The organism is Streptomyces sp. NPDC048434 (genome assembly GCF_043200375.1).
Taxonomy (GTDB): Bacteria; Actinomycetota; Actinomycetes; order Streptomycetales; family Streptomycetaceae; genus Streptomyces.
Genome location: NZ_JBICXQ010000008.1, coordinates 227,617 through 276,906 on the forward strand (window position 1 = coordinate 227,617; position 49,290 = coordinate 276,906).

44 protein-coding genes (1 of these 44 only partly in view) are annotated in these 49,290 nt (G+C 71.1%); 17 read left to right on the plus strand and 27 right to left on the minus strand.

Annotated features, from left to right (window positions below; all coding sequences use genetic code 11):
• Window positions 1-266: the beginning of a Vms1/Ankzf1 family peptidyl-tRNA hydrolase gene (locus ACGFWI_RS12480; protein ID WP_393905919.1), read on the minus strand. The gene continues 874 nt to the left of window position 1, outside the view; the window shows 266 of its 1,140 coding nt (coding positions 1-266); it begins with the start codon at window positions 264-266; the stop codon falls past the left edge of the window.
• 298 nt (window positions 267-564) lie between these two features.
• On the opposite strand from ACGFWI_RS12480, the gene ACGFWI_RS12485 reads away from it, so the two are divergent.
• The 3 genes from ACGFWI_RS12485 to ACGFWI_RS12495 all read left to right on the plus strand — a co-directional run bounded on the left by ACGFWI_RS12485 (window position 565) and on the right by ACGFWI_RS12495 (window position 3,508).
• Window positions 565-981, plus strand: a complete 417-nt coding sequence (locus tag ACGFWI_RS12485; protein WP_393905920.1) for a DUF2795 domain-containing protein — start codon at window positions 565-567, stop codon at window positions 979-981.
• Between the two features lie 120 nt (window positions 982-1,101).
• Window positions 1,102-1,584, plus strand: coding sequence for a DUF5709 domain-containing protein (locus tag ACGFWI_RS12490; protein WP_393905921.1), 483 nt, complete (start codon window positions 1,102-1,104; stop codon window positions 1,582-1,584).
• Between the two features lie 619 nt (window positions 1,585-2,203).
• The gene (locus ACGFWI_RS12495) at window positions 2,204-3,508 is read left to right on the plus strand and encodes an NAD(P)/FAD-dependent oxidoreductase (protein ID WP_393905966.1); all 1,305 of its coding nucleotides are present in this window, start codon (window positions 2,204-2,206) and stop codon (window positions 3,506-3,508) included.
• 127 nt (window positions 3,509-3,635) lie between these two features.
• Here ACGFWI_RS12495 and ACGFWI_RS12500 read toward each other — a convergent pair whose 3' ends face one another.
• Complete coding sequence (locus tag ACGFWI_RS12500; RefSeq protein WP_393905922.1) at window positions 3,636-4,049, minus strand: Asp23/Gls24 family envelope stress response protein; 414 nt, start codon at window positions 4,047-4,049, stop codon at window positions 3,636-3,638.
• 279 nt (window positions 4,050-4,328) lie between these two features.
• Between ACGFWI_RS12500 and ACGFWI_RS12505 the strand changes: the two genes are divergently transcribed.
• On the plus strand, window positions 4,329-4,967 hold the full coding sequence (locus ACGFWI_RS12505) for a class I SAM-dependent methyltransferase (RefSeq protein WP_393905923.1): 639 nt from the start codon (window positions 4,329-4,331) through the stop codon (window positions 4,965-4,967).
• A 139-nt stretch (window positions 4,968-5,106) separates the two neighbouring features.
• On the opposite strand, the gene ACGFWI_RS12510 is transcribed toward ACGFWI_RS12505, so the two are convergent.
• Genes ACGFWI_RS12510 through ACGFWI_RS12545 form a run of 8 tightly spaced genes read right to left on the minus strand, consistent with a single transcriptional unit; the run spans window position 5,107 to window position 12,840 of the window.
• The gene (locus ACGFWI_RS12510; RefSeq protein ID WP_030082447.1) at window positions 5,107-5,370 is read right to left on the minus strand and encodes a UBP-type zinc finger domain-containing protein; all 264 of its coding nucleotides are present in this window, start codon (window positions 5,368-5,370) and stop codon (window positions 5,107-5,109) included.
• A 29-nt stretch (window positions 5,371-5,399) separates the two neighbouring features.
• A complete protein-coding gene (trxA, locus tag ACGFWI_RS12515; RefSeq protein WP_393905967.1) occupies window positions 5,400-5,843 on the minus strand; it encodes a thioredoxin in 444 nt (147 codons plus the stop codon).
• A gap of 5 nt (window positions 5,844-5,848) precedes the next feature.
• The gene (gene clpB, locus ACGFWI_RS12520) at window positions 5,849-8,491 is read right to left on the minus strand and encodes an ATP-dependent chaperone ClpB (protein WP_393905924.1); all 2,643 of its coding nucleotides are present in this window, start codon (window positions 8,489-8,491) and stop codon (window positions 5,849-5,851) included.
• Window positions 8,482-8,895 carry a chaperone modulator CbpM gene (locus tag ACGFWI_RS12525; RefSeq protein WP_393905925.1) on the minus strand — a complete coding sequence of 138 codons (414 nt, stop codon included), beginning with the start codon at window positions 8,893-8,895 and terminating at the stop codon, window positions 8,482-8,484. The genes clpB and ACGFWI_RS12525 overlap by 10 nt, the downstream gene beginning before the upstream one ends.
• A complete protein-coding gene (locus ACGFWI_RS12530; protein WP_393905926.1) occupies window positions 8,892-9,851 on the minus strand; it encodes a DnaJ C-terminal domain-containing protein in 960 nt (319 codons plus the stop codon). The genes ACGFWI_RS12525 and ACGFWI_RS12530 overlap by 4 nt, the downstream gene beginning before the upstream one ends.
• Window positions 9,852-9,857: 6 nt before the next feature.
• Entirely contained in the window at window positions 9,858-10,373 is a 516-nt protein-coding gene (locus ACGFWI_RS12535; protein ID WP_393905927.1) for a nucleotide exchange factor GrpE, read from the minus strand.
• Window positions 10,374-10,382: 9 nt separating this feature from the next.
• On the minus strand, window positions 10,383-12,293 hold the full coding sequence (dnaK, locus tag ACGFWI_RS12540) for a molecular chaperone DnaK (protein ID WP_393905928.1): 1,911 nt from the start codon (window positions 12,291-12,293) through the stop codon (window positions 10,383-10,385).
• 58 nt (window positions 12,294-12,351) lie between these two features.
• Entirely contained in the window at window positions 12,352-12,840 is a 489-nt protein-coding gene (locus ACGFWI_RS12545; protein ID WP_393905929.1) for a general stress protein, read from the minus strand.
• A 213-nt stretch (window positions 12,841-13,053) separates the two neighbouring features.
• Here ACGFWI_RS12545 and ACGFWI_RS12550 point away from each other — a divergent pair, with 213 nt between their 5' ends.
• The 4 genes from ACGFWI_RS12550 (at window position 13,054) to ACGFWI_RS12565 (ending at window position 18,106) form a co-directional block, all read left to right on the plus strand.
• Complete coding sequence (locus ACGFWI_RS12550) at window positions 13,054-14,760, plus strand: PucR family transcriptional regulator (protein ID WP_393905930.1); 1,707 nt, start codon at window positions 13,054-13,056, stop codon at window positions 14,758-14,760.
• 14 nt (window positions 14,761-14,774) lie between these two features.
• Entirely contained in the window at window positions 14,775-15,419 is a 645-nt protein-coding gene (locus tag ACGFWI_RS12555; protein WP_393905931.1) for an MEDS domain-containing protein, read from the plus strand.
• A gap of 228 nt (window positions 15,420-15,647) precedes the next feature.
• Complete coding sequence (locus ACGFWI_RS12560) at window positions 15,648-16,442, plus strand: oxidoreductase (RefSeq protein ID WP_393905932.1); 795 nt, start codon at window positions 15,648-15,650, stop codon at window positions 16,440-16,442.
• Window positions 16,443-16,837: 395 nt separating this feature from the next.
• The gene (locus ACGFWI_RS12565; RefSeq protein WP_393905933.1) at window positions 16,838-18,106 is read left to right on the plus strand and encodes an ATP-binding protein; all 1,269 of its coding nucleotides are present in this window, start codon (window positions 16,838-16,840) and stop codon (window positions 18,104-18,106) included.
• An 87-nt stretch (window positions 18,107-18,193) separates the two neighbouring features.
• Here the strand turns inward: ACGFWI_RS12565 and ACGFWI_RS12570 are convergent, their stop codons facing one another.
• Together ACGFWI_RS12570 and ctaD are read right to left on the minus strand one after the other, a co-directional pair.
• Complete coding sequence (locus tag ACGFWI_RS12570; protein ID WP_393905934.1) at window positions 18,194-18,544, minus strand: hypothetical protein; 351 nt, start codon at window positions 18,542-18,544, stop codon at window positions 18,194-18,196.
• Window positions 18,545-18,556: 12 nt separating this feature from the next.
• The gene (gene ctaD, locus ACGFWI_RS12575) at window positions 18,557-20,290 is read right to left on the minus strand and encodes a cytochrome c oxidase subunit I (protein WP_393905935.1); all 1,734 of its coding nucleotides are present in this window, start codon (window positions 20,288-20,290) and stop codon (window positions 18,557-18,559) included.
• Window positions 20,291-20,651: 361 nt separating this feature from the next.
• Here ctaD and ACGFWI_RS12580 point away from each other — a divergent pair, with 361 nt between their 5' ends.
• Window positions 20,652-21,041, plus strand: a complete 390-nt coding sequence (locus ACGFWI_RS12580; protein ID WP_393905936.1) for a TraR/DksA family transcriptional regulator — start codon at window positions 20,652-20,654, stop codon at window positions 21,039-21,041.
• Between the two features lie 136 nt (window positions 21,042-21,177).
• Here the strand turns inward: ACGFWI_RS12580 and ACGFWI_RS12585 are convergent, their stop codons facing one another.
• The 12 genes from ACGFWI_RS12585 to ACGFWI_RS12640 all read right to left on the minus strand — a co-directional run bounded on the left by ACGFWI_RS12585 (window position 21,178) and on the right by ACGFWI_RS12640 (window position 37,426).
• The gene (locus ACGFWI_RS12585; RefSeq protein ID WP_393905937.1) at window positions 21,178-22,011 is read right to left on the minus strand and encodes an aldo/keto reductase; all 834 of its coding nucleotides are present in this window, start codon (window positions 22,009-22,011) and stop codon (window positions 21,178-21,180) included.
• Window positions 22,012-22,201: 190 nt separating this feature from the next.
• On the minus strand, window positions 22,202-24,076 hold the full coding sequence (locus ACGFWI_RS12590) for a GMC family oxidoreductase N-terminal domain-containing protein (protein ID WP_393905938.1): 1,875 nt from the start codon (window positions 24,074-24,076) through the stop codon (window positions 22,202-22,204).
• Window positions 24,073-25,491, minus strand: a complete 1,419-nt coding sequence (locus tag ACGFWI_RS12595) for a hypothetical protein (protein WP_393905939.1) — start codon at window positions 25,489-25,491, stop codon at window positions 24,073-24,075. The genes ACGFWI_RS12590 and ACGFWI_RS12595 overlap by 4 nt, the downstream gene beginning before the upstream one ends.
• Window positions 25,488-26,174, minus strand: a complete 687-nt coding sequence (locus ACGFWI_RS12600; protein ID WP_393905940.1) for a FadR/GntR family transcriptional regulator — start codon at window positions 26,172-26,174, stop codon at window positions 25,488-25,490. The genes ACGFWI_RS12595 and ACGFWI_RS12600 overlap by 4 nt, the downstream gene beginning before the upstream one ends.
• Before the next feature lie 309 nt (window positions 26,175-26,483).
• Entirely contained in the window at window positions 26,484-26,858 is a 375-nt protein-coding gene (locus tag ACGFWI_RS12605) for a DUF2267 domain-containing protein (RefSeq protein ID WP_393905941.1), read from the minus strand.
• A 291-nt stretch (window positions 26,859-27,149) separates the two neighbouring features.
• Window positions 27,150-28,271 (minus strand): NADH:flavin oxidoreductase, encoded by a 1,122-nt coding sequence (locus ACGFWI_RS12610; protein WP_393905942.1) that lies wholly within the window; start codon window positions 28,269-28,271, stop codon window positions 27,150-27,152.
• A 146-nt stretch (window positions 28,272-28,417) separates the two neighbouring features.
• The gene (locus ACGFWI_RS12615; RefSeq protein ID WP_393905943.1) at window positions 28,418-29,368 is read right to left on the minus strand and encodes an SDR family NAD(P)-dependent oxidoreductase; all 951 of its coding nucleotides are present in this window, start codon (window positions 29,366-29,368) and stop codon (window positions 28,418-28,420) included.
• A 318-nt stretch (window positions 29,369-29,686) separates the two neighbouring features.
• Complete coding sequence (locus tag ACGFWI_RS12620) at window positions 29,687-30,361, minus strand: DUF5825 family protein (protein ID WP_393905944.1); 675 nt, start codon at window positions 30,359-30,361, stop codon at window positions 29,687-29,689.
• A 28-nt stretch (window positions 30,362-30,389) separates the two neighbouring features.
• Window positions 30,390-32,318 (minus strand): RiPP maturation radical SAM C-methyltransferase, encoded by a 1,929-nt coding sequence (locus ACGFWI_RS12625; protein ID WP_393905945.1) that lies wholly within the window; start codon window positions 32,316-32,318, stop codon window positions 30,390-30,392.
• Between the two features lie 267 nt (window positions 32,319-32,585).
• Window positions 32,586-34,436 (minus strand): alpha/beta fold hydrolase, encoded by a 1,851-nt coding sequence (locus ACGFWI_RS12630; protein WP_393905946.1) that lies wholly within the window; start codon window positions 34,434-34,436, stop codon window positions 32,586-32,588.
• Entirely contained in the window at window positions 34,433-35,701 is a 1,269-nt protein-coding gene (locus ACGFWI_RS12635) for an MFS transporter (RefSeq protein WP_393905947.1), read from the minus strand. Before ACGFWI_RS12635 ends, ACGFWI_RS12630 begins: the two co-directional genes overlap by 4 nt.
• Window positions 35,702-36,205: 504 nt before the next feature.
• Window positions 36,206-37,426, minus strand: a complete 1,221-nt coding sequence (locus ACGFWI_RS12640; protein ID WP_393905948.1) for a PP2C family protein-serine/threonine phosphatase — start codon at window positions 37,424-37,426, stop codon at window positions 36,206-36,208.
• A 398-nt stretch (window positions 37,427-37,824) separates the two neighbouring features.
• Here ACGFWI_RS12640 and ACGFWI_RS12645 point away from each other — a divergent pair, with 398 nt between their 5' ends.
• Window positions 37,825-38,487, plus strand: coding sequence for a TetR/AcrR family transcriptional regulator (locus ACGFWI_RS12645; RefSeq protein WP_393905949.1), 663 nt, complete (start codon window positions 37,825-37,827; stop codon window positions 38,485-38,487).
• On the opposite strand, the gene ACGFWI_RS12650 is transcribed toward ACGFWI_RS12645, so the two are convergent.
• Entirely contained in the window at window positions 38,478-39,962 is a 1,485-nt protein-coding gene (locus ACGFWI_RS12650) for an LVIVD repeat-containing protein (protein WP_393905950.1), read from the minus strand. The two genes, ACGFWI_RS12645 and ACGFWI_RS12650, sit on opposite strands and share 10 nt — an antisense overlap.
• A gap of 139 nt (window positions 39,963-40,101) precedes the next feature.
• Between ACGFWI_RS12650 and ACGFWI_RS12655 the strand changes: the two genes are divergently transcribed.
• Complete coding sequence (locus ACGFWI_RS12655; RefSeq protein WP_393905951.1) at window positions 40,102-40,803, plus strand: DUF305 domain-containing protein; 702 nt, start codon at window positions 40,102-40,104, stop codon at window positions 40,801-40,803.
• Window positions 40,804-40,813: 10 nt separating this feature from the next.
• Here the strand turns inward: ACGFWI_RS12655 and ACGFWI_RS12660 are convergent, their stop codons facing one another.
• Window positions 40,814-41,848, minus strand: a complete 1,035-nt coding sequence (locus ACGFWI_RS12660) for a DUF6214 family protein (protein WP_393905952.1) — start codon at window positions 41,846-41,848, stop codon at window positions 40,814-40,816.
• Window positions 41,849-42,041: 193 nt separating this feature from the next.
• Between ACGFWI_RS12660 and ACGFWI_RS12665 the strand changes: the two genes are divergently transcribed.
• On the plus strand, window positions 42,042-43,427 hold the full coding sequence (locus tag ACGFWI_RS12665; RefSeq protein WP_393905953.1) for an FAD-dependent oxidoreductase: 1,386 nt from the start codon (window positions 42,042-42,044) through the stop codon (window positions 43,425-43,427).
• Window positions 43,428-43,482: 55 nt separating this feature from the next.
• Here ACGFWI_RS12665 and ACGFWI_RS12670 read toward each other — a convergent pair whose 3' ends face one another.
• Window positions 43,483-43,854, minus strand: coding sequence for an ArsR/SmtB family transcription factor (locus tag ACGFWI_RS12670; RefSeq protein WP_393905954.1), 372 nt, complete (start codon window positions 43,852-43,854; stop codon window positions 43,483-43,485).
• Window positions 43,855-44,019: 165 nt separating this feature from the next.
• Between ACGFWI_RS12670 and ACGFWI_RS12675 the strand changes: the two genes are divergently transcribed.
• From ACGFWI_RS12675 to ACGFWI_RS12695, 5 genes are all read left to right on the plus strand, one after another.
• The gene (locus tag ACGFWI_RS12675) at window positions 44,020-45,123 is read left to right on the plus strand and encodes an NADH:flavin oxidoreductase/NADH oxidase (RefSeq protein WP_393905955.1); all 1,104 of its coding nucleotides are present in this window, start codon (window positions 44,020-44,022) and stop codon (window positions 45,121-45,123) included.
• 145 nt (window positions 45,124-45,268) lie between these two features.
• Window positions 45,269-46,354, plus strand: a complete 1,086-nt coding sequence (locus ACGFWI_RS12680; RefSeq protein ID WP_393905956.1) for a WD40/YVTN/BNR-like repeat-containing protein — start codon at window positions 45,269-45,271, stop codon at window positions 46,352-46,354.
• A gap of 149 nt (window positions 46,355-46,503) precedes the next feature.
• A complete protein-coding gene (locus ACGFWI_RS12685; RefSeq protein ID WP_393905957.1) occupies window positions 46,504-47,181 on the plus strand; it encodes a uracil-DNA glycosylase in 678 nt (225 codons plus the stop codon).
• 23 nt (window positions 47,182-47,204) lie between these two features.
• On the plus strand, window positions 47,205-48,287 hold the full coding sequence (locus ACGFWI_RS12690) for a phospholipid scramblase-related protein (protein ID WP_393905958.1): 1,083 nt from the start codon (window positions 47,205-47,207) through the stop codon (window positions 48,285-48,287).
• Entirely contained in the window at window positions 48,280-49,281 is a 1,002-nt protein-coding gene (locus tag ACGFWI_RS12695; protein WP_393905959.1) for an N-acetylglucosamine kinase, read from the plus strand. Before ACGFWI_RS12690 ends, ACGFWI_RS12695 begins: the two co-directional genes overlap by 8 nt.
• Window positions 49,282-49,290: the final 9 nt, after the last annotated feature.

Genomic DNA, 49,290 nt, shown 5'->3' on the forward strand with positions numbered 1-49,290 from the left:
GTGTCGAGCACGATCGCACCGTGGGCGGCGAACAGCACCCGTCCGGTGTGCGCCCCGGCCTCGCCTTCCCGGCGCGTGAGCAGGGCCTCGTGCACCGCACCGCAGGTGGCCTCGTCCGCGCCGAGCGCGAACAACTGCGCCGTGGTGGCACTTGCCGTCAACTCTTGTTGTTTTGCGGCGTCCTCGCTGCGGTGCGGGACATTGGCATAGACGGACGCCCAGGGGCCTGGCCGGTTGATGACCGGTTGCAGGAGCGAGAGTCGCATGGCGCTGCCTCCTTGGCTTCCTCGGATTCCGCGGATTCTCCCGGTGTGCGGCTGGCTGTCATCGGTCTGCGGCTGACTGTCATCGGTATGTCGTTATGTGGTGGGGTGACTTACGAATTCCCGTTCCCGAAAGGCGTATGCATGGCGGGCATATGCATCTGCCGTCACTTTCCGTGCCTGCCCGGATGATTTCCGTGCGCACGGTTGAAACGACGCCGCCGGGTTGTTAGGGCTGGGGGACCAGGGAAACTGGGAGTAACGCGTCGGGTCTGTACGACTCGTAAAGCCGGAGGCACCCATGGTCATGGAACACGGCACGGACAAGACCGGCCCCGCCAGGGATGACGTGATGAAGAAGCAACTGCGCGGGCAAATGACGGCGGAGCGCTCCCTGCGGACCGATGAAGAGCATGAACTCCAGCCCGCGGGAGAGGACCAGCCGGTGGCGGCGTGGTCTCCCGAGAGCGATTTCAGGGGCGGCACACCGAGCGGCATGACCGAGCAGGATGTCGGGCTGCGCTCCGAACTCGCCCAGCACCTCGGGCGGAGCCTGTATCCGGCCGACAAGTACGCGATCATCGAGACCCTTCGGCGGAACAACGCACCGGACCGGCTGGTCGCGATGGCCGAGCGGTTGCCCGCACACGAGCGGTTCGGCAATGTGCAGAGCATCGCCGAGGCCGTCGGCCTCGCGACGGAACACCGACGCGCCTGAGGCCGGGGCGGTCCGTGTCTCCTGGCGCTGCCGCGAGACGCCAGGAGGCGGACAATTGGTTGTACAGGCACCTGCCGCACCCCGCGGCCGGGCCGGCGCACGGGAAGAGGGAGGGCGGTTATGTCCGACGACTCAATGGGCGACGAGGTCTATCAGCCGCCCAGATCCGATCCCCAGGACAACCCCAACGACCTCGACATGGAGGACGCCCTGGACGAGCCGGATCTCGACGAGACGCTGGACACCGGCTATTCGCCTCCGGAGCGGCCCTTCGTGGTGAATCACGAGGGGACCACCGCGCGCGAGCTGCACGACCGCGAGACGCTCGACCACCGGCTGGCCGTGGAGGTACCGGACGTCTGCGCACCCGACGGCGACGGTATCGGCGACCTGCCGGACGGGGTGGGGGAACCCACGGACCTGGAATGCGGCGACGAGCGGGCCGGCCGGCTCGTCGGCTCCGACGAGGGATTCTGGCGCGGGGGCAGCAATGACATCGCCGCCCGGGACGTCGGGATCGACGGCGGCGCCGCATCCGCGGAGGAGGCGGCGGTGCATATCGCGCGGGACAATGCGGGGGACGGGGAGCGGGAGAGCGGCTGACGGTCGGCCGTGCGCAGGCCGCGCACGGACCACGTCCGCGGCACGTTTGTCGTCCGCAGTCCGAGAAGCGCGGAGGACGCCCGGCCGGCTCGGGACGGCAACCGGACGCGGTCGTGGCGGCGCAGCCCCAGCGTATGCACCCGTCGAACCAGGACTTCAGCGCGCGGCTGCCCCCCGGTGGGGTCAACTCGCCGCGGAGCGCGGTCCGCAGCACGCGGGATGGGCCCGCCCTCAGCACCGTCCGCCCGCCCCATGCCATCGGGGGCCCGGCCGGTGCCGCACGGCGACTGTGGGGGCCTGGCGTTGCCGGCCGGGTCGTCTGCACCCGCTTCGGCATCATCGCGGCCGTGATCGCCTCCGCCGCGGACCCGGCCTGCACGGTCCTCGCTCGACGAGCCGTCCAAGGGCTACTGCCGTCACAATGAGAACAACGAAAGCGCGACGAGACCATCATGTGTACCCGGCCGCTCACCGGTTAGCCGACAAGACACCACACACCGTCGACCGGTGTATCCGCGCGGGCCGTCCGCTCACATCGGACCGCGACCGCCGCTCGGCCCAGCGCCTGAGCACTCCCTCGACCGCAGGAGTCCACGTGAATCGACGTCGTCCTCGGATCGTGATCGTCGGAGCCGGCTTCGCCGGTTTCGAATGTGCCCGCACGCTCTCCCGGCTGGCCAAGGGAGCCGCCGAGATCGTGCTCCTCAACCCCCACGACTACTTTCTGTATGTGCCGCTGCTGCCGGAAGTGGCGGCCGGAATTCTGGAGCCCCGCCGGGTTGCGGTATCGCTCACCGGGAGCCTGCCGGGCACCCGGTTCGTCCTCGGGCAGGCCCACGACGTGGACCTCGATGCCCGTCGGGTGGACTACACCGACCCCGAGGACCGGGAGGGCTCGCTGTCCTACGACCGGCTGGTCCTGACCGTCGGCAGCGTCAACAAACTGCTGCCGATCCCCGGCGTCGCCGAGCATGCCCACGGCTTCCGTGGCATGCCCGAAGCGCTGTACCTCCGCGACCACATCACCCGCCAGATCGAACTGGCCGGCGCGACCGAGGACAGCGCCGAGCGGTCCGCCAGGACCACCTTCGTGGTGGTGGGCGCCGGATACACCGGCACCGAAGTCGCCGCCCACGGAGTGCGGTTCACCGATGACCTGGCCCGGCAGAACGTGGGACTTCGGGACGGCCCACGCCCCCGCTGGCTGCTGCTGGACGTCGCCGACCGGCTGCTGCCCGGACTCGACGAGCGGCTGTCGCACACCGCCGACCGCGTTCTGCGCTCCCGCGGCGTCGATGTCCGCACCCGCACGTCCGTCAAGGAGGCGACCTCGAACGGTGTACTGCTCGACGACGGCGAGTTCATCCACAGCCGCTCGCTGATCTGGTGTGTGGGCGTACGGCCCGACCCGCTGGTCGACTCGTTGGGGCTGCCCACCGACAAGGGGCGGTTGTGCGTCGACGAATTCCTGGGGGTGCCCGGCCGGCCGGAGGTGTTCGCCTGCGGTGACGCCGCGGCCGTTCCGGACCTGACCCGCCCCGGTGAGGTGACACCGATGACCGCCCAGCACGCCCAGCGGCAGGGCAAGGTCGCGGCACACAATGTGGCGGCATCCTGCGGCCAGGGCTCACCGCGCGCGTACGAGCACCGCGACCTGGGCTTCATGGTCGACCTGGGCGGCATCCAGGCCGCGGCGAACCCCTTCCACATCCCGCTCTCCGGCCCGCTCGCCGGCGCCGTCACCCGCGGCTACCACCTCATGGCGATGCCGGGGAACCGTATTCGGGTGGCCGCCGACTGGATTCTGGACGCGATGCTGCCGCGCCAGGGCGTACAACTGGGACTGGTCAGCTCCTGGTCGGTACCGCTGGACACCGAGTCCCCAGAAGTGCCCCGTCTGCCGGGCAAGTCCGGAACGGCGTAAGAGACGACACCGCGAGCCGGCCCCGCCCATGCCCGAGGTCGCACCCCGCATGAGCGAGTGAAAGGGGTTCTCCGTGGCGGAGAACTCCGGCCGGGTGGCGGAGAGCTCCGGCCGGCCGTGTCGCTGTCTACTGCACCCGTTCCGGTTCGCCTTCGTCCTCTTCGGGGAGCCACACATCGCTCACCGCGATATTGACTTCCACGACTTGGAGACCGGTCATCCGCTCGACCGCGGAAATCACGTTCTCGCGCACGGCTTTCCCCACCTCAGGGATGACCTCGCCGTAGTCGACGATGATGTCGAGATCAACCGCCGCCTGTTTCTCGCCGACTTCGACCTTGACTCCGTGCGTGACCGTGCCTCCCCCTGGTACGCGTTTGCGCAGGGCTCCTACCGATCTCGAAAACCCGCTGCCCAGGGCATGCACCCCCAGCGAATCAGCGGCTGCCAGAAAGGCGATTTTTGCGACCACGCCGTCGGCAATGGTCGTACGCCCCAGGTTCCCGGTGTTCCGCGACCCACGCTCTGCGACATCGGTCATCGCGCATCACCTCTTTGCTCCATTGAGGGGAAGTCTTCGGCCCTCTCCTCACGCTATGGCCGCACGGGTGACGCTGCCTCCCGAACCAGGACGGGACGGCTCCGGGGCCCGAACCGGCACCTTCTCTTTGCCGATCCGGCAAAGAAGTTTGTCGATCTGCGCACTCTCGGCGGACCCTCTCCTCAAGGCGGTACGGCGCGGCAGCGGCGACACCGCCCGTGCCCCGGGTGAACCGAAAGCACCGGAGCACATCCAGCCCACACGCAGGAGGACGCGCCGATGACCCACGACAGCACCATCCCGGACCACGAATTCTGGGACTCCCGCTATGCGGAGAGCGACCAGATCTGGAGCGGACGCCCCAACGCCCCCCTGGTCCGGGAGGCCGGTGACCTCATGCCGGGCAAGGCACTGGACCTGGGATGCGGTGAGGGAGCGGACGCCCTCTGGCTCGCCGAACGAGGCTGGCACGTCACCGCCGTTGACATTTCCCGTGTCGCCCTCGACCGTGCGGCACAGCACACGGCGGCAGATGCCGCCCGGCGCATCAACTGGCAATGGCACGACCTCAGTACGTCGTTCCCGGCCGGCAGCTTCGATCTCGTCTCCGCCCAATTCCTGCATTCCCCCAGCGATATGCCGCGCGACGAAATCCTGCGGAAGGCCGCCTCAGCTGTGGCACCGGGCGGAGTACTCCTGGTCGTCGGACATACGGGCTTCCCCTCCTGGGAGCCCGACCCGCACCCCGAGATCCACTTCCCCACCCCCGACGACGTCCTCACGGCGCTCGACCTGCCGGACGGGGAGTGGGAAGTCCTGCGCAGCGAGGAGCACCAGCGCACCCAGACCGGTCCGGACGGGGAGCCGACCACCCGCATCGACAACACCCTGAAGCTCCGCCGCCGCGCCACGGCTTGAGGGACCCGCTCCGGACGTCAGCCGCGGTGAAGACACCCGGCGGTGTGGTCGCCGGCACCAGTGGCCCGCGTCCGAGCGATTCCCGGATGGTCGGGGGTTTCGGGGCATGTCCCGTGCGGTGGTGCGGCGCCGGCGGTCATCAGACCACTGCCTCGTGGACGTAGCACCAGCGCCAGTTCTCTCCCGGTTCGAGGGGCTGCACGATGGGGTGGCCGACGTTGGCGGCGTGCAGACGGGCGTGCTTGAGCGGCGAGGAGTCACAGCATCCGACGTGTCCGCAGGTCAGGCAGAGTCGGAGGTGCACCCAGGGGGAGCCGAGGCGCAGGCACTCCTCGCAGCCCTCCGGCGTGCGCGGCGTCACCGGGCGCACTAGCGACAGGTGCCAGTCGCTTTCGGTGGTCATGACGGTCCTCCTTCCCTCGGCGGACGGGCTCAGCGGCGACCCGCGATGGTGTCCTCGACCCACTTGCGCAGCGCGCCGGCGGGGGCGGCGCCGGCCTGTCGGGCGATCACCTCTCCCTTGTCGAGAAGGAGCAGGGTCGGCACGGCCTGCACCTGGAAGCGCTGGGACAGCTTGGGAGCCTGGTCGACATCGACCTTGACGAGTTTGACCTTTCCGGCGAGCTCGCGGGCGACCTGTTCCAGTGCGGGGCTGACCATGCGGCAGGGGCCGCACCACGTGGCCCAGAGGTCGACGAGGACGAGGGGCGCCGCCTGCTCGGCGACCTCAGCGAAGTCGTCATCGCCGGCATCGACGATCCAGGGCAGCGGGGCGCCGCAGTTTCCGCATCGGGGGCGCCCCTCCGCGGCGGCCGGCACCCGGTTCTTGCTGCCGCACTTCTCGCAGCGGACCGTCTCGCTCCGACTCGCGTCCACCGTGCTCACGCAGCCATTCCGTGGTCGGCCCGGGCCGGCCCGTCGTACGTCACGACCAGTTCACCGTTCTGGGCGTCGACCTTGATCGTCGAGCCGTCCAGCACATCGCCGCGGATCAGGGCCCGCCCGACGAGCGTTTCGACCTCGTGCGAGATGAAGCGGCGCAGCGGCCGTGCCCCGTAGACGGGGTCGAAGCCCTGCTGGGCGATGAGCTCCCGGGCCCGATCGGTGAGTTCGACGGTGATCTGGCGTTCGGCCAGGCGCCGGCGCAGGTCGTTGAACTGCAGCTCGACGATGCGCTTGATCTGCTCCATGCCCAGGGGCTTGAACAGCACGACGTCGTCGACGCGGTTGAGGAACTCGGGGCGGAAGTGGCTTTGCAGTTCGCCCATCACCAGGGCTCGCGCCTCGGGTTTGATCTCGCCGTCGGCGGTCACCCCGTCGAGCAGATGGGCCGATCCGATGTTGGAGGTCATGATGACGACGGTGTTGCGGAAGTCGACGGTGCGGCCCTGGGCGTCGGTGATCCGGCCGTCGTCGAGTACCTGCAGCAAGGTGTTGAAGACATCGGCATGTGCCTTCTCCACCTCGTCGAACAGGACCACGGAGTAGGGCTTGCGGCGCACCGCCTCGGTGAGCTGGCCGCCCTCCTCGTAGCCGACGTATCCGGGCGGCGCTCCGACCAGCCTGCTGACGGTGTGCCGTTCCTGGTACTCGCTCATGTCGAGGCGGACGATGCTCTCCTCGGTGTCGAAGAGTGCCGCGGCGAGCGCCTTGGCCAGTTCGGTCTTTCCGACGCCGGTGGGGCCGAGGAAGAGGAACGAGCCGATGGGCCGGCGCGGGTCGCGGATGCCGGAGCGGGCCCGGATGATGGCGTCGGTGACCAGCTTGACGGCCTCGTCCTGGCCGATCACCCGCTCGGTGAGGATCTCGTCGAGCCGCAGCAGCTTGTCCCGTTCGCCTTCCTGCAGCCGGGTCACCGGGATGCCGGTCCACGCGGCGACGATCTCGGCGATCTCGTCCTCCGTGACGACCTCGCGCAGGAGCCGGGTCTCGCCCTGCTTGGCGGCGAGCGCCTCCTCTTCGGCGGCCAGCCGGCGTTCGAGCTCGGTGAGCTTGCCGTAGCGCAGTTCGGCGGCGCGGTTGAGGTCGTAGGTGCGTTCGGCCTCCTCGGCGTCCTGGCGGACCTGTTCCAGTTCCTGCCGCAGTTCCTGCACCCGCCGGATGGCCTGGCGTTCGGCCTCCCATTGGGCGTGCATGGCGTCGGCCTCGGCGCGCAGGTCGGACAGTTCGCCCCGGAGTTCGCCCAGCCGCTTACGGCTGGCGGGGTCGGTCTCCTTGTCCAGGGCCGCTTCCTCGATCTCCAGGCGGGTCACCCGGCGGGTGATCTCGTCGAGTTCGGCCGGCATCGAGTCGATCTCGGTGCGCAGCCGGGCGCAGGCCTCGTCGACGAGGTCGATGGCCTTGTCCGGCAGGAACCGGTCGGAGATATAGCGGTGGCTGAGGACGGCGGCGGCGACCAGCGCGGTGTCCTGGATCTTCACGCCGTGGAAGACCTCCAGACGTTCGCGCAGACCGCGGAGGATGGAGACGGTGTCCTCCACGCTCGGCTCCTCCACCAGGACCTGCTGGAAGCGGCGTTCGAGGGCGGCGTCCGACTCGATGTGCTTGCGGTACTCCTCCAGCGTGGTGGCGCCGATCATATGCAGCTCACCGCGGGCGAGCATCGGCTTGAGCATGTTGCCGGCGTCCATGGCGCCCTCGGCGCCGCCGCCGGCTCCGACGACCGTGTGGAGTTCGTCGATGAAGAGCAGGATGCGCCCCTCGGCGGCCTTGACCTCGCTCAGCACGGCCTGCAGTCGTTCCTCGAACTCGCCGCGGTACTTCGCGCCCGCTACCAGCGAGCTCATGTCGAGGGAGAAGATGGTCTTGTCGCGCAGCCCTTCGGGCACGTCGCCGCGGACGATCCGCTGCGCCAGGCCTTCGACGATGGCTGTCTTGCCGACGCCCGGGTCGCCGATCAGCACGGGGTTGTTCTTCGTCTTGCGGCTGAGGATCTGGATGACCCGGCGGATCTCCGCGTCCCGGCCGATCACCGGGTCCTTCTTGCCGCTCCGCGCCTCGGCGACCAGATCCTGGCCGTACTTCTCCAGCGCCTCGTACGCGCCCTCGGGCGTCGCCGAGGTGACACGCTGGTTCCCACGGACGCGGGTCAGCGCGGACAGGAAGGAGTCCTTGGTGATGCCGTGTTCCTTGAGCAGGCGGCCCGCCGCGGTCTTGGAGCCCTCGTCGATCAGAGCCAGGACCAGGTGCTCCACCGACACATATTCGTCCTTGAGCCGCTTGGCCTCCTGCTCGGCGCTGTCCAGCAGTTTGGCCAGCCGCTGGGTGACGTACACCTGGCCGGGTGTGGCGCCGGGTCCGGTCACCTTCGGCCGGCGGGACAACTCGCTCATGACCGCGGCGCGCAGCGCATCCGTGTCGGCGCCCGCCTGGTCGAAGAGCCGGGGCACCAGCCCCTCGGGCTGGTCGAGAAGAGCGAGCAGCAGATGCTCCCCGTCGACCTCGGTCTGGTCCATCCGGCCGGCGATCGTCTGCGCTTCCTGAAGGGCCTCCTGGGACTTCTGGGTGAGCCGGTTCATATCCACGATTCATCACTCCTAGAGCCGGCGTTGCTGCGCCTCAACGCGGCCTCCAGCTCGCTGACCCGGTCGAGCAGGTCCATCACCAGACCGAGGGACGCGTAGTTGAGGGGGAGCCCGGCCCGTAGCCGTTGGATGCGGGCGAGGGTTGCGGGGGCGGCCGGGTCGAACCACAGCCGGCCGCTGTCGTCCCGGCCGGCGTCGACCAGGCCGAGTGTGACGAACCGCCGGACGAGATCGGGGTGGAGTCCGGAGCGCCGGGCCACGACGTCCAGACTGAGTCTGTCGACGGGCGCGAGGGCGTAGTTGCGGACAACGACGTTCAGGCCGCGCTGCCGGTCCGGCGCCGTCGTCCGGCGATACCCGGCCTCCGGCCCGGCGGCAGCGGCACGCCGCGGATCATGGGTCATCCTGGCTTCCTCGGGTCGAAGGTGGAAACGGCGGCCAGCTCCTCGAAGAGCTCACGCTCCCGGTCGCTGAGTTCGGGCGGCACCATGATGCGGACCTCCGCGTAGAGGTCTCCGTCGGTGCCACGGGGGTGGGGCATGCCCTCGCCGCGCAGCCGCAGCCGGCGGCCGCTGGAGGAGCCCTTGGGAACGGTGACTTTCGCGGTGCCGCCGGGCGTGGGTACCGGTACCGTCGCGCCGAGCGCCGCCTCCCACGGCGTCACCGGCAGCGCGACGTGGATGTCCCGGCCCTCCAGGCGGAATCGCGTATCGGGCTTGATCCGTACGCGCAGGTACAGATCTCCCGGGGGACCGTCACCGCTGCCCCTGCCGCCTTCCCCGGCCAGCCGGATGCGCTGCCCGTCGACCACGCCACGCGGGATGTTGACGTCGTAGGTCCGCTGTCCGCCGGGCCCGGCGAGGGTGATGCTGCGATGGCCGCCGTGGTACGCCTCCTCGACACCGAGCTGGATCTCGGCCTCCTGGTCGGCCCCGGGAACCGGACCCCAGCGTCCGCCGCCGCGGCCGTACATCCCGCCGAACAGATCCTCGAAGTTGAAGCCGGAGCCGTCGAATCCCTCGCCGTAGTCGGTGAACCGGACCCGGCCGCCGCCGCCGTCGCCGGTGGACCGGCCGCGGCCTCGGGCTCCCGCCCCGGCCCCCACACCCGCGCCCACCCGTTCCTCCCAGTCCTCCGGGACCTGCCGGAAGTCCTCGCCGAAGCGGTCGTAGCGCTTGCGCGTCTTGGGGTCGGACAGCACGCCGTACGCCTCGTTGAGCTCCTTGAAGCGCTCCTCCGCCTGCGGATCCTTGTTGATGTCGGGGTGATGCTTGCGCGCCAGCTTGCGGAAGGCCTGCTGGATCTCGTCGGAGCTCGCGTTGCGCTTCACCCCGAGCACGTCGTAGTAGTCCCGTGCCATGGGGCGTCACTCCTGCCGCTTGCTCACCAGGACGGCCGCGGGGCGCAGCTGCCGGCTCCCCTCGCCGTAGCCGGGACGCACCACCTGCACCACGGTGTTCGGCTCAGCATCGGGGGCGTCGACGGTGCCGACGCCCTCGTGCTTGGTCGGGTCGAAGGGCACTCCGGTCTCCTCGTAGCGGGGATACCCGAGCCGGCCGAGCACGTCGACCGCCTGGTCGCGTACGGCCTTGACCCCTTCGACCACGGCGGACGGATCGGATCCGGCATGGGTGAGCGCCAGGTCCAGATTGTCGACCACCGGCAGCCAGGCCATCGCGGTGCGGGCGCGTTCCTCGTTCCGTACGGCGTCCAGTTCCTTGGCGTGGCGCTTGCGGAGGTTGTCGAGGTCCGCGAGGGCGCGGCGCCAGCGGTCCTGGAGCTCGTCGAGGGCCGCGGCGTGGTCGTCCACCTCCGGCTGCTCCGGGGGCAGGGCCTGGCTCAGCTCGTCCTGGGGCGTCGTCGGCTCCTGTTCGGTGGACATCGCCGCACCTCAGCTCTTGTCGAATTCGGCGTCGACCACGTCGTCGTCGGATCCGGCGGAGCTGCCCGAAGCACCCGCTGCCCCGGCGTCCGCCGTGGCCCGCTCCTCCGCGGCCGCTCCCCCGCCTGCCTGAACGGAGGCCAGCGAGGCGTGCATCTGCTGGAGCTCGGAGGTCAGCGACCTCACCTTGTCGAGCGGTGCTGCCTCCTTGACGGCTTCCCGGGCGTCGGTGACGAGCATCTCGGCGCGCGCCTTCTCGTGCGCGGGCGCGGCGTCGCCCAGCTCGTTCAGCCGGCGTTCGACCTGGTAGGCAACGGCGTCCAGCTCGTTGCGGGCGTCGACCGCCTGGCGCAGCGCCTGGTCCTCACCACGGTGCTGTTCGGCCTCCTGGACCATCCGCTCGACCTCGCTCTGGTCGAGGTTGGAGCCCTCGCTGATGGTGATGCCCTGCTCGGCGCCGGTGTCCTTGTCCCGCGCGGTGACATTCAGGATGCCGTTGGCGTCGACATCGAAGGTGACCTCGACCTGCGGCTCACCGCGGGGCGCGGGCCGGATGTCCTTGAGCTGGAAGCGCCCGAGGACACGGTTGTCCTTCGCGAGCTCGCGCTCTCCCTGCAGGACGACGATGTCGACCGCTCCCTGGTTGTCCTCGGCGGTGGAGAACGTCTCCGTGCGCCGCACCGGGATGGTGGTGTTCCGCTCGATGATCTTGGTCATCACACCGCCGCGGGTCTCCACACCCAGCGACAGCGGGATGACGTCGAGCAGCAGGACGTCCTTGACGTCGCCCTTGAGCACCCCGGCCTGGATCGCGGCGCCCATCGCCACGACCTCGTCGGGGTTGACGCTCATGTTCGGGTCCTTGCCTCCGGTCAGCCGGCGGACCAGGTTCTGGACGGCGGGGATACGGGTGGAGCCGCCCACGAGGATGACCTCGTCGATATCGTTCTCGCTGACCTTGGCATCGGCCATCGCCTGCTTGACCGGCTCCATGGTCCGCTCGACCAGGTCGGAGGTGATCTGGTCGAACGTGGACCGCATGACCGTCTCGGTCAGATGCTTCGGGCCGGACGCGTCCGCGGTGATGAACGGCAGGCTGACCTGTGTCTGACTGACCGAGCTGAGTTCGGTCTTGGCCTTCTCCGCGGCCTCGAACAGCCGCTGCAGTGCCTGCGGGTCGTTCCGTAGATCGATGCCGTTCTCCCGTTGGAAGTCGTCCGCGAGGTAGTCCACCAGCCGCCGGTCGAAGTCGTCGCCGCCCAGGTGGCTGTCGCCCGCGGTGGACCGGACCTCGACCACCCCGTCGCCGACGTCGAGCAGGCTGACGTCGAAGGTGCCGCCGCCCAGGTCGAAGACGAGCACGGTCTCGTGCCCCTTCTTGTCCAGCCCGTAGGCGAGCGCCGCCGCCGTGGGCTCGTTGATGATGCGCAGGACTTCCAGGCCCGCGATGCGCCCCGCGTCCTTCGTCGCGGTGCGCTGGGCGTCATTGAAGTAGGCGGGGACGGTGATGACGGCCTCTGTCACCTTCTCGCCCAGCTGCTTCGCGGCATCGTCCGCGAGTTTGCGCAGGACCAGAGCGCTGATCTCCTCCGGCGCGTACAGCTTGCCGCGTACCTCGAAGCGCGCATTGCCGTGTTCATCGGCGACCACGTCGAAGCCGACGGCCTTCGCCTCGTCGGAGATCTCGTCGAAGCGGCGGCCGATGAAGCGCTTGGCCGAGTAGATGGTTCCCTTGGGGTTGAGGATCGCCTGGCGGCGGGCCAGCTGGCCCACGAGCCGCTCGCCCGTGTCGGTGAACGCGACGACCGAGGGAGTCGTGCGGCTGCCCTCGGAGTTCGGGAGAACCGTCGCCTCACCGCCCTCCCACGCGGCGATCACCGAGTTGGTGGTTCCGAGGTCAATGCCGACTGCCTTAGCCATGGGGACACTCCTTCATCGAAAGCCACGGAAGCGTTCGCGCGCCCTGTGCCGCGGGGTCTCACTTCTCGCTGGCGGTGGTGCCGGCCGCCGCGCTCCCGAGCCGGTCGAGCAGCTTGGCGGCCTCATCGGCCACCTCGGCGTCCACCACGACCTCGTACCGGCTCGGCTGCATCACACTCACGGAAGCGAAGTCGCGGCGCCCGCGCTGCAGGCCGTACAGAAGCAGCCCGAGCAGCGCACCGATCAGCGCCCCGAAGATCAGCCCGTAGAGGGCCAGCAACAGCGACGACAGCACCGGGTTGAGCCAATCGAGCAGACCGAAAAGCCAGCCGATCAGAGCGCCGGGGAGAGCACCGGACGCGGCCCCGCTCAGCGCCGCCCTCCCGAAGCCGACACGACCCACAACTTGTTCGACGAGTTGGAGGTCGTGGCCGATGATGGCGACTCGTTCCACAGGGAATTCCTGGTCAGATAGGTAATCGACTGCGCGCTCGGCCTCCGCGTAGGTGGGGTAGGACGCGATGGTCCGACGATCCTGCTGGCTCATGTCCCCTCCTCCCGGCGACACACCGCTGCTACTGATTCACCGCTGACCGCTTCAGTCTCGCCATCGCAGGCGACCCGCGGCCTGCGCCTGCGAGGCCGAAATCCGTAGGCGATCTCGGTCTGGCGGGGTGAGCTGATCGAGGCCGACATATCGGACAAGATCTGCGTAGTGTGGATCCCGGGCGAGTCCCTTAGAAAGGCCCGTGATCCCACCATGACCACGACCTCAGGCACGGCGGGCCGGTCCCCCCGGAACAGCTGGGGCCGCGAGCACCTGGCGAACCTGTACAGCCTCTTCGTGCTCTCGATGATCATGAATGACGCGCCGGACGAGAGCGACGTCCTGACGCGGGCACTCACCGCCGTTGGCACCCTCGGTCCGTGCCGCGCCGAGGGTGCCTACCTCACGCTCGACAACGGCCTGACCCGCGCACCCGCCGACTGGCCCCACGCCACCGCCCACCTCGATGCCCAGGTCCGGAGACTGGGCGGTCAGGACGGGCCGGTCACGGTGCCGGACCGGGAATGGGGCTGGAGCCTCGCGCTGCACAGCACGGCGGACGCCATCGGCCACCTGGTGGTCAGCGCACCGTCCCGGCCCACCGATGACGAGTACTTCCTGCTGCGGGTCCTGGCTCAGCAGACCGCGGCGGCCCTGACGCAAGCCATGGCCCGGCGCACGGAACGCGACCGTGAACAGCAATTGCGGCAGCTCAGCGACGACCGCGCGGCCACGAACGCCCGGCTCACCACGTCCGTCTCCGAACTGGAGCACCAGCGCTCCGTCCACGAGATTCTCAGCGACGCCTCCGCGAACGACGACGGCGTCCAGGGCATCGCCGAGGCTCTCCACCGGCTCACCGGCCACCCGGTGGCCATCGAGGACCGCTTCGGCAATCTGCGGGCCTGGGCGGGCCCGGGCCGTCCCGACCCGTACCCCAAACCCGAGGCGACCCTGCACGAAGAGCTTCTGCAGGAGGTGGCCCGCAGGCTGCGGCCGGTGCGGGTGGGGGAACGGGTCATCGCCCTGGCCCGGCACCGTGGCGAGATCCTCGGCACGGTGGCCCTGATCAACCCCGAAGCAGGCACCGGCGAGGAAGAACGGTTCGCCCTCGATTACGCCGGGACCGCCCTGGCCCTGGAACTGGCCCATCTGCGCAACCTCGCCGAGGTGGAACTGCGGCTACGGCGCGAACTCGTGGACGACCTGATCACCGGCGCCGACGACGAGAGCGCCTACGCCCGGGCGGCCGCCGTCGGCCATGATCTGCACGGCCCGCACTATCTCGCCGCGGTGCAATGGGCGGGCCGTCCGGCCGACGACGCCTTCGTGCAAGCAGTCGGCAGGTCGGCGGCCGGCCTGCGGATGCGGTCACTGCTGGCCAGACGCTCCGGGATGGCCGTCCTCGTGCTGCAAGGGCGTCCGCGGGCGAAGGCCCTGCACGAGGCGGTCGTACGCGAACTGGGCTCGCCCACCGGATCGATCGGTGTGGGCGGCCGCTGCGACACCCCGAGCGAGATTCCGCGCTCGTTCCAGGAGGCGCTGCGCGCGCTGGAGGTCCGCCAGCGCTCGCAGTCACCGCACGGCACCACGACCTTCGACGAGCTGGGCCTCTACCGCATCCTCGGGCCGGGCGGCGGCTACCGGGAGGTCGAGCAGTTCGTCCGTGAGTGGCTCGGCCCGCTCCTGGACTACGACGCCGCACACCACTCGGACCTGGTCCAGACCCTCTCCCAGTACTTCGAGTGCGGCGGCAACTACGACGCCACGGCAGCCACCCTTGCCATCCACCGCAGCACCCTGCGCTACCGGCTCCAGCGCATCCGCGAGGTCAGCGGCAGCGACCTCGGGGACGTCGACAGCCGGCTGAACCTGCACGTCGCCACCCGGGTGTGGAAAGTCCTGGGCGGCCGACCCTGACCAGGAGACGAGCGATGCACCAGCGGACAGCGGACACCCCCACGGCGTCCTTCGCCGCACTGAGCGGAGTTCCGCTGACTCCCGGCGACCACATCTGTGCCCTGTACCGGGGACGTGCCGAGCGGGACCGGCTGATGACGCCGTACTTCGCGGACGGCCTGAGCGAGGGGCACAGCTGTCTCCTGCTGGCCGCGGACGGAGAGGGCCGCACGTTCCGCGAGACCTTGGCCGTGGATGGCCCGGCGGGCGGGCGGGATGTCGACAACCTCCAGATCAAGGGGCCGGACGAATACCTGCAGGATGGGATCTTCGACGGAGACCGCACACTGGCCCGGATGTACGCCTGGTCCGACAAGACCTTCCCGGACGGCAACGGGACCTATGCCCGGCTGGCGGCCGATATGAGCTGGGCCGGGCCGCTGGTGCAGCCGTCCTTCATCGACGACCTCGTCCGGTCCGAGGTGAACGCGACGGACTGGCTGCGGTCCTGTCCCCTGGTGGGCCTGTGCATGTACGACCTGGAACTGTTCCGCAGCGATCTGATCCTGCCGCTGGTCAAGGCCCACCCGAAGATCTGGCTCAAAGGCATGTTCATGGTAAATCCGTACTGCCCTGGGCCCGAGGAGCCACCCGGCCCGACGGCCGCCGCCGAAGGCTGACGGCCGGCCGGGCCGGCCCCGCTCCAGCTGGTCCCGCTCGGTGGCCGGCCGAGACGGAGCAGGGCGGCGGGCCCACGGCGCGACCGCTCCGGCAGCCCGGGAAGGAAATCGCCCCGATGGGCTCGTGGCGCCGGGTGCCGGTGAAGGTTCCGGGAGTGATACTGAGCCAATGTGCCCGGTTTCTACGGTTTTCCCGGCTCCCGGACGCCGGTGGAGGAGCGGACGCCCATGGATCTGAACCTCGTCGGCAAGGTCGCCGTCGTCACCGGCGGCAGTAAGGGCATCGGCTTGGCGGTCGCCGAGGCGTTCGGCCGTGAAGGCGCACGGGTCGTCGTCGGCAGTCGTCACCGAACGCCGGAGCTCGCCGCGCTGCGCGAGCGGCACGACGTCACCTTTGTCCCGGTCGACCTGTCGGCGCCCGACGGTGCGGACCGGCTGGTCGGGGCCGCGGCGGACCAGCACGGGGGAATCGATGTACTGGTCAACAACCTGGGGGTCACCCGCCCCCGTTCCGGTTTCCTGGAGGTCGGGGACGACGAGTGGCAGCGGGTCTTCGATCTGACCTTCTTCAGTGCCGTCCGGGCCAGCCGGGCCGCGATGCCGCTGCTGCTTGCCGACGGTGGCGGAGCGGTGGTGAACGTGAGCTCCGTCAATGCCCGCCTTCCGTTCCCCATGGTGGTGGACTACTCGGCCGCCAAGGCTGCGCTGAGCAACCTCACCAAGGCGCTGTCGGAGGAGTTCGCGCCGCGCGGCGTACGCGTCAATGCGGTCGCCCCCGGGCCGGTGCGCACCCCGTTCTGGACCGACCCGGGTGGCTTCGCCGAATCCGTCGCCGCCGGTGCCGGCAGTACTGCCCAGGCGGCGCTGGACGAGGTCGTTCCCCGGCAGATGGGCATCTCCACCGGGCGGATCAGCGAACCCCAAGAGGTCGCCGATCTCGCGGTGTTCCTGGCCTCCCCCCGCGCCGGCAACATCACCGGTGCCGAATTCGTCCTCGACGGCGGCCAGACCAAAACCACCTGACCCCGTGCCGGCCCCTTGAGCCCTTCGGCCTTGTGCCGTCCCGGACGGTGTCCCTGCCGCTGTGACAGCGGGTCAGTTGGGACGTGGCCATGGAGCGCCTCGGGTAGGCCTCGTGGATGACCGCTCCCGTCTCGTCCGGGACGAAGACGCTGCCCTGGCCGAAATCGACACCGACATCGCCCCGGACCTGCTCGCTCAGGGTGGCGCGGGGTCCTTCGGCTACCCCGGGGGCGGGCGGGCCGCTCTCACCGGTGGCGGTGGCGCCGCGCTGAGCGCCGCCACCGGCGGGCAACGGGGCGTTCAGGTCGGGGTGAGGCCGCCGTCGACCAACGATGCGCCCGGGGTGCCCTGGGCGCATCATGGAAGGGAATGCGGCGCCTCACAGGAGGCTGCGGATGGCCGGCTGGCATGTGCGGGACTTCTCTCCGGACGATCTCGAAGCGATCGTCCGGCTCGATGCCGAGGGGGCGTCCGCCGACCCCTCCGGGGTCTTCCGCCTTTCTGACGTGGTCGCGGCGCTGCAGGGGCGCCATCCCACCGTCGTCGCGGTCGCCGACGGACGCCTCGTGGGTGCCGCGGTGGGCCGGGTGGAGGGCGACCGGGCATGGATCCTGCGGATCAGCCTGCATCCCTCATGGCGGAACCTCGGCATGGGCAGCGCGATGCTGGCGGCTCTCGAACGCCGCCTGCAGGCGGCGGGCGCCACGACGATGGCGGCAGTGCTGCCCGAGGGCGAGACCGGTTCCGCGGCCCTGCATCACTCGGGCTTCCGTCCCCACCCGGGGCTCACCTACTTCGAGAAGGCCGAAGCGGTCACCGCGCAGGATTCCGCCGTACTGCTTTCCCTGGGCGGAGTGGTGCCGCCGACGGGGCTGTGGGAGAAGCTCGCGGGGATGGCGGAGGAGAAGGGCCTCATCGAGCGCCGGCTCGTCCTGCCGCTCGCCCACCCCGAGATGGCAGCCGAGCACGGTGTCGAACCACCGCAGGCCGTTGTCCTCTTCGGCCCGCCCGGCACCGGTAAGAGCACCTTCGCCAAGGCGGTGGCCAGCCGCCTGGGGTGGCCCTTCGTGGAGCTCTTCCCGTCCCGGCTCGCGCTGGAGGACGGCCTGGCGACGGGGCTGAGCCGGCGCTTCGACCAGGTGGCCCAGCTGGAGCACGTACTCGTCTTCATCGACGAGGTCGAAGAGGTCGCGAGCGTGCGCAGCGAGTCCGACCCGGTGTCCGTGGGAGTCGTCAATGAACTCCTCAAGTCGATCGTGCGGTTCCGCGACCGCGACGGCAGACTGCTGATCTGCGCCACCAACAACGTGGCCACACTGGACCCGGCGTTCCTGCGCCACGGCCGGTTCGACTATGTACTGCCGGTCGGGCCGCCCGACTCCGAAGCACGCGGCGCCCTGTGGGACAGCTACCTCGCCAGGGCGGGAGCCGAGGCCGACACCGCCGTCCTCGCGGAGGCCAGCGAGGGGTTCACTCCCGCCGACATCGCGCAGGCGGCGCGTACCGTCGCGCAGAGCGTCTTCGAGCGCACCCTCGCATCCGGACATCGCGCCCACCCGGCCACCGGGGACTACTTGCAGACCATCCGCCGCACCCGCCCCACGGTCACCACCGAGATGGCCTTGGAGTTCGCCGATCAGACCAGCCGCTACGGGCGTACCTGAGGGCGCGCCGGGGCCACTCGGCCGACTGCGTCGCGGCGACCGGGACGCCGGCGGCCACGGCACCGGCGGCTCGGTTCGTAACACCGCTCAGTGGGCCAGCAGCAGGACGTTCAGCAGCACCAGGGCCGCCAGCAGGGCCAGCGCGGTTGCCAGGACGCGGCGTTTGAGGACGTCATAGCGCTGCTGGTACTCCCGGCGGAGCTGGAGTGCGCGGGTGGCGATACGGGTGACGGTCAGCTGCGAGAGGTCGAGCTGCCGGCGGGCCAACAGGCCCACCAGCTCCTCCCGTTGGGCGGTGGTCGGCCAGTCGAGGGCGTCGACGAAGGCTTCGGCGTCGCTGCGGGCGCGGTCGATTTCCGCCTGCCACAGCAGATACCCCTCCATGCTGGCGATGCCCGCCTGGACGGTGCGACTGTCCGGCGTCCGGCTGTCGGTCATGGCGCAACCCGCTCAGCGCGTCTCGTCCCCCGAAGGGCGGTCGGTGCCATGTGGCTCTCGGGAGGCGACCCCGTCGCGCCGCGCGGCCTTCCTGGCGCTCTCCAGGGCGGCGACATCGGGGTGATGCAGGTCGAAGGCCGGCGACTCGGAGCGGATCCGGGGCAGCGTGGTGAAGTTGTGCCGCGGCGGCGGGCACGAGGTGGCCCACTCGAGGGAGCGTCCGTAGCCCCACGGGTCGTCCACGACTTCCTTCGGCGCGTACTTGGCCGTTCTCCAGACGTTGTAGAGGAACGGCAGCACCGAGAGGCCCAGCAGGAACGAGCCGATGCTGGAGAGCGTGTTCAGCGTGGTGAAGCCATCGGACGCCAGATAGTCGGCGTAGCGGCGCGGCATGCCTTCGACGCCGAGCCAGTGCTGGATGAGAAAGGTGAGATGGAATCCGATGAACAGGGTCCAGAAGTGGATTTTGCCGAGACGTTCATCGAGCATTCTGCCGCTGAACTTGGGCCACCAGAAGTAGAAGCCGGCGAACATCGCGAAGACCACGGTGCCGAACACGGTGTAGTGGAAGTGGGCGACGACGAAGTACGAGTCGGAGACATGGAAGTCCATCGGCGGTGAGGCCAGCAGAACGCCGGTGAGCCCGCCGAAGAGGAAGGTCACCAGGAATCCGATCGCCCAGAGCATGGGGGTCTCGAAGGACAGCGCACCGTGCCACATCGTGCCGACCCAGTTGAAGAACTTCACCCCCGTCGGGACCGCGATGAGGAAGGACATGAAGGAGAAGAACGGCAGAAGTACCGCTCCGGTCACGAACATGTGGTGGGCCCAGACCGTGACCGAAAGCCCCGCAATGGAGATTGTCGCCGCGATGAGTCCGACATAGCCGAAGATGGGCTTGCGGCTGAAGACGGGGAAGATCTCGGTGACGATGCCGAAGAACGGCAGCGCGATGATGTAGACCTCGGGGTGGCCGAAGAACCAGAAGAGGTGCTGCCACAACAACGAGCCCCCGTTCGCGGGGTCGAAGACATGCGCACCGAATTTCCGGTCCGCCTCCAGCACCAGCAGCGCGGCGGCCAGAACGGGAAAGGCGAACAGCACGAGCACGGCCGTCAGCAGGATGTTCCAGGTGAAGATCGGCATCCGGAACATCGTCATGCCGGGCGCGCGCATACAGATGATCGTCGTGATGAAGTTGACCGACCCCAGGATCGTTCCGAAACCGGAAAAGGCCAGTCCCATCACCCACAGGTCGCCACCGATTCCGGGGGTGCGGATGGGGCCTGACAGCGGGGTGTAGGCGGTCCAGCCGAAGTCCGCAGCCCCGTCGGGTGTGATGAAGGCGCACAGGGCGATCAGGGAGCCGAACAGGTAGAGCCAATAGGCGAACATGTTGAGCCGCGGGAAGGCGACGTCGGGTGCGCCGATCTGCAAGGGCATGATCCAGTTCGCGAAACCGGCGAACAACGGTGTCGCGAAGATCAGCAGCATGATGGTGCCATGCATCGTGAACGCCTGGTTGAACTGCTCGTTCGAGAGGATTTGCAGCCCTGGTCGGGCCAGCTCCGCCCGAATGGCGAGCGCCAGAAGTCCGCCGATCATGAAGAATCCGAACGACGTACTCAGATAGAGCGTGCCGATCGTTTTGTGGTCGGTGGTCGTCAGCCAATCCACCACCACCCGTCCGGCATTCTGTCGCCGCTTGGCTGGTTGCAGCGATTCCGTCTGCTGAACGGCTGTCACGGTCCGAACTCCTCATCCCACGTGGTCGCCCCCCTCGCCGGGCTGACGGTACAGATACCTCGGAGGACGCCAAAGAGGCTCGCCGCCGCACACCATCAGTCACATCAAGCGCGCAGCACGGGAGTTCGTGCGTGCTCGTCCGTACCCGGAGAGCCGAGGGGTGTACCGGCGGCGTTCATGACGCCGCAGCGATCTGACGCAAAAGGCCGAATGGGAGCGGCTGCGGCCGTCCCTGCCGGTCGGCACACGGCCCCATGGCCCTTGGCGGAATCAGCGGCGGGTCAGCGACCGGATGGCGTCGGACTGGGCCGGACGGGTGCCTGCCGGAATAGGCAGACCGCCTATTTCGTTGTGTAGTCACGTGGAGGATGACACCGAAAGCGCCGGGGGCTCACCGGCGCGATGGACGGCCGCGACGGAGCGGATCAACGAGGACCGGGTCGCCACCGAGCGGCTGATCAGCTCGTTGACGCGGCTGTGGGACGGCGTCGTCGAAGCGGCGGCCCTGACGTCCAATGACGACGAGCACGACCCCGAGGGAGCGACGGTCGCCTTCGAACGGGCCCACCTGCGGGACGTGCTGAAGCAAGCACACGCCGACCTGGACGACCTCGATCGAGCCGCCCGGCGGATAGCCGCCGGCACATACAGCACCTGTGAGCGCTGCGGGGGCCCGATCTCCGCGGGGCGGCTCTCCGCCCGTCCGACGGCGACGACCTGCATCACCTGCGCGAGCAAGGCCACCCGATGACGTGGAGGGACCGCGCCGAGACAGCCCCCGCACGTCCGTAGGCCGGCGGTTCCCTTCGGTGACGGCGGGTGCCCGGCCGGCGAGACGCGGGGTCGGCGCGAGTGTCCGCGAGGGAAACCGGCGAGGTCACGCCGGGTTACAGCAGCTCCAGGGGCTGTTTGCCGGTCGGGGGTGGGAAGGCCTCGTCGAGAAGGCGGTGGTCGTCCTCCGTGAGATGCAGGTCGAGGGCGGCACGGTTGTCCTCGACATGCGCGATGCTGGACGCCTTGGGAATGGCGATGACGTCGTCCCGGCGCAGGACCCAGGCGAGCGCCACCTGCGCGGGGGACCTCCCGTGGGCGGAAGCCAGGGACTGCAGTGCCTCGTGGCCCAGCAACCGGCCCTGCTCCACGGGCGAGTAGGCCATGATCGGGACGGCGAGTTCCCGGCAACGGGGAAAGAGGTCGTACTCCGGGCCTCGACGGGTGAGGTTGTAGAGCACTTGATCGGTCTGCGGGTGGGCGCCGTCGGGCAGCTCAGCGAGGTCATCGACGTCGAAATTGCTCACTCCCCACGAGCCGATACTGCCCTGTGCCACCAGTGATTCCAGGGCCTCGACGGTCTCGTGGAGCGGCACGCTGCCCCGCCAGTGCAGCAGATAGAGATCGATCCGGTCGGTCCTGAGGCGGCGCAGACTCGCATGGCAGGCGTTGACCGTGCCCTTTCTGTCGGCGTGGAACGGCAACACCTTGCTGACGACGAACGCCTCGTCCCGACGGCCCTGCAGCGCTTCGCCGACCAGCTCCTCGGCGGCGCCGTTTCCGTACATCTCCGCCGTGTCGATCACGGTCAGCCCCAGATCCAGGCCGCGCCGGAGGGCGGCGATCTCCTCGGCACGCCGCGCGGGGTCGTCCCCCATGTGCCAGGTGCCCTGTCCGAGCGCGGGCACCCGCACACCGGAAGGGAACGTCACTGTCCGGGCCTGGGTCATCGTGCTCCTTCTCCGTTCCCGGCGAACCGTCGCGATCGCGTGTCTCCATGATCCCAGCCCAGCGTGCCAGGCGCGTTTCCACCGGGAAAGAGCGCCACCCGCCTCCTCAGTCGCTGAGCGGCGGAGAACGGGACGATCATCCGGCCCCGAGGGCCACCCGGCCGAGCGGCGGTCCGGGACGGTGCTGCACTCACCCCGCCGCCACCGCTCGCTCCGCGACGCCCAGAGCCGCGGCCATGATGCTCAGCTGCGGGTTCACCTCGGGGCAGCTGGGCAGCAGCGAGCCGTCGGCGATCAGCACCCCGTGGACGCCGCGCAGCCGGCCTTCCCCGTCGGCGGGGCATCGGCGGGAATCCGCCCCTGCGGCCACGGTTCCGGTGGGGTGGAAGGCCGAGAGATGGAGCCGGCGGGCGCTCACCCCGTCCAGCAGGGCGGACAGCTCGGGCAGGGAGCGGGCGCGCGGTGCGGTGGGGATACCGGTCAACACTTCCTGGGCACCGGCGGCGAAGAGCAATTCGCCCATGGCGCGTACCGCGGTCATCAGACGGCCCGCATCGCGGGGGTCGAGGTCGTAGCGGAGCACGGTGCGGTCCCGGCCCAGGACCCGGCCCGAAGGGCGGTCCGCGATCATGGCGCCGAGGGTGGCCAGCCGGTCGGCGCCGTCCAGTTCGCGGCGCAGCTCACGGCCCACGCCCGGCAGGACGAAACTGCCCATGCCCGGTGGGGTGGCGGTCGCCTCGATGAGGATGCCGCCGCTGTGCAGTTCCTCGACGCCGACGCTCTGCAGCACCCCCTCCCAGGCCGTCACGGGCTCGGCGAAGCGGCCCGCCACGCTGGTCGCCGGATGGACACTGAGGTTGCGGCCCAGCCGGGGATGGGTGCCCAGCCCGGAGCGGCGCAGCAGCGGCGGCGACTGCAGGGCGCCTGCCGCGACCACCACCAGCGGACTCAGAATCTCCAGGTCACCGCCGCCCGGACGCTGAACGGCCACCCCCGCCGCCCGCGGGCCGCCGGGCCGGTCGGCATCCACCAGAATCCGCCGCACCCGTGCCCGGGTGACGATCCGGGCTCCGGCGGCGCAGGCGTCGGGCAGCACCGACAGCTGCACGCTCTGTTTGGCGCCGGTGGGACAGCCCACGACGCACTGACAGGAGCCTTTGCAGCCAGGGGCGTTGCGGCGCAGCGGCGCGGCCCGCCACCCGAGCCGCTCCGCCCCGGCGAGGGTGAGCAGCCCGTTGTTGCCGAGGACGTCGAGGGGCTGGGTGGCCACGCCCAGGGTGCGCTCCGCCTCGTCGAGGTGGGCCCCGAAGCCGTCGGCGAGGTCGAGTCCGAAGGCGGTGCGCCAGCGCTCCAGCACATGGTCGGGGGCGCGGTAACAAGTGCCGGAGTTGACGAGGGTGGTCCCGCCCACGGCCCGTCCAGTGGGCAGCAGCAGTGGTGGGCGACCGGCGGCCACGGTGGCGCCGCCGTCGCGGTAGAGCTCGGCGAACCGTTCCAGAGGCGTGCGGCGGCCGAAGGACGCGGTGGTGTGGTGGTCCCCTTCCTCCAGGACGACGGTGCGCAGCCCGGCACGGGCGAGGACACGCGCCGCCATGGCGCCGCCGGCGCCGGAGCCGACCACCACCGCGTCCGCGGTGCTGCGCTCCGGCCAGTCCTCTGCGGGTGTGCAGTCCAGCGACGGGTCGGGCGGCGGCGCGAAGGCGAGCGGGAGCGTTCCCGGCCCGCCGGCACCGTGCCTCGCGCGCGCCTGGTGGGCGAGCATCCGCTCCGTGCCCGCGGCCAGCAGCACCGGGACCTTCACCAGGTCGAGCAGCGGGGCCAGGCGCGGCCGGGCGGCGAGCGCAGTCATCAGCTCGTCCCGCGCTGCCGGGTCGAGGGCGGCGAGCGGGCGTCCGGTGCGGGCCAGCGCATAGGCGTCAACGGCGCCGGCCGCGCCGCGCATCCCGGCACGGGCCGGCGCGGGCATCGAGGCCAGCACGTCGTCGAGGCGCCGGGGCACCGTGGCCGGCCAGCGTTCGCTGCCGTCGTCGGCCAGGAGGGCGGCGACGAGTCCGGCGAGGCTCATCGCTCCCCCACCTCCGTGTGGGCGGTTCCTTCGAGGAGCCACTCCTCCTCCGTACGCCAGCGGCCCCGCCAGCGTTCCAGGCGGACGACGGCGTCGGCGGTCTCGCTGTTGCGGCAGACGGCCGGACTGCCGTCGGGGTCCGCGTAGTCGAGCCGCAGGGTGCGCTCGGCGGGCAGGCTCACCTCGACGCGGATACGGCGCAGTCCGGCGCGTCCTGTGACGCGCCAGTCCGGACGCCCGATGGCGGCGCGGAAGCGGCCGAGTCCCAGCCAGCCGAGCGCGGCGCGCTCCGCCCGGCGGGGCCAGGTCCGGCCGCCACGGCGCAGTCGCAGGAAGACCAGGGGCGGCAGGCGGCGCAGTCCCGGTCGTGTCGAGACCGCGGCGACGATCTCCAGCACCTCGCCGTTGCCGAGGTCCGCGTGCAACCAGGCCCAGCGGCGCGCGTTGCCGTGGCCGTAGATACGGGCGGAGGCGCCCGGCGCGCCCTGCAGGGTCAGTTTCTCGCCCCCGTAGGTGACCGTGCCGTCGTAGGAGGCACGGGCCGCCGGGAGGATCTGCGCGGCGGGCAGCAGGGGGCGGCGCCAGGACCAGCGGGGAAAGGTGAACAGCGGCTCGTCCTCGGGACGTTCGGTCAGCTCCCAGCGGAAGTCGCCGGCCGCTCCTTCGAGGTGTCCGGGGCGGGCGACGATGCCGTCCGCACGGAAACCGTCCTCGCCGCCGCGCCAGGGCTCGGGGCCGAAGCGCGTATGCCGCACCGTGCCCTGCGGACCGTCCGGGTCCGCCGCGGGGAAGACGGCGGCCCAGCCGTGCACAAAGGCCGGTGAGCCGTCGGTCGGCGCGGTCAGTTCGTGGTGCAGCCACAGCCCGCGGCCGGTCGCCGGGTCGGTGACGGTGGTGTACCAGACCTCGGTGCGGCCGGGCTCTCCGCGCCAGCGCGGCGCCAGGTGCCGGCTGCCGTCCTCGCGGCGGGGAAAGCGGACGCTGCCCAGGAAGGGGGCCAGGCCGGTGGTCAGGGGGAAGCGCAGGGTGCCGCTGCCGATGCGTTCTTCCCCGTCATAGAGCGTGTAGGGCAGCACCGTCATCGAGCGGACGGGACGGCGCAGCGAGACGGACTTCCAGCCGTCCAGGGTCAGCCGGCGCCCTTGGACGGTGAAGGCCAGCCGGTAGCGGATACGGCGCCGGGCGAGCGGCGAGATCTCCATCTCGCCCGTGGCGTACGGGTCGTCGGCCCATCCGGCGATGCGTATGCGTCCGCTCAGCCGGGCCTCGGTCGTCCCGAACGGCTGCAGTACGTGCTGCGCCGCCACCCGCAGATCGAGCCGGGCCCGCCGTGTCCCGTCCGCGCCGTCGATCCGGGCGCAGCCGAGCATGGTCTCGGTGAACGCTGTCCCCCGGGCACTGTCGTCGCCGCTCATGCCGGCTCGTCCAGCATGAGCCGTTCGGTGGCGGTCAGATAGCTCTCGGCGGCCGTGCGCGCAGCTTCCGCCTCGCCCGCCACCACCGCCTCGACCACCGGCGCCAGCCGGGCGTGTGCGGCGTCCGGGTCGGTGAAGGGCCGCACCAGAGCGGAGCGGACCGGCAGATAGGCGTGGAAGAGGGTGTTGGTCAACAGCAGATAGACGCGGTTGCCGGTGGCGCGGGCCAGCGCGCGGTGTACCTCGATGTCCGCCAGCTGTACGGCGTCGCCGCCCTCGGCCGTCCGGACCGCCGCCAGCAGTTGGCGCAGTTCGTCGTGGTGCCCGGCGTCCGAGCGCGTGGCGGCCCGCTCGGCGATCAACATGCCGATACTGCGCCGCACTTCGAAGATCTCACCGATCCAGTCCGGGCTGTGCCGGACCAGCATCGGCAGCAGATCGGCGCCGCCCAGGCGCAGGAAGTCGCGCACCCGGGTGCCTACGCCGTGCCGCGTCTCCAGCAGACCGGCCTGGAGGAGACGGCCGTAGGCGTGCTTGAGGGTGGTGCGGTTGACGCCGTACCGCTCCGCCAGCCGGCGCTCGGTGGGCAGATAGTCGCCGGCGGGATAGCGGCCGGTGAGGATCTCCTCCCGCAGCCGGTTCTCCAGGACGTCGACGACGGTCTCACGGGGCAGCGTCTCCACGATTTCCCTCCCAGGGCAGCAGTTGCCGGTGCACCACCCGAGGACCGAGTGAACCAGTGACTGAGTGGATGATCCACTGCACCATCAGGAGTCGGCCCCGTCAAGCCCTTTCACTGCCGCGCCTCCTACCGACGGCCGCCGCTACGACTGAAGTTGGCCGACCGGGAGCGGACAAGGCGGCACCTCACCGCGCCACGCGATCACCGGCTGCCGGCCCGCCACGGCACACTCGGCGGACCCGGGTCGACCAGCCCGTCGGCACCCTCCCTCAACTCCCGCCGTGCACACGGCCGGACGCGGAAGGACCCGTCAGCCGGCCTCCACCAGCCGCGCATACCCCTTGCCGAGCTGCGACATGGCGTGGTCGTACTCCTTCTGCGAGATGGCCTCGTGCAGCGTCCCCAGCACCGCCCGTACACCGCGGGTGGCTTCCGACTTGGACAGGGCGGTGTGTTCGCGCACCCTGCGGATCGACTCAGCGGGCCCAAAGGTCTCCGTCTCGCCCCGCCCCCGCTCCAGCGAGCCACGCAGCGGCTCGGGAAGTTCGAGGGCCAGATCGCGGACTTCGCCGTCGCTCAGGCGAATGGCGAGCGTCTCAAGAGTGGCGCGGGTGAGATCGGCCGCTTCCTGCCGCGAGAGCCCCGTGCGATGCGCCACTGCCTGGAAGAACTCCTTGTCGTCCATGCGAGCCTCCACATCGGAATCGACGGATGGGCGCGAGGGAGGCAACCTCACCCACCACCTTGCCACGCCCCCATCCCGCGTGCGAGGCACGGCAGGCCCACCTCACGGGGGGCGGATCGCCCACCCCCGGCCGGACACCCGCTGTGAGCACACGGCCACCGGGCGCACCGGGTGCGGGGCGCCCGCACCCGCCGGCACACCGCGCACCCGGTGGTCGCCACGGCCCGGGCCGGCCGGTTCGTCAACCGCCCAGCCCCGCACCGTGTTACGTCAGCTCGGGAGTCCCGGCCGTCAGCTGAGCGTCCGCAGCATCGAGGCGTCGAACGGCCGGAGTTCGCCGGTGCGGCCCGCGAGGACCTTGGCGGCCCACTCCGGGTCGCCGAGCAGGGCCCGTCCGACGGCGACGAGGTCGAACTCGTCACGCTCCATCCGGTCCAGCAGACGGTCGATGCCGGTGACGGCCGCCTGCTCGCCGCGGAACGCCTCGATGAACTCGTTGTCGAGTCCGACGGAGCCGACGGTGACCGTCGGCTTGCCGGAGAGCTTCTTGACCCACCCGGCGAGGTTGAGGTCCGAGTCCTCGTACTCCGGCAGCCAGTAGCGGCGCGTCGAGCAGTGGAAGGCACTGACACCCGCGTCGCTGAGCGGCCCCACGACCGCCTGGAGTTCTTCCGGCGTCTCGGCGAGGCGTGCCTGATAGTTGCCCATCTTCCACTGGGACATCCGGAAGAGGACCGGGAAGTCCAGTGAGACCGCTTCCCGGCAGGCCGCCACGATCTCGGCGGCGAAGCGTGTACGGGCGGTGAGGCTGCCGCCGTACGCGTCGGTGCGCCGGTTGGTGGCCGACCACAGGAACTGGTCGATCAGGTAGCCGTGTGCACCGTGCAGCTCGACTCCGTCGAAGCCGAGACGTTCGGCCGTCGCGGCCGCGTCGGCGAACGCCGCGATGACGTCGTCGAGGTCCTGCCGGGTCATGGCGTGACCGGACGGGTTTCCGTCGAGGGCGAGGCCGGACGGGCCGGAGGGCGGGGCGTCCGGGAACGGCGGCGCGCCTGCCGCGCGGGCCATGCCGACGTGCCACAGCTGCGGCATGATCGTCCCGCCCGCCGCATGCACCGCCTGCACGACGCCCTCCCAGCCGGCGAGTGCGTCCGCTCCGTGGAAACGGGGCACGGCGTCGCTGGTCCCGGCGGCCGCGTGGTCGACGTAGGTGCCCTCGGTGATGATCAAGCCGGTCCCGCCGGCGGCACGGCGCGCGTAGTAGTCCGCGACATCGGCACCTGGGACACCGCCCGGCGAGAACTCGCGGGTCATCGGCGCCATGGCTATCCGGTTCGGCACGGTGAGACCGCCCAGGGTGAAGGGGCGGGAGAGCACCTGAGCCGCCCGGGCAGCGGAGTCGCTGGAATGCACTGTGGGTCTCCTAGGAGAGAAGCGGTCGCAGAACGCCGCCGGTGGACGCTCCGCTGTTCGCAACACGCGACAGCGACGCCGTCATCCGCTTCCCGCTGTCGTCTGCGCCACAGTCGTCCCGCAGACGGCTCTGGAGACGAGCTCCCTCACAGAGGGCCGAAGGCCGGGTCGACGCCGGTCAGTTCGCAGCTGGCGGACCACAGGCGCGCGGCGGTCGTGACGTCGGCCAGGTGATCCCACAGGGGTTCGGCCCTGGGCCGGCCCCGTAGCCCGAACACCCGCGGTCCCCACATCTGGCCGCCTCGCACGTCGGGGTCGAGCACGGCCCGGACGGCGGGCCATGCGCCGGCCTCCTTGCCCTGGACGAGAAGGCCCAGCGGCAGGCCGCGCAGCCGCTCGCCGGTGGTGCGGACACGTACCGGCGGGCGTGCGGGAGTGAGGGAGTCCAGCGCGCCGCCGGGATGGACGACCACGCTCAGCGTCGTACTGCCCGCAGCGCGCAGCCGGCGGTCGAGCTCGAAGCCGAAGAGCATCTGGGCCAGCTTCGTGCGCCCGTAGGTGCGCTGAGGCCGGTAGTCGCGGGTGTTCTGGAGATCGTCGAGGTCAAGGCGTTCGGATTTGGCCGCGAAGCTGCCCGTGGTGACGATCCGGCTCCCTGGCGTGGCCGCGAGCACGGGGGCCAGCAGGCTGGTCAGCGCGAAGTGCCCGAGGTGGTTGGTGGCGAACATCAGCTCGTGGCCGTCCTTGGTTTCGCGGCGCGGTGGATCGTCGAGCGCGACCCCGGCGTTGTGGACCACCGCGTCGAGACGGTCCAGCCCCAGCGCGGCCACGGACGTCTTGAGCGAGGCGAGATCGGCCAAGTCCAGCCGCAGATGGCGCACCTCGGCGCCGGGGACACGGGAGCGGATCGAGACGATCGCGGCCTCGGCCTTCGTGGCGTCGCGGCTGCCGAGGACGACCGTGGCCCCGGTGCCGGCGAGCTGCTCGGCGACGAAGTACCCGATACCCGCGTTGCCGCCGGTGACCAGGAAGCTCTTGCCTTCGGCGGGAGGCAGCCGGTGCACGTCCCACGGCTGGGGCTTGAGGACGGAGGACATGGCAGGCTCCTTGCGCTCGGGGTGATCTGGCGGCGGCCGGGACTGCGCCTCGATGACGGGTGCCGCCCACACCGCACGGTCCCAGCGGCCGCCGACAGCCCACCGACAGCACACTGCCGTCGACCGATATGCGGCCGACACGGCGCGAGCCCGTCCTCCCCCGCATCCGTTCCTCGCGGCGGATCCGGCCGGCGCGTGAGGGCCGCGACGGACGCGGTCGCCGTCATCGTGGCACTCTCCGAGGGATGCGGTGCCACGTGACGGCCTTTTGCGGTGACGGCCGCCGAGCCCCGGCCGTGTCCCTGCGTCCCCGGGCACTCAGATGACCATGGCCTCCTGGATCCACCGGTTCACCCGGTACGGCAGCCACCACAGCAGCGGTCCGGTGCGGGAGACCAGCCGTTCCTCCAGGAAGTCGGCGACGATGGCCTCGGGTACGGCCGACAGCGGTGCGCCGTAGGACAGTTGGCCGATCGCCTTCCGGTAGGCGGGCTCGTCCGCGGTGAAGCGGCGCAGGTTGCCCCACCGGCGGTCGCGGATCTGGACGAATCCGGGGCCCTGGCGCCACAGGCATTTGCAGAGGTAGTGCTCGTTGTGCCACCGGGACAGCGCGGCCGCCTCGTCGGCGGGGCCGGTGAGGGTCCGCGGCGGCTGGAGGTGGCTGAGCTCGCGCCAGCCGTCGCCGGGCTCCGCCGGCAGGCGCAGCTGCCACTGGACCAGCACCGCACGTGCCGTCAGATCTCGGATCAGGCACAGCCGCCGGACCGCGTACGCGGCGGCATCGGGGGCGTCGACGTCGGTCAGGTCGATCTCCTCGGCGAACCGCGCGCGCCGTACCCCCAGCTCCCACAGCCGGGCGGCGTGCTCCTCCGGCGGGCCGGTCAGGTCGAGTTCGCCCAGGCTCATGCCCGGCAGGGTGGCGGCGTCCTCGTCGTAGTCCCGCCATGCGGCGAGCGTCAGTGCCCGGGGTGCGGGGGTGGTGGTGCAGCTCATGGGTGTCTCCTCGTGGGCCGGGCGGCGCTCAGGCGTGGACGACGGCCCGGGGCGCGACCGGCGCCTCCTGCCGGGCGGGCGTGGCGTGGCGGTGGCGCATGAAGTCGAGCCGCAGCAGGTCCTCGTTGACGGCCGCCGGCGCCAGGTGGACGTACTGACCGGCGTCGGTGAAGACCAGCCCGAGCGTCACCCAGTGCTGGAGCAAGGCCTGCACCACAGTCTCGTCGACCGGGTGCTCCGGCAGGCGCGCGGCGAGCTTGCGGGTCAGCGCGGCGGGGGCGTGCGGTTGGTCGAGGAGCCGGAAGGCCGCGAGTTCCAGGGGCCCGGTGAGCTCCATGGCTCCCCAGTCGAAGGCGCGTCTGCGGCTGACGCACACGATGCGGTCGCCGAGGTCGGTGTGGGTGAGCCTGCTGTCCGTGTGGTGTTTCCGCCAGGCGCCTAGGGCGTCGTTGAGGGAGGTGACGGTGGGTTCGCCGATGCCGCGTTCGGGTGCCTCGAAGACGTAGGCCAGGTCGTGCAGTTCGGACTCGGGCAGGTCGTAGGTGAAGCGGTAGTGCTCCTCGGGCCGCAGACCGGTGAAGCCGAGTTCGGGCCGGTTGAAGTACGGGCTGAAGCGTTCGATGGCGATGCGGGCGGAGAGGTCGACCGGCGGGTCTAGGTGTTCCAGGGCCGGCAGCTGGGCGATGACGGGCTCGTAGTCGGCGGCGGTCTCGCCCGGGAAGCCATGGAGGTAGTTCCAGGAGACGGAGAGTCCGGTCTCGGCTCCGTCGCGGAGCATACGGACGTTCTGGCAGCCGCTCACGCCCTTGTCCATCAGGTCGAGCACCCGGCTGTTCAGGCTCTCGATGCCCGGCTGGACGTAGATCATCCCGGCGTCGGCGAGGGTGCGCAGCTGGGTCCGGCGCATATTCGCCTTGATCTCGATGTGCAGGCGCAGGTCGTAGCCGCTGTCGATGATGCGGGGCAGAACGGTGTTGAGGTACCCCATGTCGAGGATGTTGTCGACGACGTACATGTCCAGCACGCGATGACGGCGTGCCAGCTCCATGATCTCTTCATAGAAGGTGTCGGGGCTCTTGCTGCGGAACTGCATGAAGGAGCCGTTGAGGCCGCAGAAGGTGCAGTGGTGCTTCTCGCCCCACCAGCAGCCGCGGGCCCCCTCGACGACGAGCTTGGGTTCGACCCAGTTGCGGGCGACGGAGGACGCCAGCCGCTCGAAGTAGCCGCTGTAGTCGGGCGGCAGGAGGGTGGCCGGAGGCAGCGGGCTGGTGCTCATCGGGTTGGCGGTGCTGGTGCCGTCGGGGCTTCGGTGGCACAGCCCGGGGACGGCGGACAGGTCGCCGCCCTCGTCGAGGGCGGTGAGCAGCTGGGGGAAGGCGGCTTCGCCCTCGCCGCGGACCACGAAGTCCAGGAAGGGGAAGTTGCGGTGGCCGGCGGCGCCCTGTTCAGCGTCGCAGTTGGCTCCGCCCATCACCGTCCTGATGTGCGGGGCGAGGCGTTTGACGTACTTGGCGGCGGCGAGCGCGGCGGTGTTCTGCTGAAAGGTGGAGGTGAAGCCGACGACGTCGGGACCGGCCGCGACGATCCGCTCGGCGGTCTCCTGGACGAATTCCGGTACCACGCGATGGAGTTCGTGGGACATCCGGATCCGCTCGTCCCGTAACTTGCCGCGCATCGAGGCGCGGAACTCCGGTACCCGCCACTCGGGGTCGTCGTAGAGGGCGGAGGAGAACACCCAGTCGCCGCACCCCATGAAGTACGAGGAGAGCGCATAGAACTGGTAGTCGTCCGCGGTGAACCCGGTGCGCCGGGTGATCCAGTCGGTGAACTCCAGGTTGGCGTGCAGGACATCGGCGTGGCCGGGGGTGCGCTCGTCGACGCTTCGCCGGAGGATTCCGAGTGCGAGGGACGGGAGATCGATCGGGGACCAGGGCATGTTGACCAGCAGGACGCGCATGTCGGCTCCTCGTAGGCGGCGGGGTGGGGTGGAGGCGGCCGGCGGCCGGCCGGTGACCTGCGGCGGTCCGGCCGGCCCGGGTGGCGCACCGGGCCGGCCGGGGAGGATCAGTCCTCCTCGGTGTCCTCGGCGTTACGGAACGGGACGGTCACCGTGATGCCGATGCCCGGCTTGCGGTTCTCCTCGTCGCCCGCGAGCGGGTCGTTGTGGATGATGTCCTTCTGCATGGCTGGGTCTCCTGTTCTGCCGGTATTCCGGAAATGGGTGTCACATTCCGGGGGGCGCCGGACGGGCCGGTGCTCCCGGAGACCCCGTCCGCTGGGGGACGGGGGGTTCGGTGGGCCGCGGGGTGCGGCAAAGGTGGCGGCCGAGGAATCCCATGGCGCGCCGCAGGGCGGCCACGTGGTGCGCGCCGGTGTAACCGTCGTGTCCGGTGTCCAGCCACAGGGACTCGTGCCCGACGCCGGCCTTCCGCAGAGCGGTGAGGTAGCTGCGGACCTGGCCGGGCGGGCATTTGGCGTCGCGGGTGGCGGCGATCACCAGCAGGGGGGCGCGGATGGCGGCGGCGTAGTGGAGGGGTGAGCTCCGCGCGTAGCGTTCGGGCACCTCTTCGGGGCTGCCGCCGAACAGCCGCTCGTCCAGGGCACGCAGCGCGGGGGTGCCGGTGCGGTGCGCCGCGGCGCAGTCGGCGACCGGTTTGACGGCGACGCCCGCCTGCCAGAGATCCGGCCGGGTGCCGAGTGCGAGCAGCGCCAGGTAGCCGCCCCAGGAGGTGCCCCACAGGCCGATCGCGTCCTTACGGGCCAGGCCGCGGCGGAGCAGATCGGCCCGGACCGCGACGAGGTCGGCGACCTGGGTGAGCCCGACACCCTCGCCGTACGCGGCGCGCCAGCCGGGTCCGTAGCCGGTGGAACCGCGGTAGTTGACCCGCGCGACCGCGAACCCGGAGGCGACCAGGGAGTGCACCTGCGGGTCGTAGGCGTCGCGGTCGTGGTCGGCGGGGCCGCCGTGCACCAGGAACACCAGCGGGGGCCGCCCACCGGGGGCCGTGTCGGGTTCGCTGAGCAGGGTGTGCACGGGGCCGTCCGGACCGGGGGTCCAGAGGTCACGGTGCCGGCCGGGTGCGGGGGCGGGCAGGGCGGGGAGCGCCGGGAGCCGGGTGCCGGCGGTGGAGCGCATCCGTGGCGGGGTGGCCGTGTCGGTCCAGAGGTAGTGCACGTCCTCGCCCGGGTGCGGGGCGGCGTCGAGCAGGGTGCCCGGTGGGCAGGGCACCGGGGTCAGGGTGCGTCGGTCAAGGTCGGCCGCGGTGAGGGCGGAGCGGCCGTGGCGGTCCTGACGGATCAGGATCCGGCGTCCTTCGGGATACCAGCGCGCGGTGATCTCGGTGTCGAAGTGGCACCAGTCATGCGGCCGCAGTCCGGCGCCGGGCCGCCAACTGGCCAGCCGATAGTGGTCGTTGTGCTCCTGGACCAGCAGCAGTTCGGTGGCCGACGGGGACGGTGCGAAGCCGAGCGCCCACAACCGTCCGCCGCGTCCGGAGAGTTGGCCGAGGTCCGCCCCGGAGCAGGTCATCAGGGTGACCGCACGGTCGGATCCGGCGGCCCCCGACAGCGCCAGCAGCCCGCCCGACGGCGAGATGCCGGTCAGCAGTGAATGGCCGTCGACGGTCCGCACCGGCCGGGCCGGGCCGCCCGGTGTGCCGAGGTAGACGGTCGTCCCGCGGCCGTCCCCGAGGCCGATGGCCACGGTGCCGGCATCGCTGAGGGCGAGGCCGCACGGGAGGCCCGGTCGCAGGCCGGCCAGGCCGGGGAGCCGCGGTCCGCCCTCGAAGTCCTGGAAGTGCCAGCGCCCGAGGCCGCCGCGGTCCTCGGCGAACCACCACACCCGGGCATCCGCGTCGAGTGCGCAGTGCACCGTGCCGTCCGGGCTGTCGGTGACCTGGCGCGCGGTGCCGGTGGCGGCGTTCCAGGTGAAGATCTCGCAGCGACCGTCGGCGTCCGCGGCCAGGGCCATCCGCGCCGGATCGCGCGGACAGACCTCGGGGAGCGCCGGCCGGTAGACCCGGAAGCCGGTGTCGTGGGGCGGCGGTACGGCGGTACCTGTCGCGGTCGCACTCATGCGGTCTCCTCCCCCGTTCCGCGGGTGAACTGCGGTGCCACACAGGTCGCGTACAGCGCGAGCAGGGCCAGCAGCACCGCACAGCCCGTGAGGGTGGCACCGGCCCCGGCCCGGTCTGCGGACAGCCCGGCGAGGGCCGGGGCCAGGGCCGCTGCCGCGCCCGATGCGGTGGCCAGGAGGGTGCCGGTGCGGGCCTGCAGCCCGGGTGGTGTGAGGTGCAGGATCCGGGCCTGCAGCGCCACGGTGGCCGACGGCGTCAGGAAGCAGAGGAGCCCGAGGAGCAGACCGAACTGCCAGGCGTCACGGGCCACCGCCAGGGCCGCGGCGGGCGGCACCAGCAGCCAGGACACCGGCACCAGCACTTGCGCCGCGGAGTGCCGGCGAGCCAGCCGGGGTGCCGCCAGCGCGCCGGCCAGGCCGGCCGCCCCGGACAGCGCGAGGACCAGGCCCAGCGGGGCCGGGCCCCGGCCGTGGTCCTGGAGGGCGAAGACCGTCGTGTAATACAGCGCGACCAGCAGGGCGTTGACGGCCGAGAGCCAGACGAGCACCAGCCGCAGGAAGGGTTCCCGGCGGAGCAACGCCACTCCTGCCCCGGCCTCGGTGAGCAGGGCGCGCCAGGTCCCGCGGGTGCCGGCCGGTGGCCGCTGCTCCCGCGACGGGGACAGATCGGAGCGCATGGCACGGATGCCGCCCGCCGCGACGGCGTACGACAGGGCGTCCACGAGGAACGGCAGCCAGGCGCCGGCGGCGAAGAGCAGCCCGCCCAGCGCGGGCCCGACGACGAGGGCACCCCGTTCCCCGGCCTGTAATCGGGACAGGACCCGCCGGTGCTGCTGCGGGGGACACACCAGAGCCACGGTGCCCAGCGACGCCGCCTCGTAGCAGGCAGTCGCGCACCGCTCGACGAGTACGGCGGCGAGGAGCACGGCCAACGGAACCGGGCCCACAGCGACCGCCACGGTGACACCGGTCATCGCCACCGCGGACACCAGCGCGGCGCCCACCATCACCTGCTTGCGTGCCCCGCGGTCGGCGGGCACGGCGGCGAACGGGCCGAGCACCAGTGTGGCGGCCGCGGAGAGCCCGGCGATGGCGCCGACCTCCGCGGGGGAACGGCCGAGGCTCAGGAGCAGCAGCGGCAGAACGAACCCGGACGTCTGACTGCCGAGTGCGTCGCAGGTGCCCGCCCACCAGAAGAGCCGGACATCGCGGCGGGCGTGCGGCAGGGGGACGGCGGTTGCCGGCGCCGGAGCGGAGTGCGTCATCAGGGACGGCCCGGGACCGGTCTCGCGGTGCCGCGAGCGGTGCCGCCGGGCGCCTTCCCTGCCGGGTCACTCACCGGACGGTTTGCCGGACGGTTTGCCGGACGGTTTGCCGGCTCGCTCCGGGATGACGCCGACGGTAAGCCGTGCGGTGAGTCGTCTCCGCGCGGGATCGCTGATCGCCGTTCCATGCGAAGCCACCTCAGGTTTGTGGGTGGATCGTGAAGATCGACCGCACCAATAGGTCAACTTGCGGAGGAAATGTGCCGGAAGCGTGCTGGAGCTTAACCAGCCGGCGACACAGGCCACAAGATGTCGGGCGCCGAACATCTTCGGCCGGCACGCCACGCCCGGATTCATGCTGCTTGGACGGGGATGCCCGGATGCTGGATGCCCGGTTGTCGCTTTCCTGGTGCGTCCTGGTGCGTCCTGGCGCGTCCGTCCTCCGCGTGACACAAGCGGGGCAACGCGGCAACAGGGCAGTTCCTGCCGGTCCGGTTCCGCCTCCTACCGGCTCCCGGTGTCGCGTCCCGGCTCAGGGCCGGCGAGGGGGCGCGCCTCCGGCGTGGGCCGGCGCCGGCCGTCGTGGGGATAGCCCGTGAGGTGCGGCAGGTGGTGGGACGGAACGCGTTCGATGACCAAGAGGGCCGCGTCATCGGCGAGTTGCTCGCCGGTGTGGGCGAGCAGGTCGCGGTGAATGTGGTGCAGCAGGGCGTCGGCGCTGGAAGTGGGGAACAAGGCGACCCGTTCGGCGAGCGGGTAGAAGGCTCCGGTGGGCGAACGGGCTTCGATGACCCCGTCGGTGTAGAGCAGAAGGATGTCGCCGGCTTCGAAGGTGAACGGGTCGGTGCCGCGGAGCGGGACGGGCAGTTCGCACATACCCAAGGGGGGTGCGGGGTGGCGTGCGTGCAGGACCGTGACCTGGTGATCGTGCAACAACAGCGGTGGCGGATGGCCGCAGTTGATCAATTCGGCCCGTGGGCCGTGGTCGGAGATGTCGGCGATGAGGGCGGTGATGAAGTGCTCGCCCGGGTCGTGCTCGGTGTCGGCGACTTCGTCCAGGTTCCGGCAGACGCTGTCCTCCAGGGCACCCGCCAAGTCGGGCAGGGTGGCATACCGGTGAGCACCCTCACGGAACGCGCTCAGCACGACCGATGCCTCACCGATGGAGGACAGCCCCTTACCCCGGACGTCACCGATGATCACCCGGGTGCGGGGACTAGCGGCACGGGCGACCGCGAACAGATCGCCCCCGATCTGCGATTCATCTTCGGCGGCCAGATACAGCCAGGCCACCCGCAGCGGCCCGATCCGGCGGGGCGGAGGCCGCAGTAGAACCCGCTGCGCCGCCTCGGACACCGACCGCACCCGGCTCAGCTCCCGGCTGCGCCGCTCCCGCGCACGGCAGAAGAAGACGATCAGCGTGGACAGCACGGTCAGGGCGATGATCTGCGCCACGTGGTTGCTGGTGGTCAGCCCCCCGTGGAACGCCGCGATAAAGATCTGCGCGGCCACGGCCAGGGCCCCGACCAGGGCGGTCAGCCCGGGTCCGCCGATGGAGGCGGTCAAGGCCGGCGCGATGACCAGCAGCGGACCCAGATGGATATTCGCCGGGGAGTGCAGGTCCGTCACGGTGATCGCCACAATCAGGGCGAGCGGCACCGCCACCAGCCCACGACCCGATGGCTGCTCCAGGAGGCGATCCACAGACAGGTGACGGAAGCCCACGTGTCGCATTTTACCGCCCTTGTCGGCAGCGATCCTCCGTCATCCAGCCCCCGGGCAGCACGGTGGGACACGGCTCCTGAGCTGCGCAAATGCTGTACACACAGGCCGGACCTCGCGCTCGGCGGCCATGGCCCGGCCCGGCACGGAGTCCACGAGAGGACGATCAGAGGCGGCGGGAGGTGAGCGCGAACCCGTACCGCGCCGTGCGCCGGGGCCGACCTCATGACCTGCCAAGAAGACGCAGGTCGCGAGGCCAACCCCGGCCTCGTCCACGCCCGATTCGGGCGATCCCCCGCGTCGCCCGAATCGGGCAGCTTGACCGGGTTCCGTCCGAGGACGGATATCCGGAGTTGTACAGAGTATATTGGCCCTGAGCCAGTCAACGCAGGAGTTACAGGATGTCCCCCCGCAGCGCATCGGTCAATGAAGAATTGCGGCGGCGGTCCCGCGAGCGGCTGCTGCAGGCGACGGTCGAGCTGGTGGGAGAGCGCGGCTACGAGGCAACGACGCTCGGGGACATCGCCCATCGGGCGGGGGCGGCGCGGGGGCTCGTCTCGTACTACTTCCCCGGCAAGCGTCAGCTGCTCCAGTCCGCCGTGCACCGTCTGATGCATCTCACGCTGCAGGCCGCCCTGGAGCGCGCGCCACGGCCGAGCGGGCCGGACGCGGGGCGGGAGCTGATGGCGCGGGCCATCGACGCAATCCTGGGGCTTGCGCACGATCATCCGCTGCTGATGCGGACGCATATGGCGGGAATACTGACGGCCGACGGATTCATCCAGTGCCCCGAGCAGCAACGGCTCGCCCAGCTGCTGCGGGAGACGGTCGTGGCGTACGGCTCCTCGGATCCCGATGCCGACTATCCGCTGTTGCGTGCGCTGCTGATGGGATCGGTGGTGGCGATGCTGCTGCCGGGAGCGCCGATGCCGGGCGGGCGACTGCGCGCCGAAATGTTCCAACGGTACGGACTGGCCTGGGAGTTGGGGGTCCCGCCGGGCGAGGAGCCGCCCGGCGGGACCGCCGACGCGCGGAGCGGTACAGGAGCGACCGGTCAGCGGTAGTCGGGCTGTGTCTGGACGTTGAGTTCCCGCATCCGTACGGACTCGGCGCTGTCCGTGCGGCGGTCATCGATACTGAGGACGTCGAAGCCCTTGGTGATGTCGTTGGAGTAGATGTGGCCGTTGTAGTAATACGCGGACCACGCGCCGCCGGTGACCAGTGAGTCCGTGGAGAGCGGGCCGCGCTCGAAGTAGCCGATCTCCTTCGGGTGTGCGGAGTCGGTGAAGTCCCAGACCGAGACGCCGCCCTGGTACCACGCCTGGACCATGATGTCGCGGTTCCTGGCCGGGATCAGCGAGCCGTTGTGGGCGACACAGTTCTCGGTGTCGGCCTGGTGGCGCGGGATCTTGTAGTAGCTCTTGAAGACCAGCTTGCGGTGGTTGCCCTTGCCGACGATGTCGTAGATCCCGTCGGCGCCGCGGTTCGGTCCGGTCTTCTCGTTGCAGGTGGCCGCTCCGCCGCCGCCCAGCTCGTCGGTGAACACCACCTTGTTTCCCCGCTCGTTGAAGGTCGCGGAGTGCCAGAAGGCGAAGTTGACGTTGTCCTCGACCCGGTCGATGACCTTGGGCGCGGCCGGGTTCGCGATGTCCAGAAGGATGCCGTCGCCCATGCAGGCGCCCGCGGCCAGTTTCAGCTTCGGGAAGGTGGTGATGTCGTGGCAGCCGGTGGTCTGCGAGACGCCGGGGTTGGTGGTGCCGCCGGGGTTGCCGCCGTCCGGGAAGAGGACGGGGAAGTCGATGACGGCGGCCTTCTCGGGCGCGGAACGCGGCACCTTGATGACGGAGATGCCGTCGTGCGGCGGCCGGCAGTCGGGGAAGGTCTCGCTGGGCGAGTAGGACGAGACGTAGACGTAGACGTCGCGGCGCTCGGGGACCAGCGTATGGGTGTGGGAACCGCAGGCGGTCTCGACGGCGGCGACGTATCTGGGGTTCTCCTTGTCGCTGATGTCGAAGATCTTCATGCCCTCCCAGGAGGACTTCTCCGTCGCGGGCTGTGCGGCGCTGTGACAGGAGTTGTCACTGCGCGAGGAATCCGTGGACAGGAAGAGCAGATTCCCGGACACCGAGACGTCGTTCTGTGAACCGGGACAGAGCACCTGGCTCACGGCCCTGGGCGCCTTGGGCCGGGAGATGTCATAGATCACGAAGCCGTCGTAGTTGCCGGCGAAGGCGTACTTCCCCTGGAAGGCGAGATCGGAGTTGGTGCCCTGGAGCGCCTGCTTGGGGATGTTCGTCAGATGACGGACGTTGGCGCTGTGGACCACCTCGTCCACGCCGGGTATGTCGCCGTTCTTGATCGCGTCCCGGGTGCCCGCCTCCTGGCTGCGGCTCATCTCCCGGGCCGCGGAGGGGTGGTCGCCGGGGTCGGGGGTTGCGGCCGCCGGTCCGGCCACGAGGAGGGAAGCGGCGAGCCCGAAGGCCGCGGCCACCGCTCCGAGGGGTCTGCGCCGCACGCGGGGTCTGTGCAACGACGTCACGAGGACCTCCCTGAAGTCCGTTCCGATGTGAACGGTTCTTGGCCCCGGTAGTATCGCGCTGCTCATGTACATATCAATAGAAGGCAATGAAGGTGTAACGCCCGAGTGCGGCAGGTAATGACCGGGCAAGCCCCGGCGGATGGTTCCGACGGACAGGAGTGTGCGTGCGGTGAAGCGTCCCAGGAGAGTGAACGTCCTCGTCGCGGCCGGCTGCGGACTGGCCATCTCCCTTGCCCTGAACGGCTGTTCATCCGGCGACGGCACCGAGGCGACCCGGGCCGGGGCACCGAAAGTGGTGGCACCGGGCAAGCCGGGTGAACCGGCGAAGACCCTCACCGTTGACGAGGCCAGGAAGGCGCGCGGCGAAGACTCCCCCAACTCCGCCGACGTCGACTACGTCCAGATGATGATCCCGCACCATCAGCAGGCGTTGGTGATGACGGGCCTGGCCGAGCGGTACGCCCACGCCGGGCGGGTCGGGCGGCTGGCCGAGCGGATCGCCGCGGCCCAGGAGCCCGAAATCGGCGCCATGGAAGGCTGGTTGAGCGGCTTCGGCGGACCGCGCACGGTGGGCGGGCACCACCATCACGGGGAGATGCCCGGAATGGCGACCACGGCCCAGCTCGGCCAGTTGCGGGCGGCCCGTGGTGAGAAGTTCGACGCGCTCTTCCTGAAGTTGATGATCGCGCACCACCAGGGTGCGGTCTCCATGGCCACGGATCTGCTCTCCGAGGGCAGGAACACGCTCGCTCAGGAGATGGCGAACGATGTCATCGCGCAGCAGAGCGCCGAGATCGGACGGATGCAGCGCATGCGGGCGGACACCGGGCAGGCGCCCTGACGGTTGCCGGTCAGCGCTTGTTGTGACGCGGCGTCAGGAGCCCTGCGTCCCGGGCACCGGCGATCAGGCGTAGCGACCTTCGGCGGTTACGGCCGGTGGCGAGCATGACGGCCAGCACCGGATCGCCCCCCTCCCGCTGGGCCTGGCGGTACGCGTCCGCGGCGATCCTGCGGCGCTCGCCGCCCCGCGACCGGGCGAGGACGGCGGAGCGGGCACGCTCGGGCGGCGGGGCCGAAGCGGACGGCCCGGACGGCGTCGACGAGTCGGACGACGCCGATGGCTCGGTCGGCGCCGATGACGCGGAGACCGGGGCGGGAGTGGACGACGCGGACGGGGCGGGCGCGGCGAGCGAAGCGGAAGGGGCGGAGGGCGGTTCGGTGGGCCCTCCGGCCGGTCGCCCGGCGGACGGCTCGGAAAGGTGGCCGGTCCCGGCACCCGTGTCGGCCCGGTGGAGTGCGCCGTCTCCCCGGACGGTGCCCGTCGCAGCCGTCGGCCCCTCCCCCGGCGCTGCCGCCCCCTGGGCCGCAGGCGCCACGCGCTCCCCTGGTGCCACCCCCGTTCCGGAACCCGTCGGTTCCGGCTCCGGCTCGCGTCCCGTCGCCGGCTTGGACGCCGTGCCCCTCACCGTCGCCGTGGGCTGTCCGCTCTGCGGCCTGCCGCCCCGCTCCGGTGCGGCGGCCACCGGGCCGGGCCGCCGGGGTGCGGGCCGTGTCCTCCGCGGCCGCCCGGTGGCCGCCCGGAAGGCGTCGTCCAGCGGGCCTTCGATCCAGCGGGCCAGGTCGGTGAGGCCGGCGAGGGTCAGCGGCGGGTCGGCCCGTACGTCCTCGACGGTGATGTGGTCGTCGGAGACCGTCACGAGGACATCGACCCGGGCGCCGTCGGCGAAGGTCAGCCGGGCGCTGCACCACGGGCCCAGCGGATCGAGCCGGGGCAGCGGGCATCCGGGGCCGTGGGATCCGGACGGATCGTCCGGGGCGGCGGGGTCGGGGGCGAGAGCGGGCGCGGCCGAGCCGAGCGCCCGCAGCTCCCACGTGGGCCACTCCAATGGCGCGCCCTGGGCTTCATATCGGTGATTAACGGTATAAAAGTCACTTTCCGACACATTGAAAACCTAGCCCCCAGCTCACCCGGCCCAGTAGCGCGGCACGCTCATCCCACCGGGAGCAACCCCGATAGCGCATCTCCCGTCGCGCGCCTGCCGGTGCGATCCTGGGGGTATCCCGCGGAAGGGGCCACTCGTGCTTCGTGTCGCAGTGATCGGTTCTGGACCCAGCGGCGTCTACACCGCCCAGTCCCTGATCGAGCAGCAGACCGTACCGGACATCGAGGTGTACGTCCTGGATCGGCTGCCCTGCCCGTACGGTCTGGTGCGCTACGGCGTCGCGCCGGACCACGAGAAGATCAAATCGCTGCAGAACAATCTGCGGACGGTGCTGGAGCACCCCAGGGTGCGCTTCCTGGGGAACGTCGAGGTGGGGGCGGCGGGGCTGGGCGTCGAGGAGCTGCGGGAGATCTTCGATGCGGTGGTGTTCTGTGTGGGTGCCGCCACCGACCGGCATCTGGGCATCCCCGGTGAGGAGCTGCCCGGCAGCCATCCGGCGACCGAGTTCGTCGCCTGGTACAGCGCACACCCGGATGCGGCCGCCGTCCGTTTCACCCTCGCGGCGCGGTCCGCCCTCGTGATCGGCGTGGGGAATGTGGCGGTGGACGTGGCGCGGATGCTGTCCCGTGGTGCCGCCGAGCTTGCGGCTACCGATATGCCGCAGGGTCCGCTCGGCGCGCTCGCGGACAGCAGCGTCGAGGACGTCTGGATGGTCGGCAGACGCGGCCCCTCCCAGGCCAAGTTCACCACCAAGGAGCTACGGGAACTGGGCTCCCTTCCGGATACCGAGGTGCTCGTACGGCCCGAGGAGCTGGCGCTGGATCCGGCGTACCGGGATCCGGGCGGGCTGCCTGCGGCGGGGCGGCGGAATGTCGAGGTGCTGCGCGGCTGGGCGGAGCGGGCGGCGGCCGCCCCGGCAGACCCGGACGCGGGGGCCGCCGGACGGGGGCACCGCATTCATCTGCGGTTCTTCCTGCGACCGGTCGAGGTGCTCGGGGATGCCGGCGGGGTGCGCGCGGTCCGGTTCGAGCGGACGGCGCCCGACGGGCACGGCGGGGTGACGGGGACCGGCGAATTCGAGGACATCGAGGGGCAGTTGGTGCTGCGTTCGGTCGGCTACCGGGGGACGCCGCAGCCCGGCCTGCCGTTCGACGGGACGACCGGGACGGTGCCGCACCAGGCGGGGCGGGTGCTGCAGGACGGGACGCCGCTGCCCGGGGTGTACGTGGCGGGCTGGATCAAGCGGGGGCCCACGGGCGTGATCGGCACCAACCGGCCGTGCGCCAAGGAGACCGCGCGGTCGCTGCTGGCGGATGCCCCCACCCTGACGGAGCGCGGCGCGGCCGAGGACCCGGTGGCCGCGCTGACCCGGGCGGGGCAGCGGCCGGTCCCGTGGCCGGGCTGGCTGGCCATCGAGGCCGCCGAGGCGGAGTGGGGCCGCGGACTGGGGCGTGGCACCGTCAAACTGCCGGACTGGGCAGGGCTGTTGGACGCGGCGCGCGCCGCGGAAGTGACCCGCTGAATCCGCGGGCGGGCCGGGGCGCGGGGCTCCGGTCCGCCGGGCCGGAGCGGCTCGGTCACTCCTCCCCGAGGCGGTCGGCCTGCAGATCCGCCGCCCGGAGCACATCGTCGATCAGACCGGGGAAGAGCGCCTCCAGATCGGCCCGGCGCAGCCCGTTCATCTTGGCCGTGCCCCGGTAGAGCTGCTGGATGACGCCGTTCTCGCGCAGCACCCTGAAGTGGTGGGTGCAGGTCGACTTGCTGACCGGGAGTTCGACGTCCGCGCAGTTCAGCTCGCCCTCGGCGGCCGCCAGTGCGCAGACGATCCGCAGTCGCACCGGGTCGGCGAGCGCATGCAGCACATCGGCCAGCCGGATGTCCTCACGGGCCGGGTGCTCCAGCGACCGGGAGCCCGACGGAGCCCGCGTGGAGGTCGTTTCGGTCGGCATGACGGCTCCTGACTCATTCTGCGGGGCTCGGTGTGGCCTGGCGCGCCGCCCGCCCGCTCATTGTACGAGAAGCATCGTAGTTTGACATCCACCGTAGTACGACGCCTATCGTATGAGTGCGGGGCCGGCCGGCACCCGTTCGCCCTTCAGGTACAGGAGCCCGCCGTGAGCGCACTGTTCGAGCCCATCACCCTCCGCGCGCTGACCGTCCCGAACCGCCTCTGGATGGCGCCCATGTGCCAGTACTCCGCGGCTCCCGAGGGTCCGGCGGAAGGGGCGCCCGGCGACTGGCACTTCCAGCACCTGGCCGCGCGCGCGGCCGGCGGCACCGGCCTGATCCTCACGGAGGCCACCGCGGTGAGCCCCGAGGGACGCATCAGCCCGTACGACCTCGGCCTGTGGAACGACACCCAGACCGAGGCGTTCCGGCGCATCACCGGCTTCCTCAAGGAGCAGGGCACCGCCCCGGGCATCCAGATCGCCCACGCCGGCCGGAAGGCCTCCACCGAGCGCACCTGGGTGGACCGTGGCGCCCCGCTCCTCCCTGGTCAGCGGTACGGATGGGAGCCGGTCGGGCCGAGCCCGGTGCCGTTCGGCGAGGGGTTCACGGCCCCCGCGGAGCTGACCGTGGCGCAGATCGGCGGGATCGTCGCGCAGTTCCGCGCGACGGCGCGGCGGGCGCTGGCGGCCGGCTTCGAGGTGGCCGAGATCCACGGTGCGCACGGCTACTTGATCAACCAGTTCCTCTCGCCCTTCACCAACCGGCGCACCGACGAGTACGGCGGCTCGTACGAGAACCGGACGCGGTTCGCGCTGGAGGTCGTGGACGCCGTACGGGAGGTCTGGCCCGAGGAACTGCCGGTCTTCTTCCGGATCTCGGCGACCGACTGGCTCACCGAGGACGAGAGCGACGAGCGCGAGGGCTGGACGGCCGACGACACCGTGCGCTTCGCCCGCGAGCTGCACGAGCACGGGATCGATCTGCTGGACACCTCCACGGGCGGCAATGCGCCGGACGCGAAGATCACCACGGGGCCCGGCTACCAGGTGCCGTTCGCGGAGCGGGTGAAGAAGGAGAGCGGGCTCGCGGTGGGCGCGGTCGGTCTGATCACCGAGGCGCGGCAGGCCGAGAAGATCATCGCGGACGGTCTGGCCGACGCCGTGCTGCTCGGCCGTGAACTCCTGCGCTCCCCCAACTTCGCGCAGCACGCGGCACGGGAACTGGGGGCACGGACCGCCGTGCCGCAGCCGTACCACCGGGCGGTCTGAGGCCGCCGGGGCGGCGTGCGCTACCCGTGGCAGGAGCGGGACCGCACCGTCCGACCTGCGCGGACACGATCCGGGACGCCATTGTCAGTGGCCGGGTGCAAACTTGCCACTGTCTGAGACAACGGCGTCCCGGAGGTGTTCCGGCATGACTGACGTACTGCTCGCGGTGGGCACGCGCAAAGGGCTCTTCATCGGCCGTAGACGGCACGGTGACTGGGAAGTGAGCGGCCCGCACTTCTCCGCGCAGGCGGTGTACTCCCTCGCGATCGACACCCGCCGCGCCACGCCCCGGCTGCTGGCCGGGGCCGACAGCGCCCACTGGGGTCCCTCGGTGTTCCACTCCGACGACCTGGGCGAAACCTGGCACGAGCCCTCCCGCCCCGCGGTCACGTACCCGAAGTACACCGGGACTTCGCTGGAGCGGGTGTGGCAGCTGCATCCGGCCGGTCCCGCCGCCCCTGAGGTGATCTATGCGGGCACCGAGCCCGGCGGACTGTTCCGCTCCGAGGACGGCGGCGAGACCTTCGAGCTCGTGCGGGCCCTGTGGGACCACCCGAGCCGGGAGGAGTGGGTGCCGGGCGGCGGTGGGCTGGCCGTCCATACGGTGATCACTGACCCGCGGGACGCCGACGTGGTCACCGTCGCCGTCTCCGCGGCAGGGGTCTTCCGCACGCTCGACGGGGGCGCCAGCTGGGCTCCGTCGAACACGGGCGTGAAGGCGGTCTTCCTGCCGGACCAGCATCCGGAGTTCGGCCAGTGCGTCCACAAGATCGCGCAGGACCCGGTGCACCGCGACCGCCTCTATCTGCAGAACCACTGGGGCGTCTACCGCAGCGACGACGCGGGCGCGCAGTGGACGGATATCGGCGACGGGCTGCCCTCCGACTTCGGCTTCGCCGTGGCCGCCCATCCGCGCACGGCAGATGTCGCCTATCTCTTCCCGATCACCGCCGACAGCGACCGGGTGCCGGCCGGGAACCGCTGCCGGGTCTACCGCACGGCCGACGGCGGCGGGAGCTGGCAGGCGCTGAGCGCCGGGCTGCCGGACGAGGACCATTACGGCACGGTGCTCAGGGACGCCCTGTCCGTCGATGACGCCGATCCCGCCGGGGTGTATTTCGGCAACCGCAACGGCGAGGTGTACGCCAGCGCGGACGACGGCGACAGCTGGCGGCAACTCGCCTCCCACCTGCCGGATGTGCTGTGCGTACGGGCGGCCGCGGTGGCCTGAGGGAAGCGGAGCGACACGGCGGGGCGATGGCCCGCATGCCGGGTAACGGCGCCTGTCGAGCGGCAGTGCACCTCCCGCGGTCCGCCGGACGCAGGAGAGGCTTGGCCATCGGTTGAAGGGGAGCGGGCCCCGGCCAGTAGGGTGATCCCGTGGCTGTACGACCTCTCCAAGACATTGTCGAACCGGGCTGGGCCAAGGCACTTGAGCCCGTTGCCGGACGAATCGCCGCGATGGGCGACTTCCTGCGGGCGGAGATCGCCGCGGGGCGTACCTATCTCCCGGCCGGCAACAATGTGCTGCGCGCCTTCCAACAACCCTTCGACGAGGTGCGGGTGCTCATCGTCGGACAGGACCCCTACCCCACTCCGGGGCATGCGGTGGGGCTCAGCTTCTCCGTGGCGCCGGACGTACGTCCGCTGCCCGGCAGCCTGGAGAACATCTTCCGGGAGCTGCACTCCGACCTCGGGCTGCCCCGCCCGTCCAACGGCGATCTGACTCCGTGGACGCACCAGGGCGTGCTGCTGCTGAACAGAGCGCTGACGACGGCGCCCCGCAAGCCCGCCGCACACCGCGGCAAGGGCTGGGAAGAGGTCACCGAGCAGGCCATCCGCGCGCTGGTGGCGCGCGAGCGCCCGCTGGTGTCGGTGCTGTGGGGGCGCGATGCACGCAATCTGCGGCCGCTGCTCGGCGAGCTGCCGGCCGTCGAGTCCGCGCACCCCTCCCCCATGTCCGCCGACCGGGGCTTTTTCGGCTCGCGGCCCTTCAGCCGGGTGAACGACCTCCTGGTGCGGCAGGGCGCACAGCCCGTCGACTGGAGGCTGCCCTGACACCGGGGGATAGTGTGCCTGGCATGACGAATGCGAACATCCCTGCGGGCTGGTACGCCGATCCGCAGGGCACCCCCCACCAACTGCGCTGGTGGGACGGGTCCCAGTGGACGGAGCACACCCACCCGGGGCAACAGCCCGCGGCGCACGACCGGGGCCAGGCACCCCAGCCGGGCCCTCAGCAGGCCCCACCGCAACAGGCTCACCAGCCGCAGGCCCAGCAGGCCCCGCAGCAGCAGACGCTGCAGAAGTCCGCACCGCAGCAGCAGATGCCGCAGCAGCAGGCGCCCGGCCAGGGCCCCTATCCGGGCCAGCAGGGCGGGGCACCGTACGGTCAGCAGGGTGGTTACGGCCACCCCCAGCAGGCGCCCGGCCAGCAGGCGCCCGGCCAGCCGATGCAGCAGCCGTACGGACAGCAGCCGATGCCGCAGCCGGGCACGAACCCGGGCGGCGTGCAGCAGCAGGTGCACCAGCAGGCCGGGGTGGCGCCCGGCGGACCGGGCGGCGGCAGTCTGTTCACCGAGCCGGTGCTGGTGGTCAACCAGAAGGCCAAGCTCATCGAGGTCACCAACGAGTACAGCGTCTTCGACCAGCACGGCAACACGATCGGCGCGGTCGTCCAGGTCGGCCAGAGCACGGCCAAGAAGGTGCTCCGCGTCGTCTCCAGCCTCGATCAGTACATGACCCACAAGCTGGAGATCCGGGACGCCTACGGCCAGCCGCAGCTGGTGCTGACCCGGCCGGCGAAGATCCTCAAGTCCAAGGTGATCGTGCAGCGTCCGGACGGCTCGCCGGTCGGCGAGATCGTGCAGCAGAACGCCATCGGGAAGATCAACTTCGCGATGATGGTCAACGGCCAGCGGATCGGCGCCATCAAGGCCGAGAACTGGCGCGCCTGGAACTTCGCCATCGTCGACCACGCCGACACCGAGGTCGCCCGGATCACCAAGACCTGGGAAGGCCTCGCCAAGACGATGTTCACGACGGCGGACAACTACGTCCTGCAGATCCACCATCAGCTGCCCGACCCGCTGTTGAGCCTGGTCGTCGCCACGGCCCTGACCGTCGACACCGCCCTCAAGCAGGACGCCCGCGGCTTTGGGTGAGCCCGCCGGCCGCGCCCCGGGCGCTCTCCGGTCCGGCCATGTCCTGGGGATCGACTCGGGCGGGTCCGGACTGCGGATCGCCGTCGCACGCGCCGACGACGCCGAGGCCCGGCCGCTGGCCACCCGCGCCTCCCACGAGCCGGTGCGCACCGGCCCCGCCGGGATCGACGCGGACCATCTGCTGTCCCAACTCCTGCCCGCAGCGGAGGAGTTGGGGCGCGAAGCGGGTGCGCACGGGTTTGCCGCGGTGTGCGTGGGCGCGGCGGGTATGGCAACTCTGGGCGAGGATCTGCGGGCCCGGCTGCCGGCCGCACTGGCCACCGCGTTCGGAGTGCACCACCTCGCCCTCGCCGCGGACGCCGTGACCGCGTACGCCGGTGCGCTGGGCCAGCGGCCCGGTGCCGTGGTCGCCGCGGGCACCGGCATGATCGCCCTGGGCACGGACCTGACCGCCGTGGGCGGTTGGCGCCGCGCGGACGGCTGGGGGCATCTGCTGGGCGACTGCGGCGGCGGCGCATGGACCGGCCGCGCCGGGCTGGAGGCCGCGCTGCGGGCGTACGACGGACGACCGGGCGGCTCGGCCGCCCTCCTGGCGCGCGCGGAAGCGGTGTTCGGGCCGGTCGCCGGGCTGCCCGGCGCGCTCTACCCGCGCCCCGACCGGCCCGCCGTACTGGCCTCGTTCGCCCCGGAGGTCGCCCGCTGCGCCGACGAGAACGACGCCGTTGCCCTCGGCATCATGCGTGCCGCCGCGGGCCATATCGCCGATGCCGCCGCCGCGGTCTGCCCGCCGGGGGCCGGCACCGCGGTGGCCTGCACCGGCGGGCTGTTCGGCCTGGGCGAACCGCTGCTGGCTCCGCTGCGTACGGCGCTGGCGGAGCGGGGGGCGGGCGCCCCCCCCCCCCCCCCCCCGGCGCCCCCCCCCCCGGGGGGGGTGCCAAGCCCCCCGCCAGGGCCCATTAACAAAGAACACACCCGCCCCAGCGCCGATTGTTGACTATACAAC

Bases quoted from the DNA above. Each gene is read 5' to 3' on its own strand.
- ACGFWI_RS12615 (WP_393905943.1), bottom strand. From the start codon at position 29,368: ATGTCCTCCGTCCTCAAGCCCCAGCCGTGGGACGTGCACCGGCTGCCT.
- ACGFWI_RS12490 (WP_393905921.1), top strand. From the start codon at position 1,102: ATGTCCGACGACTCAATGGGCGACGAGGTCTATCAGCCGCCCAGATCC.
- ACGFWI_RS12585 (WP_393905937.1), bottom strand. From the start codon at position 22,011: ATGACCCAGGCCCGGACAGTGACGTTCCCTTCCGGTGTGCGGGTGCCC.
- ACGFWI_RS12545 (WP_393905929.1), bottom strand. From the start codon at position 12,840: ATGAGCCAGCAGGATCGTCGGACCATCGCGTCCTACCCCACCTACGCG.
- ACGFWI_RS12535 (WP_393905927.1), bottom strand. From the start codon at position 10,373: ATGTCCACCGAACAGGAGCCGACGACGCCCCAGGACGAGCTGAGCCAG.
- ACGFWI_RS12505 (WP_393905923.1), top strand. From the start codon at position 4,329: ATGACCCACGACAGCACCATCCCGGACCACGAATTCTGGGACTCCCGC.
- ACGFWI_RS12590 (WP_393905938.1), bottom strand. From the start codon at position 24,076: ATGAGCCTCGCCGGACTCGTCGCCGCCCTCCTGGCCGACGACGGCAGC.
- ACGFWI_RS12645 (WP_393905949.1), top strand. From the start codon at position 37,825: ATGTCCCCCCGCAGCGCATCGGTCAATGAAGAATTGCGGCGGCGGTCC.
- ACGFWI_RS12570 (WP_393905934.1), bottom strand. From the start codon at position 18,544: ATGACCGACAGCCGGACGCCGGACAGTCGCACCGTCCAGGCGGGCATC.
- ACGFWI_RS12670 (WP_393905954.1), bottom strand. From the start codon at position 43,854: ATGCCGACCGAAACGACCTCCACGCGGGCTCCGTCGGGCTCCCGGTCG.
- ACGFWI_RS12595 (WP_393905939.1), bottom strand. From the start codon at position 25,491: ATGAGCGGCGACGACAGTGCCCGGGGGACAGCGTTCACCGAGACCATG.
- ACGFWI_RS12655 (WP_393905951.1), top strand. From the start codon at position 40,102: ATGGTTCCGACGGACAGGAGTGTGCGTGCGGTGAAGCGTCCCAGGAGA.
- ACGFWI_RS12550 (WP_393905930.1), top strand. From the start codon at position 13,054: ATGACCACGACCTCAGGCACGGCGGGCCGGTCCCCCCGGAACAGCTGG.
- ACGFWI_RS12500 (WP_393905922.1), bottom strand. From the start codon at position 4,049: ATGACCGATGTCGCAGAGCGTGGGTCGCGGAACACCGGGAACCTGGGG.
- ACGFWI_RS12560 (WP_393905932.1), top strand. From the start codon at position 15,648: ATGGATCTGAACCTCGTCGGCAAGGTCGCCGTCGTCACCGGCGGCAGT.
- ACGFWI_RS12510 (WP_030082447.1), bottom strand. From the start codon at position 5,370: ATGACCACCGAAAGCGACTGGCACCTGTCGCTAGTGCGCCCGGTGACG.
- ACGFWI_RS12605 (WP_393905941.1), bottom strand. From the start codon at position 26,858: ATGGACGACAAGGAGTTCTTCCAGGCAGTGGCGCATCGCACGGGGCTC.
- ACGFWI_RS12680 (WP_393905956.1), top strand. From the start codon at position 45,269: ATGACTGACGTACTGCTCGCGGTGGGCACGCGCAAAGGGCTCTTCATC.
- ACGFWI_RS12620 (WP_393905944.1), bottom strand. From the start codon at position 30,361: ATGAGCTGCACCACCACCCCCGCACCCCGGGCACTGACGCTCGCCGCA.
- ACGFWI_RS12630 (WP_393905946.1), bottom strand. From the start codon at position 34,436: ATGAGTGCGACCGCGACAGGTACCGCCGTACCGCCGCCCCACGACACC.
- ACGFWI_RS12485 (WP_393905920.1), top strand. From the start codon at position 565: ATGGTCATGGAACACGGCACGGACAAGACCGGCCCCGCCAGGGATGAC.
- ACGFWI_RS12690 (WP_393905958.1), top strand. From the start codon at position 47,205: ATGACGAATGCGAACATCCCTGCGGGCTGGTACGCCGATCCGCAGGGC.
- ACGFWI_RS12555 (WP_393905931.1), top strand. From the start codon at position 14,775: ATGCACCAGCGGACAGCGGACACCCCCACGGCGTCCTTCGCCGCACTG.
- ACGFWI_RS12525 (WP_393905925.1), bottom strand. From the start codon at position 8,895: ATGACCCATGATCCGCGGCGTGCCGCTGCCGCCGGGCCGGAGGCCGGG.
- dnaK (WP_393905928.1), bottom strand. From the start codon at position 12,293: ATGGCTAAGGCAGTCGGCATTGACCTCGGAACCACCAACTCGGTGATC.
- ACGFWI_RS12635 (WP_393905947.1), bottom strand. From the start codon at position 35,701: ATGACGCACTCCGCTCCGGCGCCGGCAACCGCCGTCCCCCTGCCGCAC.
- ACGFWI_RS12625 (WP_393905945.1), bottom strand. From the start codon at position 32,318: ATGCGCGTCCTGCTGGTCAACATGCCCTGGTCCCCGATCGATCTCCCG.
- ACGFWI_RS12530 (WP_393905926.1), bottom strand. From the start codon at position 9,851: ATGGCACGGGACTACTACGACGTGCTCGGGGTGAAGCGCAACGCGAGC.
- ACGFWI_RS12565 (WP_393905933.1), top strand. From the start codon at position 16,838: ATGGCCGGCTGGCATGTGCGGGACTTCTCTCCGGACGATCTCGAAGCG.